We start from the raw sequence: 53,046 nt of genomic DNA on the forward strand, positions 1-53,046 counted from the left end.
GTCGTCGAGGCGGGCCTGGAGATGCTGGGCGGCCGCTGCGTGGTCAACTCGGTCAACTACGAGGACGGCGACGGCCCCGGCTCCCGCTACGCCCGGATGATGCCGATCGTCAAGGAGCACGGCGCGGCCGTGGTCGCCCTGACCATCGACGAGGAGGGCCAGGCCCGCGACGCCGACTGGAAGGTCCGGGTCGCGACGCGGCTCATCGACGACCTCACCGGCACGTGGGGCATGAAGCTGTCCGACATCCTGGTCGACTGCCTCACGTTCCCGATCGCCACCGGCCAGGAGGAGACCCGGCGCGACGGCCTGGAGACGATCGAGGCGATCCGGCGGCTCAGCGAGCTGTACCCGGGCGTCAACTTCACCCTCGGTCTCTCCAACATCTCCTTCGGCCTCAACCCGGCGGCCCGCCAGGTGCTCAACTCGGTCTTCCTGCACGAGTGCGTGCAGGCCGGGATGACCAGCGCGATCGTGCACGCCAGCAAGATCCTGCCGATGTCGAAGATCCAGGAGGAGCAGCGCGAGGTCGCGCTGGACATGATCTACGACCGGCGCCGCGAGGGGTACGACCCGCTGCAGAAGTTCCTCCAGCTCTTCGAGGGTGTCGACGTCACGTCGGCCCGCGAGACCCGCGCGCAGGAGCTGGCCGGGCTGCCGCTGGAGGAGCGCCTCAAGCGCCGCATCATCGACGGCGAGCGCAACGGCCTCGAGGACGACCTGCTGGAGGCGCTGCAGACCAAGCCGGCCCTGGCGATCGTCAACGACGTGCTGCTCGACGGCATGAAGACGGTCGGTGAGCTGTTCGGCTCCGGGCAGATGCAGCTGCCGTTCGTGCTCCAGTCGGCCGAGGTGATGAAGGCCGCGGTGGCGTTCCTCGAGCCGCACATGGAGAAGAACGAGGACGAGGAAGGCAAGGGCCGCATCGTGCTCGCCACGGTCAAGGGCGACGTGCACGACATCGGCAAGAACCTGGTCGACATCATCCTGAGCAACAACGGCTACGAGGTCGTCAACATCGGCATCAAGCAGCCGATCAACGCGATCATCGAGGCGGCCGAGCAGCACCAGGCGGACGCGATCGGCATGTCCGGCCTGCTGGTGAAGAGCACGGTCGTGATGAAGGAGAACCTTCAGGAGATGGCCGCCCGCGGCGTCGCGGCGAAGTATCCGGTCATGCTCGGCGGCGCGGCGCTGACCCGCGCGTACGTCGAGGACGACCTGCGCTCGCAGTACGAGGGCGAGGTGCACTACGCCCGGGACGCGTTCGAGGGTCTGTCTCTGATGGACAAGGTGATGACCGCCAAGCGCGGCGGCGCCCCGGTGATCGACCCGGAACGCGAGGCCGCGCTGGCGGCCCGCCGGGCCCGCCGCGAGAAGCAGCGCGCGATGGTCTCGGAGAACCTGCCGCCCCTGGACGACACCTCGGTCCGCTCGGACGTGGCCACCGACGTCGACGTCCCGAAGGCGCCGTTCTTCGGCACCCGGGTGGTCAAGGGCATCCCGCTGAAGGACTACGCGTCGATGCTGGACGAGCGGGCGACTTTCCTGGGCCAGTGGGGCCTGAAGGCGGCCCGCGGCGGCAGCGGCCCGTCGTACGAGGAGCTGGTGGAGACCGAGGGAAGGCCCCGCCTGCGCTACTGGCTGGACCGCCTGGCGGCGGATCACGTCCTGGAGGCGGCGGTCGTGTACGGCTACTTCCCGGCGTACTCGGAAGGCAACACCCTGGTGGTGCTGGACGAGAACGGCGCCGCGGAAAGGGCCCGCTTCACCTTCCCCCGCCAGCGCCAGGAAAGGCGCCTGTGCCTGGCCGACTTCTTCAAGCCCCGCGGCGCCGACGGCGAACTGGACGTGGTGGCCCTGCAACTGGTGACGGTGGGCCAGCCGATCAGCGAATACACGGCGAAGATGTTCGCCCGCGACGAGTACCGCGACTACCTGGAGGTCCACGGCCTGTCGGTCCAGCTGACCGAAGCCCTGGCCGAGTACTGGCACCGCCGGGTCCGCTCCGAGCTGATCTTGCCGAACGGCGCGCCGGTGGGCGTGAACGATCCGACCGACCTGGCCGGCATCCTGAAGAACGACTACCGGGGTTGCCGGTATGCGTTCGGCTACCCGGCCTGCCCGGACCTGGAAGACCGGGCCAAGGTCGTTGATCTGCTGGACGCGGGCCGCATCGGGGTGAAGCTGTCGGAGGAGTTCCAGCTGGAACCGGAGCAGTCGACGGACGCGATCATCACCCACCACCCGGACGCCAACTACTTCAACGCCAAGTAGGCGGGACGTAAGGCTCTGCCGGGACGGGGAGACGCCCCTGCGCGCGCGGTGGCGTCTCCCGTGGTGATCGCGCCGGGCGACGCGTCGAAGGACCAGGCTTCGATGGCAGCGGCGAGTTCCAGCGGGTCCGCGCCGTACGCGGACGGCTCGCCGTGGCGCCGCGACCACCGAGAGGCGTAGAAGCCGGCGGTTGTGCCGCAGCAGCTCGGGCCCGATCGGGTGCAGGCCGGCGCGGGTCGCGGCTTCCGCACATGCGATCGGTGGGCGTGTCCCGGCGTGAGCAGCGGTCGGTCATGCCCGTGGGGGAAGGCCTGCTTCTGCATCCCGGCCTGGGCCCGCAGCATCTGCACCGCGTAACACGGCCAGGCACCGAGCCCGCACCGGCAGATCACCGTCCACGGTGCGAACCAGCGTCGCCGGGGCCCGTGCTCGATGTGGCGTCGTCGCATAGTCATCGCCCTTCTGATGAGGAAGGTGACTGCGCACCTCCGAACTCGATCGTCATGGGTCGATCACTCGATGCTGAGGGTCTGGCCGTCCGCCAATCTCTCCAGACTGTCCGCAAACCACCGAACGCCCCAGCGAGAGGATCAGCTGGGGAGTGCAGGCTTGAAGGTCTTGTATGCCTCACGCAGCTCCCGCGCCTCTAGGACGCCGGCAACCTGCACACCGGACATCACCTCGCGGGCCCGCCACCAATTCGACGGCACGATCCGTCCCGATGTGATCGCCTGACCGGCGGCCGCCGCGGCCTCGTCCGGCTTTTCACCGGCCAGCAGCGCCAAGCCCAGGTCCAGCTTCGCCGAAGCGATCCGTCGCGGCCGGGCGCCGTCCGCTTCGAGCTCGGCGATGACATCCCGGGCGACCGTCTCGGCCGCCGGGTCGCCCGCCCACGCCAGCGTCGTGGCCGCGTACGAGTGCGCCTTGGCCGGGTCGTACTGGTAGTGGTGCTCAGGATGCTCCGGGACGGGCCGTTGGCCGGCGAGGATCTCGACCCGGTCGAGGGCCAGCCGCGTCTGCGCCCGGTCGCCCAGCCTCGCCCACGCACGACCCTCCTGGGCCGTCGCTTGGACGAACGCCGAGCTGTCGCGCGGTGCAACGTCCTGGGCATGCTGAGAAAGTTTGAGAGCGCGGCGGAAGTCACCCGAGATGAGGACCTCCCAGGCTTTCGTCTCCAGGCACCAGGCGGCGATCTCCGGATGGTCTGCCTGGTCGGCGAGCTGCCCTGCGGCGCGCAGGAACGCGTTGGCCGCAGCGCTCTGGCGGAGGTCGATGTGCAGCGTGGCGCGCAACAGCGTCAGCCATCCGCCGATGACCAGGAGACGTCGATGCTGAGTCAGGGTCTTACGGGCATCGACCAGGGACGCGACGTAGTCCAGGTGGCGGCGTACCCGCGGCAGGAGTTCGTCCGGCGGGGTGCCTGCATAGGCCATCGCCATCGTGTCGACTGCGCGCTCCAGCCGGTCCAGCGTTTCGCCGCCGAGGTCCGACGCTGCCACCCGGCGCGCCAGCTCGATGGCCTCGATCTCTGCTTCTTCGCCGTCGGCCACCGCCGGGCGGAGCATCCCGGCGAGCCGGCCGCCGGCGTGCAGAGCTTCGTCGAGGCCCCGGGCGATCGCCTCGGTCGGCCGGCGGCGGCCGGTCTCCAGATCATGGATGTACGACTTGCCGCAATGCGCCATGGCCCCGAGCTCGCGCACCGACAGGCCTCGCTCGGCACGTAGCCGGCGTAGCTGGTGGGCGAACTCGTCGGTCACGTGTCAGTCCCCTGGTAGCGGTCAGGGTGGCCGGCCGGCCGCTACTACCGGCCGTCGAGACCGACGGTACCTCGGACCGAGCACTTAGCGGAGGACCCGTGCCGTGTCACATCCGGGCTCTCAGGACGTCGAATTCGCAGCCCGGCGAGGACGGGTCGAAGCCGTGCTCAACCAACCAGCGAACCGCCAGCAGACTGCGCAGTGACCACCACGCCTCGATCACCTCCAGGTCCACGTCCGTGCCGTAGCCGGCGACGACATCGGCCAGGTGCTCCTCGTGCCCGAGCGTCAGCGTGGCGAGGTCATGCAGCGGATCGCCCTGTGCCGCCTCGGACCAGTCGATCACGCCGATGAGTTCGTCGCCTTCGACGAATACGTGGTCGAGCTGGAGGTCGCCGTGGACGAACTTCGGTGGGTATGACCGCAGCGCAGCCTCGGCGATCTTTCGGTTGCGCGTGATCAGGTCGGTGGGGAGGACGCCGTTCTCGAAGAGCCAGGCGCACTCGGACTCGAGGTCCGCCGCGATGTCGTCGACGTTGCGGCCGGGCCAGGGCGGCAGCGGGGCGTCGTGCAGCTTCCGGGCCGCGGCACCCGCCGCGGCCCACGCGGCCGGCGACGCGGTCGACGGCGCGCCCAGGCGGCCGAGTGCCTTGCCGGGGACGGCGGCGATCGCCAGTACCGGCGGCTTGTGCCAGAGGACCTCCGGGGTCGGGATCGGCGCCAGGGCCATCGCCTCTACCTCGACCTCGGTGCGCTTGCGGTTGGCGTCGATCTTCAGGAACACGTCGCCGACGCGCAGGGTCGCGCGCTCACTGTGGGCGACGACGACCTTGACTTCTTCCACGCCGGCGATTGTCGTGGGTCGACCACCGGCGCCGCCACGTGTTTATCCGCGGAGCTGCATGATGGAGGTCGCCATCATCCGGGGCTCTTCGCGAGCGTTGGGAGCGGCGGCGTGCAGGGTGTCGCAATGCATGACGAACGAGTCTCCGGCGCGCCCGGTCAGTTCGACGACGCGTAGGTCCACGTCATCGATGCGGCCGCCCTCCACCATGGCGCGACGGATGCGTTGTTCGGGTGTCGTCGAGGCCGCCGGTTCCCACAGTTCTCGCAGCCAGACGTGCGCACCGAGCGCCGGGCGGACCTGGCTGGGATGCGGGGCCTTACCGGTTTCGGTGCTGTAGCGGGTCACCAGGTGGTGAGAGCCGGTGACCACCAGAGTGCCGCCGCCGCGGGCCGGCAGGTCCCGCAGGATCGTGAACAACTGGAGGGCGCGTACGGGGGCTCCGGGGCGCAGGGGAACGAAATCGTTGTGCCAGGCGCCGCCGGTGGGGAGGGTCCACCGCCGGTCCGAGGCGGGGAACGTGACCAGCAGCCGGCCCCATCGGCGGGGTTCCTGCCAGCCCCCGACGCCGAGAAGATCGTCGAGGGCGGCACGGACCCCCGTGCTGCCGAGCGCGCGGAACGCCGGCCCGCCGGTGACGGCGCGCAGGCCGGTGGCCTGGCCGGCGGTCCAGGTTTCCGGGCGTTCCTGGACAGCTCCGTGGCTGCGGTGCAGATGGTCCCAGATCTGATCGACCATGGCTGCCGCATCCTCCGCCGGAATCGCCCCGGGAAGCCGCAGCAGCCCGGTGCCCCGGAACTCGGAGAGCTGAGCGTCATCGAGCATCGGGCCGCTCCCTTCGGCGCACCGGCCTCGCATGCCCATGGTGAGACAGCCCGGTGGATATCTCGCGCGCTTTTCAGCTGCCGCCGTCAATGGGCGGCCTTGAGGCCGATCACCCCACCGATGATCATGGTGAGGAAGACGAGCTTCAGAGGTGAGGCCGCCTCCGCGCCGGTGACCATGGCGTAGGCGACGGTCAGGATCGCCCTCGATCTGTCGGGGGACTTCGCCGGGGCGCCGGCCCATCTCATGTCCTGGCTTCCCGGGCGCCTGTGCCTCGACGATGCCGCGGACGACGTCCTGGAAAGCCTGGCCCGGGCCCTCATCACCATCCACCGCTTCGAACCGGGACCGGACCGGCCACGGGAGTGCCAGTCGTGGGCCCCACCCGCCAAACGCGTCCTGCCGCCGTGGGCGCAGCGGCAAACGCTGTGGCGGGCGGCGTCGAGCTGCTCGAACAACCCGCGCCGAGCTACCCCGGCACGTTCCTGCACCGGGACTTCCACCTGGGCAATCAGCGGGGTGGTGGACGGGGTCGAGACCTCGTGGGGACCGGCGGACCTGGACGTCGCCCACGCCACCACCTACCTGGCGATGCTGCACGGCGCGGAGACCGGGGCCCGGTTCGCGCACGCGTACCGGCGGCGGACCGCCGAGCGCCTCGACGAGGAGGCGTTCCGCTACTGGAACGTCATGGACATCGTCGGCTACCTGCCGGACCCGGCCAAGGTCGTCCAGCCCTGGCGCGATTCCGGCCTGCCGATCAGCGACGACCTCGCCCGCCACCGCCTCGAACAGCGACTCGGGCACGTGCTCCGAGCTCACTGACCGCCGGGCTCACACGACGTAGGGCTGCCACGGGAAGCGGACCGCGAGCGTCGGGTCGCCGTCCAGGAAGGCGACGAACGCCCGGACCACCTCGTCGATGTTGACGACCTCTGCGCGGAAGTGCTGGTCCGGTACGCCGTCGCGCCGTTCCAGGACGTACCAGCCCGGCCGGGTGCCCGCCTGGGCCCCGTAGCCCGCTTGGATGTACCAGCCGTCCGCCCGCTTCAGCACCGCGAAGTGGTTGTCCGCCGACAGCCGCACCAGCACCCGGCGGGCCAGCTCGCCGTCCGGGTCCCGCACCGGTCGCTGGAGGGCGGACGTCAGCTCGAACCGCCAAGCTTCGCGGGCCGCCGTACGCAATTGGTTGGCCTGGGGGTCGTAGCAGTTGAGCCCGTGCTCCTCGGCCAGCTGGGCCGCCCAGGCCGAGACCTCTTCGCTGCGTCTCCACACCATCGGGAAGTACACCAGCGGGCCGCCGGCCTCGTTCATCAGCGGGGCGGTCGACCAGGGGCTGTCCTCACCCGCGTCGGTGCCGATGTCCGGGTAGCGGTCCAGCAGGGCCCGCACGTAGGCCACGATCCGCGCCGTCGGCTCGGTGTTGTCGGCCGACCCCACGTAGCGGTCGTACAGGAGTTTGAACTCCGCCGCGGCGGCCAGGTCGTTCGCCGGGCGATCGCCTTCCCACACCGCAAGGTCGTATGACATGGCGCAGGACTCTACCCAGTGCGGGGGCCGGGTGGCACGGTACGGCGGCGCGCCCGGGTCCCGTGCCGGTTCCTGACCGCACCCCCTACCGTGTACCCGTTCCCCACCACCGCACGGTTCCGAACGGCAGGATGAGGCCCCTTGCGCAGTGAAGTCCTGTTCCTCGGCGGCCGGGCCGGCGTCGGCAAGACCAGCGTCGGCACCGAGATCCACGTGCAGTTGTCCGCGCGGCAGGTCCGGCACTGCTGATCGAGGGCGACAACCTCGACCTCGCCCATCCGCCGCCGTGGGAGCACGGCCTGGCCGAACGCAACCTGGCCGCCATGTGGGCCAACTACCGCGTCCTGGGCTACCGGCGGCTGATCTACACCAACACGGTGAGCGTCCGTTTCGTCGACGCGCTCACGACCGCGATGGGCGACGATCCGCGGGTCACGGCCGTCCTGCTCACCGCCGACGACCGTACGGCGCGGCAGCGGCTGGCCCGGCGCGAGATCGGCACCGCGCTGCAACGCCACGTGGAACGCAGCGACCTCGCGGCGCGCGAGCTGGCGGAGCTGAGCCCGGAGTGGGTGCACCGGATCGCGACCGACGGGCGCCCGGTGGCGGACCTCGCCGGCGAGATCATCGAACTGGCCGGCTGGGCCGGCGACACCTCGAACTAGGCCCGCAGCAGCGCTTCCAGCTGCCGCACGACCTCGTCGACCGGGGCGGTGGCGTCGATCTCCGCGGTCGCGGTGGCGCGCAGCAACGGCTCCACGTGCGCCAGGTGGTCGAGGACCGCTGCGCGTTCCTCGGGACTCTTGCCGTACGGGTTGTCGGTGCGCGCCGCGATCCGGGCCAGCAGCACCTCCGCGGGCGCGCTCAGCAGCACGACGTGGTCGAACCTCGGGTAGAACTCGCCCTGATTGGATCTGCAGCCGGCCACGAACAGGTCGCCCGGGCCGCTGAGCAGCTCGGCCATCTCCGGCTCGCGCCAGATCCAGTCCGCCGAGCCGTCCGGCAGCGTCACCCAGCGGCTCCACCGGTCGGTGTCCGTGTCGACCGTGCGATGCCCGCGCGCGCCGAGGGCCCGAAGCGCCGTGGACTTGCCCGTCCCCGACATGCCGGTGACCAGGATCTTGGACGCCTGGCGCGGGGTCATGCGGCGCGCCAGACCTGGCGGGGTGCGAAGCCGTCGCGGCGCAGCCAGTGCTCGGTGTAGACGATGCGGTCGGCCGGGATCACCACGAGCGGTCCCGTCGGCGGGTCGTCCAGCGAGCGGGACCGTTCGACGTGATCCGACTGCCAGCGCACCGCCGGCCAGTACCGCGCGAAGTCCGCGTCCGACTCCGTCAGCACCCGCGCCTGCCCGAAGATCTGCGCCCCGCGGCTGCTGGCCTGGCCCACCAGCGGCGCGAAGACGCCGACCGAGACCCGCGGGTCGGCGGCGATGTTGCGCAGCTTCGGCGAGCCGGCCGCCGCGGTGAACAACAGCGTGAAGTCCAGGTGGAAGTAGCGCACCGGGGTGGCCAGCGGCCCGGCCGGTCCCGCCGTGGCCAGCACGCACATGTTCTGCGACGACAGCAGGTTCAGCAGGCGTTCCTCGAGGCGGGGCCGGTCCAGGCGGGCGGTGGGCGCCGGGCCGGCGAGCCAGGGGTTGGTCACGGGCATGAGTGATCTTGGCAGATCAGCGGGAGCAGCGTCGAGAGCTCGTCGACCGCCAGCTCCGGCACGTGGGTGTCCGGGTCGTCGCGGTACGCCGCCGCCGTCGGATAGCCGGCGTTGGTGACCAGGACCGGGCGCATCCCGGCGGTGGCGGCGCCCCAGTGTTCGCGGCTGCCGCCGTCGCCCACGTACCAGCACTGCTGCGCAGGGACGCCCAGGCGCTCGGCGACTGTGGCGTACAGGCGCTGGTCCGGTTTGCGGTAACCCTCGCGCCAGGAGAAGACCGCCGCGTCGAACAGCGGTGCGAACGGCGTCGACGGCCAGCTCTCGTACAGCTCGCTGCTGCAGTCGGAGATCAGCCCCAGCCGCAGGCCGCGCTCGCGCAGGGTCGCCAGCACCGCCAGGACGCCGGGCCGCGGTGTGCGGACCGTGGCCGCGCCGGCGAGCTGCACCGCCGTCGCCGCGTCGAGGGACTCCGGTGCGGGGGTGAGTCCGCAGCGCAACGCCACGGCCTGAAGGGTGGCTCTGGTGTCGCCGAACGCGCCGGTCGCCCGCTCGCGGAAGGTGGCGGCCATCGTCGTGCAGAAGGCGTCCGCCGGCACCCCGAGGGCCGCCGCGGTCGCGGTGAAGGAGGCCAGGCGGCCGGCCTCGGCGGACGGATCGGTCAGCGTGCCGAAGAAGTCGAAGACGACGGCCTTCATCGCACGGCGTGCGGGGCGAGCACGGCCGCGCAGCGCAGGTTGCGGTAGTGGCCGCGGTAGTCCAGGCCGTACCCGACGATCAGGCCCGCCGGCACGTCGAAGCCGATGTAGGTCGGCACCCCGAACTCCGGGGTGTCCGGCTTGCGCAGCAATGCCGCCACCGCGATCGACGCCGGCCCGCGCTGCCGCAGATTCGCGATCAGCCAGGACATGGTCAGGCCGGTCTGGATGACCGTCTCCGCGATGATCACGTCCCGGTCGGTGATGTCCAGATCAAGATCCTTGAGCAGGCGTACGGAGCCAGAAGCGCGCTTGCTCGTCGTGTACGACCGGATCGCCATCCAGTCGATCTCCACTTGGCTCTCCAGGGCCCGGGCCAGGTCGACGGTGAAGGTGGCGGCCCCGCCCAGCACCCCCACCAGCACGACCTCGCGGCCGGCGTAGTCCTTGCCGATCTCGGCGGCCAGCCCCTTCACCCGGGTGTGGATCTGGTCCTCGGTGAGCAGCACGGACTCGAGGTCGTCCGCGACGTGGTCGGCGTCCACCGTCATCCCCCTGAGAAGTCGCCGCGCCTCGCAGCCCCCGCGAGGTCACGCCGGAATCCTGACACGCGGGGCCCCGGCAGCCAACACGCGTCCAGCCCCTTGACGGACGCGTCGTTTCGGCGGCATCCGCCCTGGCCGGACGCAGACTGCGATCATGCGCCGGCTCCCTTTCGCCCCGGTGGCGACCTGCTATGTGATCGTCGTGGCGCTGCTCACACTCGCGGGCCGGCTGTTGTCGCCGTACGCGGATCTGGCGGTCTTCGTGGCAGTGGTGCTGACCATGCCGGCCGGTCTGCTGTCGCCGCTGCTGGCCCTCGTCCCGCACCATCTCGGCTGGTACGCCCTGCCGCTGCTGGCCGTGCTCAACGCCTTCGTGCTGCGCCTGCTGAGCCGGGTCCTGCCCCGTGACCCGGTCGCCCGCGGCGTGGAGAACAGGCTGCACAGCGCGCTGGTGTCGACCCGGCTGAAGGTGACACCGATGGTGCACTCCGGCCGGCGCCGTGAACGCAGCCTGCTGCTGCGGGACGTGCCGATCGCCTATCCGCAGCTGGTCGGGGTCTATCACGACCTCTGGCGGGACTCCGGCCTGCGGGTGCGGGAGGTGCCGGAACCGCTGGCGCTGCAGGCGTACGACGGGGAGGGTTACGCGTTCTCGCTGCGGGCCGGGCCGGGCGTCTTCGGTGACGCGGTCCTGACCGTCGCCCCGCCGGCCGGCCGGCGCTGGGGGTTCGCGGCGGGACTGGCGGCCGGGGGAGTGCCGTGCGTGATCGCGGCTGTGTCCGCGGTTTACCCGGCGCTGCTGCTCACCGGCTGCGGCGCGCTGGTCGGCGGGCTCGCCTGCTTGGCCGTGCCCCGGACGCGCGGGTTCGGCCGGGGGCTGCTGCTGGGCGGCGGGCCGGCGCTGGGCGTTCTCCTGCTGTATGGCACAGCGTGACGGACTCGGGCCGGTCAGGTGCATCCAGGCGCCGTTTGTCCACATTCCCGGCCTGCTTTCACTGACCGCAATAAGACTCCTGTAATGTCCGCGCGTCCCACTATTCATGTATTCATCACGACGGTGGAGTTGTGGCATGGCACAACGGTTCACGCTCGACGAGATCCGGACCCGTACCTACAAGGATCGCGACGCCTGGTGGACCGTGTGGCTCGTCGATCCGCTGGCGTCGCGGCTGGTCTGGCTCGTGGCCCCGGTCCGCTGGATCACGCCGAACCTGCTGACCATGGGCGCGTTCCTGCTCGGCTTCGTGGCCGCCTACTGCTTCCTGCAGGGCGACTACCCGTGGCTGGTGGCCGGCGCGGTGGTCTTCCACATCAGCTTCGTGCTCGACTGCATGGACGGCAAGATCGCCCGGCTCAAGGGTACGGGCTCGGTGTTCGGCGCCTGGCTCGACTACGTCTTCGACCGGCTGCGCGTGGTCACCTGCGCGGTCGCCCTGATGGTCGGCCAGTACGCCAAGACCGACAACGTGATCTACCTGTGGCTGGCCGGCGTGGTCATCTTCCTCGACATGTTCCGCTACCTGAACGCCCTGCAGATGGGCAAGGTCAAGCAGGACATGCGGCGCAACCTTGAGGCGGCCCGCGGCGAGGGTCCCGACCGGCCGGTGTTCGTCGAGGAGACCAGCGCGCAGCAGCCCGTGGGTCCCGCCGCCGGCACGGCGGCCCCGGTGGCCGGTGGCCCGGCCGAGGCGGCCCCCGTCGTCGACGTGTACGGCGAGTTCCGGGCCAAGATGGGCCCGCTGATGAAGCTCCGCAACGCGCTGGCCCGTCAGCGCATCCGGGCCCACCTGTTCAGTGGCATCGAGTTCCAGATGTTCGTGTTCATCCTCGGCCCGCTGACCAACCAGGTCATCTTCTTCTCCGTGCTGTCCGCGGTGGGGCTGGCGGGCTTCGAGCTGCTGCTGATCTACAAGCTCTACAGCGCCACCAAGGTCTACACCCGCGAGCTGGCCAGGATCGGCTCGTCCGAGGCCGCCGCCCACGCGGCCGCGGTCGCCGCCGGCGCGCCGAGCGACGGCGACGCGGAGGACGACGAGCTCTCCCCGCAGCGCATCTCCGCCTGAGGGCGGGGCGTCCCACCGAGTGGCCGGTCAGCGTGGCAAGCTGACCGGCCATGAACGTATCCGCGGTGCGTACCGTCGCGCCGGCAGAGTGGCCGAGGCCAGCCTTCCGGGTCGGGCGGGCGCCGGCCGCGGCGCCGGCCCCGGCGCAGGGTGGCGGCGAGTGAGCGCCCGGTTCGAGGAGCTCGCTTGGCGCGACACGCCGATCGGCGAGATCAGCCTGCGCCGCCGCCTCGACCCGCGGCTGCGCGTCGAGGTCTACGAAGTCAAGATCAATGACGAGTTCCTCATGTCGAGCCTGTTCACCGTGGCCGAGATCGAACTGGCCCGGCTCGGCCTGGCCGCACTGCCGGCCGACGCCCGTCCGGACGTCGTGGTCGGCGGGCTCGGTCTCGGCTACACCGCGCGGGCGGTCCTGGAGGACGACCGGGTGGCCTCGCTGGTGGTCGTCGACGCCGTCGCCGAGGTGATCTCCTGGCACGAGCGCGGGCTGCTGCCCGAAGCGGCGCCGCTGATCACCGACCCGCGCAGCCGACTGGTCGAGGGTGACTTCTTCGCGATGGCGGCCGGGCCGGACGGCTTCGACCCCGCGGCGCCGGGCCGGCGCTTCGACGCGATCCTGCTCGACGTCGACCACAGCCCGCGGCACGTGCTGGCCCCGGCCAACGCGGCGCTCTACACCGTCGACGGGATGCGCCGGCTGACCGCGCACCTGCGGCCCGGCGGCGTCTTCGCCCTGTGGTCCGACGACCCGCCGGACGCCGAGTTCGAGGCGGTCCTGGCCGAGGTCTTCACCTCGGCGGCGGCGCACGTGGTCTCGTTCCCCAACCCGCTCACCGGCGGAGAGTCGGCCAACACCGTATATGTAGCTACATAGCCCGGCATACTGGCGATCGTGGACGACCACCCTCTCGAACCCGGCGAGGACGCCACGACGTTCTTCCAGCCGCGCGCCGAAGTCTTCGTGACCGTGCTGTGGGTGTGCGCGGCCGTGTGGTTCCTGTGCCGGGGCCTGTCGGTGCTGGTCCAGGTGCTGCTCGGCGACGTGCCGACGATCGGTGAGCTGGTCCGGGTCGCGGAGAGCCTGCTGGTCGTCCCGGTGGTCACCGCGAGCGTGGTCATGCTGCTGGCCTGGAACAGGCTCGGCTGGATGAAGAGCTCCGTGTACGGCCTGGAGTTCGCGGCGACCGGCCGCCGCGGGGTGCACCTGCGCTGGGCGTCCATCGCGTCGGTGGGACTGCGGCGCTGGGGTCCGTTCACGGAACTGGTGGTGACCCCGACCGACATGGCCGCGGTCACCGAGCTGCCCGGCCCCGGCCGCCGCCCGCGGGTGCTGCGCCGCGAGTCCGGCCCGGCGTTCCTGATCGACGTGGGCCTGATGTCGCCCGGTCCCCGGACGCTGCTCGCCGAGCTGCACCGGCGCATCCCGTCCCGGGTCTGAGCCTGGCCGACCCGATCCGCCGGGCGATCCTGGCCCGGCTGGCCGAGGGCGACGCCACCGTCTGGGAGCTGGCCGAGCTGTTCACGATCAGCCTCCCGGCGATCTCCCGGCACCCTGAAGGTGCTGGAACCGGCCGGGCTGATCAGCCGGAGCCGCTCCGCGCAGTGGCGCTCCCGCAGCCTGCAGGCCGAGCCGCTGCGCGAGGCGATCGCCTGGATGGAGCGCTACCGGCGGTTCTGGTCCTCACCCGGATCTTCGACGCCCCGCGGGAGCTGGTCTACCGCGCGTTCACCGACCCCGACCAGCTCGCCGCCTGGTTCGGCCCGGTCGGCTGGTCGGTGCCCCGCGACAGCGTGGACATCGAGGCCGAGGTCGGCGGCCACCAGCGCTTCACCATGGTCAACGACGAGGACCCGGCCCAGAACTCACCGGTCGACGTGACCTTCGTCGAGGTCGTCGAGGACGAGCTGGTCGGTGAGGAGAACGCGGCCGAGATCCCGGAGTTCGCCGGCTCGCTGATCCGGATGCGGCTGGAGTTCCACGACGAGCCCGGCGGCAGGACCCGGCTGGTGCTGACCCAGGGCCCGTACACCGAGGACTTCGTCGCGATGGCCCGCGAGGGCTGGGCAGCTCGTTCACCAAGCTGGACCGCACGCTCGGCTAACCGGCAGGGCCGGCCAGGGTGTCCGGAGCGCCGAAGGTGACCGGGACGCCGGGGGAGTAGAGCACGCTCACCGGCGGCCCGGCCGGTGCGGGCAGGCCGGCCGCGGTGAGCAACTCGTCGTCCAGCTCGAGCAGCTCCGCGCGGTGCAACGGCCAGCGCGGGTGCTCGTTGGGCAGGTGCAGGCTGCGGCCCCACGCGTGAGTGTGCAGGCCCCAGCGGGCGGTGACGAAGTGCTCCACCGGGGACGGCTCGGTGAGCGGGGCTCCGACCCGTACCGTCATGGAGCTGGCCGCCCCGCGCGGCCCGGGCCAGCGCCGCCGGCTGGTGTAACGCAGCACGTCGCCGTCCTTCTGCAGGCGCATCCGCGCCCACTTGTACGGCAGGCGCAGCGAGGCCTGCGCGGTCAGCACCGGCAGCAGCCGCTCGGCCTCCAGGGACAGGAAGACAACGGCCCGGCGCCCTTGCGCGTCCACGCTGTACAGCCGCACGTTCGTCTCGAGAAACGTGCCCAGGTACGGGATGCCGGGGCCGCGCAACGCCCCCAGCTTGACCATCCGGAAGCCGATCAGCCCCACGTAACTCACGCCGTCCAGGGTGTCCGGGACGGTGCCGTGGGGCAGGAACGGCGCGACGGTCTCCGGCGGCACGGCCCAGTGCAGGAACGCGAGGTCGTGCCAGCTCTGCACCAGCAACGACCGGCGTACCGGCCGTACCGTCTCCGGGGTCACGTCCTCGATCCGCACGCTCCCCATCATGCCGGTGCCGGGCGCGGCGCCGGAGTTGTCTCCGTCGCCGCGCCGGGCGCGGGTCACTTGGTGAAGCGGGCCAGGATGCCCTTCTTCACCTGCGACGGGCGCTGCTGCTCGCCGGCGAAGGCGCTGACCACGATGAGTGCACCGGTCAGCGCCGGCACCACCCACTGCAGCGCGGAGAGCTTCTTCTGCGCCCGCACCACCTCGATCGGGGTGTCCACCGTCGACTCGGTGCCCGAGGCGGCGGGCACCGCGGTGTCCTTCGCAACCTTACGGCCGAGCAGCCGGCTGTAGCCGGTCACGCCGAGCGCGGCCACCGTCAGGCCGGTCTTGGCCAGCGACATGGAGGCGACGCCCTGCTGGGTGGCCAGCCGGCCACGGTTGCCGACCAGCTCGCCGACGCTGCCGGCCAGGTGCGCACCGATCGCGGCGGCGTTCACCGGGGTCCACTTGTTCCAGCCGGTGTTCGCGACCCGGCCGGTGCTCTCCGGGTCGGCCGTCTCGGCAGCGGCGGGGTTGAGCGCCACCGCGTTGGCCAGGGTGCCGCCGAACCAGGCGGCGAGCCCGACGTCGTGCAGGGAGCGGGAGAGAGTGTCTTGTGCCAAGGGGTCCTCCAGTGTTCGCGCAGGTGGGATACCTGTGCGAGCTACCCGGGGCGGGACGGCTTACACGGCCGGGGCGCGATCGGGTCCGAATCCGGCAGTGTCCAGTGCCACACAGACTGATCCTTGCGCCCCGGACCGTCCGTATCGTTGGTGTATCCCGGTCACGCCAGCCCCTCGGAGGACCCGCATGCCGGTACCGCGCCGCACCCGTCTGCTCCCGCTGGTCCCCGTGGTGGTGGCGCTGATTGCCCTCGGATGTGTCTCGGCCCCCGAGAACGCGGGCGGTGACCAAGCTCCCGCGGCGACCCGGACGGCCGGCGGTGAGGATCCGGACGGCACGGACACCCCGGAGGAGTTCAAGGCTGACGTCGGAGACGCCGAACGGGTCGCCGAGGCGTACTGGAAAGCGCAGTTCAAGGCCTCGGGACTGGACTTCGAGCCGATCGCGCAGCTGATCCCGTACGAGCGGGAGGGCGAGGTCGAGTGCGGCGGGCAGGGGCTCGGGCTCAACAACGCGGCGTACTGCTCGGCCGGTGACTTCATCGCGTACGACATCAACTGGGCGTTCGCCGCGTTCCGCCAGATCGGTGACGCGTTCATCTTCTACCTGCTCGGCCACGAGTACGCCCACGCCATCCAGCGGCGGCTCGGCATCCAGAAGGAGTTCACCATCGAGCTGGAGCTGCAGGCGGACTGCATGGCGGGGGCGTACATCGGCGACACCGAACGCAAGGGCTCCCTCCGGCTCGACGACGGTGACCTCGAAGAGCTGGCCCGGGGCCTGGAGGCGGTCGGCGACGACCCGGGGCAGCCGTGGTTCGCCGAGGGCGCGCACGGCTCGGCCAAGCAGCGGACCAGGTCCTTCAACAACGGCTACCGGCGGTCCCTGGAGCCCTGCGACGTGTCGTAGCGGTCACACCGGCGCCCGTGACGGCCGGCCGGCGGGGACAATGGGCAGGACATCTGACGTACGGCTCGGGAGGCCTGCCCTGACACGCACACAACCGGCTGCGGTGCTCTTCGACATGGACGGCACGCTGGTCGACAGCGAGAAGGTCTGGGACGTCGCGCTGTACGAGCTGGCCGAACACGCCGGCGGCAAGCTGACCGAGCCGGCCCGGCTGGCGATGATCGGCAGCAGCATGGCCACCTCGATGCGGATCCTGCGCGAGGACCTGGCCCAGCCGGACCGCGACGAGGCCGCCGACGTGGCGTGGCTCGAGCACCGCGTCGAGGAGCTGTTCGCCGCGGGGCTGATCTGGCGCCCGGGAGCGCTGGAGCTGCTGCGCGCGGTCCGCGCGGCGGGACTGCCGACGGCGCTGGTCACCTCGACCGGGCGCCGGCTCGTCGAGGTCGCGCTGGACACCCTGGGCCGGGAGAATTTCGACGTCGTGGTCTGCGGCGACGAGGTGTCGGCCCCGAAGCCGGACCCGGCGCCGTACCGCACGGCGGCCGAGCTGCTCGGGGTACGGATCGAGGAGTGCGTGGCGATCGAGGACTCACCGACGGGCATGGCCAGCGCCGTGGCGTCGGGAGCGGCGGTGCTGGCCGTGCCGGCCGAGCTGGAGCTGCCGCCGACCGACGGGGTGCACCTGCGTGACTCGCTGGAAGGCGTCGACCCGGCCTTCCTGGCGACGCTGTTCGCCTCCGCCACCGCCTGAGCCCCGCGCTCTGTCTGCGCCCCGCGCTGTGTCTGAGCGCTCTGTCTGGGCCGCGCTTTGTCTGGGCCGCGCTCTACCCGAGCCTCGCGCTCTGTCTGGCCTCGCGCACCGCGCGAGCCCGCACCGGGTTCGGCGCGGGCTCGGCGGTTGTGCTCAGTCGTGGGCGATGGCGCCCAGGACGTTGAGGCGGGCGGCGCGGATCGCCGGCAGGACCGCGGCGATCACCCCGACCAGGGCGGCCAGCACCAGGTAGGTGCCCATCCGCTCCCACGGCAGCACCAGCTCGGTGATGCCGTCGCTCTTCAGCGCGCGGGTCACCGCCGTACCCATGCCGGCGCCGACGACCACGCCGAGCAGCGCGCCGAAGACGGAGATCACCACCGCCTCGACCGTCACCATCCGCATCGTCTGCGCCCGGCCCAGGCCGACCGCCCGCAGCAGCCCCAGCTCGCGGGTGCGTTCCAGCACCGACAACGCCAGGGTGTTGATCACGCCGAGCACCGCGATCAGGATGGCCAGCGCCAGCAGGATCTGGATCATCGTGATCAGGGTGTCGAAGGTGGCCGCCTGCTGGTCCACGAACGCCTGCGCGTCCTGCGCCGACACCTCCGGGCTGTCCGCCAGCAGCGTCTTGACCTGCGGCAGCACCTGGCTGACCGCGACACCGTCGGCCAGGCGGACGAAGCCCATGGTCGGCTGGGTGATGCCGAAGTCCTTGGCCGTGGCGACCGGCAGCATGTAGTCACCCGGCATGCGGTCCTCCGGGTAGGTGGCCACGATCGTGTACTGGCTCGGATCGCCGCGCGCCGGCTGGAGGGTGACCTTGGTGCCGACCTGCCAGCCGTAGTCCTGCGCCTCCTCCACGCTGACGGCCAGCTGGTCGTCGCGCAAGGTGTCCGGCATCCCGACCGCGGTGTTGCCGAACGCGTCCTTGAGCGCGGTCACGTTGTCGGTGGCGTTCACGTAGTGGTTCTCGCCGTCGATCGTGACCTGGTCGTTCCAGAGGCCGGCGACCGACCGTACCCCCGGGATCTTCGCCGTGTCGCGCAGCACCGCCGGGTCGTAGGTCGGCGGCCGCGGGCCGTTCTGGTCGCCGCTGATGACGACCTCGGCCTTGAGGATCGTGGCCGCCTCGGCCTTGAGGCTCGCCTTGGCCGAGTCCATGACCACGGTGACGCCGGTGACCAGCGCGATGCCGACCATCAGCGCGGCCGCGGTGATCGCGGTGCGCCGCGGGTTGCGGCCCGAGTTGAGCCGGCCCAGGCGCCCCGGCAGCGACCAGGAGAAGAGCCGGCCGATGCCGGACACGACCGGGCGGCTGATCAGCGGCGTGAGCAGCGCGATGCCGATGAACGAGACCAGCACGCCGGTCAGGATGGTCCAGAGGGTGGCGTCGCCCAGGTCGGCGAACAGCCCCAGACCCAGGGCGGTCGCACCCGCCGCGGTCACCAGGCCGCCGGCCACGCTGACCTTGGTGAGCGGCCGGTCCGGCGTCGCCACGTCCTGCATGGCCGCGACCGGTGCGATGCGCGACGCCCGCAGCGCGGGCAGGACCGCGGCGACCACGGTCACCAGGACCCCGACCACGAACGAACTGATGATCGCGGTGGCCGGCACCCCGACGGTGCCGAGCTGCATGCCGCCACCGGCGAAGGAATTGAACAGGTACGCCAGCAGCGCGCCGACCCCGACACCCGCCGCCAGGCCGAGCACCGAGGCGATCAGGCCGATGACCACCGCCTCGACCAGCACCGAGCCGATCATCTGACGGCGGCTCGCGCCCAGCGCCCGCATCAGCGCCAGCTCCCGGGTGCGCTGCGCGACGATGATCGAGAACGTGTTGAGGATCAGGAAGATCCCGACGAACAGCGCGACGCCGGCGAAACCGAGCAGGATGTTGGTGAAGAAGCCGAGCCCGGCCTGCAGGTCGGCGGCGGTGTCGGCGGCGAGCTGGTCACCGGTCTTGGTGACGTAGCCGGCGCCGAGGGTGGCCGAGATCCGGTCGCGCAGTGCTTCCGGCGTCACGCCCGGCTCCGCCTGCACCCGGATGGAGCTGTAGACCCCGGTCTTGCCCAGCATCAGCTTCTGGGCCACCGGTTCGGTGAAGGCCACCTCCTGCACGCCGCCGAGGCTGTCCCGGTTGCCGCTGTAGCCGTAGATGCCGACCAGCGTGAACTCTTTCTTCGGTTCCAGGGTGAGCACGCCGACCCGGTCGCCGACCTTGATGCCGGCGGCCTTGGCCACGGTCGCGTTCACCACGAACTCGTTGTCGGCGGTGGGCCCGCGGCCCTCGCGCAGCTGGAGCAGGTCGTCCGTGCCGGTCCAGGCCGAGCCGATGCGCGGCGGGCCGACCGAGGTGAGGACCTTGCCGTCGCTGCCGATCACCCGGGCGCCGTCGGCGTCGACGAGCCCGGTCGCGCTCTTCACACCGGGTACGCCCCGCACCTGCGCCAGGGCGGACGCGGGCAGCGGGGTGATGACCTCTTCGCCCTCGAACTCGGAGACCTCGACCTTGGGTTTGGCCGTGACGCCGACGTCGGTCGTGGAGTACGCGCTGGCGAACAGCGAGTCGAACGACTTGCTCAGAGTGTCGGTGACCACGAACGCGCCGGCCACGAACATGACGCCGAGCACGACGGCGAGCCCGGAGAGGATGAGCCGCAGCTTGCGGGCCAGCAGGCTCTTCAGGGTCGCGCGCAGCATCAGAGCATCACCGGTTCGGCGTGCGTGTCGAGGCGCTTCATCATGTCCAGGACACTCTCCGGGGTCGGGCCGGCGAGCTCGTCGACGATCGCGCCGTCGGCCAGGAACACCACCCGGTCGGCATAGCTGGCGGCGACCGGGTCGTGGGTGACCATGACGATGGTCTGGTTGTGCTCGCGCACGCTGGCCCGCAGGAACGACAGCACCTCGGCGCCGGACCGCGAGTCCAGGTTGCCGGTGGGCTCGTCGGCGAAGATGACATCGGGCCGGCCGATCAGGGCCCGGGCACACGCGACGCGCTGCTGCTGGCCGCCGGAGAGCTGGCTGGGCCGGTGGCTGAGCCGGTCCCGCAGTCCGACGGTGTCGATGACGATGTCCCACCACTGCGGGTCGGGCTTGCGTCCGGCGATGTCCAGCGGCAGCCGGATGTTCTCCTGCGCGCTCAGCGTCGGCAGCAGGTTGAACTGCTGGAAGATGAAGCCGACCCGGTCGCGGCGCAGCCGGGTGAGGGCCTTGTCGCCCATGCCGGTGATCTTGGTGCCGCCGACGTGCACCTCACCGCGGTCGACCGTGTCCAGCCCGGCCAGGCAGTGCATGAGGGTCGACTTGCCGCTGCCGGACGGGCCCATGATGGCCGTGAACCTGCCGCGTTCGAACTCGGCGCTCACGCCGCGCAGCGCGACGACCCGCGCCTCGCCGGTGCCGTAGACCTTCCAGACCTCGCCGGCCTGTGCGGCCGCCGGTTCGCGGGAATCCGTGCTTGTCACTGTGCCCCCAGGAGAACGTGCTCGATGTGGTCCGGCTCAGTCTTTCGGCGTGAGCGTCCCGAAGCGTCCGCCCAGCGGCGTAGCCCGACGCGGAGATTTCGGTGGGGGTGCCACCCAGACAACGCTCAGGGTTACCCCCTGGCGTCACGGTGACGGTTGACAGACGTCATTGATGACGTCATATTGATGTCATGGACCTGACGCCGTACCTCGAATCGCTCCGCAGCGACCTCAGCGCCGCAGCGGCCCCGGGTGGTCCGGAGACCACCCGGGCGGCGGACCTGCTCGGCCACGCCCTGGAGGCGTCGGTCCGGCTGGCTCTGCTGCAGGCGCTGTCGGACGCGGCGGCGGAGATCACCACCCGCCTGCACGGACCGGTGGTGGACGTCCGTCTCCGCGGTCGCGACGCGGACCTGGTGGTCACCGAGCCGGCGGCGGAGCCCGACCTCGATGGGCAGCCGGCCCCGGCACCACCGCCCGACGGCGGTGACCTCGCCCGGCTGACCCTGCGCATGCCGGAAGCGCTCAAGACCCACGTCGAGCACTCCGCGGCGGCCGAGGGCATCTCGGTCAACGCCTGGCTCGTGCGCGCGGTGACCGCGGCGGCCGGCGGCACGCCGGCCCAGCCGCCACGCCGGGGCCGCCCCGGCAAGCGCATCACCGGCTTCGCCCAAGCCTGAGCTGCTGTTTCCATCTGAAGGGAAAAGACCATGTACGAGTTCGACCGCTCCACCCCCGTGACGGTGTCCCTGCGCGTGCAGCGCGGCACGGCGGAACTGGTGGCCGAGAACCGGCCCGGCATCCAGGTGCAGATCGAGCCGGAGAGCGGCGCCGAGGACCGCTTCACGGTGGCGTTGGAAGGGGACACGCTGGTCGTGCACGGGCCGGAGTCGACGTGGGACTGGCGCCGTACCCCGAAGGTCCGGGTCCTGGTCCGGGTGCCGCTGGACAGCGCGCTGGCCGCCAAGACGGCGTCGGCCGACGTCCACGCGACCGGTCGCTGGGCGAGCGCCCAGGCGAGTACGGCGTCCGCGGATGTGTCCGTGGACGAGGTGACCGGGGACGCGTCACTGAAGGCGTCCAGCGGTGATGTGGCGATCAACCGGGTCGGTGGGTCGCTGCGGATCAGCAGCGCGTCCGGGGACCTTCGGGTGGGTGACGTCAGTGGTGACGTCAAGGCGGACACGACGAGCGGCGACATCGTGCTGCGCCGGGTCGGCGGGTCGCTGGAGGCGGGCACGGCATCGGGCGACGTCGAGGTGGGCGTGGTCAGCCGGGGCAAGACCCGCCTGGGAACGGCATCCGGCGACGTCTCGGTCGGGGTGGCCGCGGGGACCGGGGTCTGGCTGGATCTGAGCACGGCCTCCGGATCGACGACGAGCGATCTGGCGATGGGCGGGCCGGCGGAGGGTGTGCGGGAGGCGGCGTTGGAACTGCGGGTCCGGACCGCGAGCGGGGACATCGACGTGCACCGGGCGATGGGCGACCTGCGCGCCGCCGCCTGACCCGTTCCGTCGGATGCGGGCGGCCCTCGGGTCCCGGCGCGCCCGATACGGGCGGTCCTTGGGGTCTTGGCTTGCCGGATGCGCCCGATACGGGCGGTCCTTGGGGTCCTGGTTTGCCGGATGCGCGCGGTGGCCGGCGGTCGGATCGGTCGGGTTGGTGGTCAGCCGCCGGGGCGGACCAGGCCGGTCTCGTAGGCCAGGACGACGGCCTGGACGCGGTCGCGGAGGCCGAGTTTCGTGAGCATGTGGCCCACGTGGGTCTTCACCGTCGTCTCGCTGACCGTGAGGGCCCGGGCGATCTCCGCGTTCGAGTGACCCTTGGCCACGTGGGCGAGCACCTCACGCTCCCGGTCGGTCAACGTCTTGAGCGCCGGCGCGGCCGCCGTCGTGGCCGGCGCGGGCAGAGCCTCGGCCAGGCGAGTGAGCAGCCGAGCAAGAATCGCCGGCGCGACCACGGCGCCCCCGGCCGCGACGGTACGGACAGCAGCAACCAGCTCGGCCGGCGGCACGTCCTTGCACAGGTAACCCATGGCGCCGGCCGCCACCGCCCCGGTGACCTGCTCATCGGCGTCGTACGTGGTCAGAATCAGCACCCGGACCGGCAACCCGGACTCGACGATCGCACGCGTCACGGCCAGCCCGTCGAGCCGAGGCAACCGAAGATCCATGAGCACGACATCGGGGAGCAGGCGCCGCGACAGATCGACGGCTTCGAGCCCGTCACCGGCCTCACCGACAACCGTGACGCCGTCGCTGTCGGCGAAGGCCATCCGCAGTCCGGACCGCAGCATCGGCTGATCGTCGACGAGCAGGACGCGCACCGGCCGCCCGTTCGCCAGGGCCGGAGCCGTGCCGTTGACCCCCGTCACCGCTTCGCCTCTCCGCTCAGCCGGCCTTGATGCTGTGGCCGCTCTGCTCGGGGCCGTGGCCGGCCCCGCGCCCACCCTAGGGGATCATGCCGTGATCACGGCCCACACGTGTCATCCTTCGGACGCGCTGGCCATGGGGTGTGCTTGGGGTAGTTCTGCGGTGACGAGACGCTTCGGAGAGCTGGCGATGGCGCAGGACGGACCGGGCTGGGCGGGTCGTGTGATGGAGCGAAGCACGCTGGATGGGCCGCGCTGGGTGGTCGCGTCGGGTGGATCGCGCCGATTCGGGTCGGGGCGAGGGGTCAGGACTGGCGGGGGACCGGCAGCGTGATCGTGTCGTCCTCCGCTTCGGGCGAGGCGACCGGCTCCGGCCTGGGCTCCGGGTACGGCGGCGGAGTGCCGCCGAACTCCGGGCAGAACGCCTGGTGGCTGCACCAGCCGCACAACTTGCTGGGCTTCGGGCGGAAATCCTTGTCCTGCTTGGCCCGTTCGATCGCCTGGGACAGCGCCACGAGGGTGCGTTCGAAGCGTTCCAGCTCCGCCGCGTCCGGGCTGTAGTCGCAGATCTCGGCGTCCTTCAGGTACAGCAGGCGCAGAACCCGTGGCACCACGCCCCGGGTGCGCCACAGCACCAGGGCGTAGAACTTCAGCTGGAACAGCGCCCGGCCCTCGAAGGCCTCGCGTGGCGCGCCGCCGGTCTTGTAGTCGACGACGCGTAGGTCCCCGGCGGGGGAGACGTCGAGCCGGTCGATGTAGCCGCGGATCAGCAGTTCGTCGTCGACCAGGGTCGACACGAGGCTCTCGCGCTCGGCGGGCTCCAGGCGCTGGGGGTCTTCGACCGCGAAGTAGCCGGCCAGCAGGTCGCCTGCGCCCGCGAGGAACGCCGCGATCCGCTCGGCCTCGCCGGCGGACTCGAGCCCCGGCAGCGGATCGGCCACGGCGCCCGAAGCCACGGCGGCCGAAGCCACGGCGGCCGGCGCTACGGCGGCCGGCGCTACGGCGGCCGGCGCTACGGCGCCCGAAGCCACGGCGCCCGAAGCCACGGCGGCCGGCGCTGGGTCGGCCGTTTCACCGGGCGCGGCGACCGACACGGCACCGCCGTCGGCCGAGCCGGCAGAAACGGCCCCGGCGGGTGCCGGGGTGTTGACGGCTTCGGCGAACAGAGCCTCCAACGCCGGCTCCTGCTCCAGCAGCCGCGCCCAAGACGGCGCCACCAGCGCCGCCGCAGCCGCCGGCGTCCGCTCAGCCGCCGGCAGGTCGAACAGGCTCTCCAGCACCGCGTGCACCAGCGTGCCGCGCACCTGGTCGGGCGTCGGTTTCTCCGGCAGCCGGTCGATCGAGCGGAACCGGAACAGCAGCGGGCAGGTCTTGAAATCCGCCGCACGCGACGGTGACAGCGACGGCCCCGTGTGGCGCTCCCCACGACCGGGAGCGGAGCCGGGCTGCGGCTGCGGATCCGCGGAAGGGGACAAAACCGTTTCTGCCGTCATGGGGGTAAGGCTAGGGGAGGGGTACGACGAAACCGCCGCGGCAGGGACCTCTCAGGCGCGGTCCGTAGCATCGACGTGTGGACGACGGCGTGCAGCAGACCCGCCCCGCCCGGCGGCCGGGCCGGGTGGTCGGGCGGGTGCTGGGCATCCCGCTCTATCTCAACCCTTCGATGCTCCTGCTCGCGGTGCTGGTCACCGTCGTGTACGGCGGGTACGTGGAGGCCGAGCTCGGACTCGTCGCGCCGTACGCGTACGCGATCGGTTTCGGTTTTGTGGTCTGTCTGCTGGGGTCCGTGCTCCTGCACGAGCTCGGCCACGCCCTGACCGCCCGGCGGTACGGGATCGGTGTGCGCGGGATCACGCTGGAACTGCTCGGCGGCTACACGGAGATGGACCGTGACGCCCCTTCGCCGCGGGTCGACGCGCTGGTCTCGCTGGCCGGCCCGGCCGTCTCCCTGGTGCTGGGCGCTGCCGCCACGGCCGCCGCGTTCGCGCTGCCCGACCGGACCGTCGCCGGTGAGATCGCCTTCCAGCTGGCCGTCAGCAACGTCCTCGTGGCGATCTTCAACGTGCTGCCGGGCCTGCCGCTCGACGGTGGGCGGGCGCTGCGGGCCGGGCTGTGGGCGCTGCTCAAGGACCGGAACCGGGCCACCGAGTTCGCCGCCTGGGCCGGGCGGGGCATCGCCCTGCTCACGGGCATGGCCGTGGTCACCCTGTACTCGCTGAAGCTGCTGACCGTTTTCGGACTGTTGTTCATCCTGCTGGTGGTCTTCACGTTGTGGCAGGGCGCCGGTCAGTCGCTCCGGCTCGCGCGGATGACGCGGCGGTTCCCCCTCGTCGACCTGCGGACCCTCGCGCGGCCGCTTTTCGCCGTACCGTCGGGAACGCCGCTGGCTGAGGCCCAGCGCCGGGCCGGTGCGGCCGACCGGGCCGGGGATGCCCTGGCCGTCGCCGATGCCGGCGGCCGGCTCGTCGCGCTGGTGGACGCCGCCGGGGCCGCTGCCGTGCCCGCCGAGCGACGGCCCTGGGTGGCGGTCGACACCGTCGCGCGTGACCTCGGCCGGGTGCCCGCTCTGCCGCTCGGGCTGACCGGCGAGCAGGTGGTCCGGGCGGTGCAGGCCCACCCGGGTGCGCAGTACGTCGTCACCTCCGGGGAGGATGTCGTCGGCGTGCTGCACGTCGCGGACCTGGCCCAGTTGCTGGAGCCGCGCCGCGCGAGCCGCCGGCCAGCACCCCGATAGCCAGTCCGCGGCAGATGAGAGAGCGATCAGTGACCGTGCAAGACAGCACCAGCGTCGTCGACGAGCCCGTGCCCGCCCACCGGGGACCGTTCCGCGAGGGCGACCGTGTGCAGCTCACGGATCCCAAGAACCGGATGCACACGATCGTGCTGGAGCACGGCAAGGAGTTCCACACCCACCGCGGCGCACTGGCGCACGACGCGCTGATCGGGCTGCCCGACGGCAGCGTCGTGGTCTCCGCCGGCGGCACCGCCTACCTCGCGCTGCGCCCGCTGCTCGCCGACTACGTGCTCTCCATGCCGCGCGGCGCGCAGGTCATCTACCCCAAGGACGCCGCGCAGATCGTCGCCATGGCCGACATCTTCCCGGGCGCCAAGGTCATGGAGGCCGGCGTCGGGTCGGGCGCGCTCACCTGCTCGCTGCTGCGGGCGGTCGGCAGCAGCGGTGAGCTGCACTCGTACGAGCTGCGTGACGATTTCGCGGCGATCGCCCGCAAGAACGTCGAGGCGTTCTTCGGTGGTCCGCACCCCGCGTGGCACCTGCACTCCGGCGATGTCGCGCAGGCCGAGGGGACCGGTTTCGACCGGATCGTCCTTGACATGCTGACCCCCTGGGAAGCCCTCGACATGGTCGAGCGGGCGCTGATCCCCGGCGGCGTCTTCATCGGGTACGTGGCCACGACCCCGCAGCTGTCGGAGCTGGTCGAGGCGTTGCGTGAGCGCGGTGGCTGGACCGAGCCGCGGGCCTGGGAGTCGCTGGTGCGCGACTGGCACGCCGAGGGTCTCGCCGTGCGCCCGGACCACCGGATGATCGCGCACACCGCGTTCCTGGTCTCGGCCCGCAAACTCGCCCCCGGCGTGACGGCGCCGCCGCGGCGCCGCAAGCCGAGCAAGGGCGCCGAGGCGTACGCCCTGCGCAGGGCCGCTCAGGCGGCGCTGGCGGCCGAACGCGCGGAGACGGATGACGATACCGGGGTGTGACGGACCGGGACGGATCCGGTAGTTTCCGTCGCGGGTTTCGATGGGTTCTCAGAGCGGAGGGAACGGGTGGGCGCGATGAGTTCTCCGCCGTTCGGTGGCAGCAACGAGATGCCGGCGGTTTTTCCCGACTGGTCGCCGTACGAGGATCTGGACTCGGCCGCCCGGGCGTACCTGCGCGACCCCGAGGTGGCGCTCGACGCCCTGTTCGGGGTGCTGCGCGGGGCCTCGGTGCTCTGTTTCACGCTGGAGCGCTTCGTCAACGAGGTCAACGGCGTCTGGCAGGAGGTTGTCATCTGTGACGGCAGCCGGCTGGTGCTGTGGCACGGCGAGGACGTGGCGCCCGGCGACGGCCCGGTCGGCTCGATGACCTCGTCGCTGCGGGTGGTGCCGCTGTCGACCGTCACCGAGGTGGGGTGCCGCCGGCGGCTCACCCGCACGTCGACCGGGCAGGCCCGGGTCGACAGCATCGACGTCTATCTGCTGCTGAGCTCCGTGGACGACGCGGTGCCGCCGCCCGGCATGGCCGAGGAGGAGGGCCGGGCCGCGTTGCGGCACGACGCGCTGCGCTTCGGTAAGACCCTCGACGACGGCGGCCCCGGGCAGATTGCCCGTTTGGAGGAATTCTCCCGGGTTGTCGCATCTTTGGTCGGTCGCCCGACGCTGTGACATTTCCCGCTCCGCCGGGCCGATCTTCATCGGGCCCGGCGGGATGGTGGAAAACGATCAGTCGGCGTCCGGGCCGGCGATCTCCACGTCGTCGCGCGAACGCACCACGTGGATGCAATCGCCCGGGCACTCCTTGGCCGCGTCGATCACCTCGAGGTGCAGCCGGGCCGGCACCCCGGTGCGCACTCCGGGGCTCTGCAGCAGCTCACCGGCGCTGTCCTTGACGTACGCGAGGCCGTCGATGTCGAACTCGAACACCTCGGGTGCGTACTGCACGCACAACCCGTCACCGGTGCACAGGTCCTGATCCACCCAGACCTCGAGCTCGTCTGTGTCGGTCTGTGTCGACACCGCTCACCTCCCCCAACTAGCCCGCTCCGACGGTACCCGAACCCCCTGACCACCCGGTGCACCCCACAGGCCCGATCGATCAAGGTTCAGTGACGAGGGTGTTGCATGGGTCGAAATCCGGCCCGCAGCGGCTAGTGTTGTCACCAAGACGTTCGAGCCCCCGGGGAGGTGGGACGTGGCACGTAGCGACGAGGCGTCAGGCGCCGCACGTTGGGAGAAAGAGGCCAACGATCTCTCCAGCCAGGTTGCGTTCCTGCAAGAAGAACTCGCTCTGGTACGGCGGAAGTTGACCGAGAGCCCCCGACACGTCCGGCAGCTCGAGGAACGGCTCGCGGCAACGCAGTCGCAGCTGGCCCGGCTGACCGAGAACAACGACCGGCTCGTGGCGACCCTCAAGGAAGCCCGATCCCAGATCGTCACTCTCAAAGAAGAGATTGACCGGCTCGCCCAGCCGCCCAGCGGCTACGGCGTATTCCTGGCCGCCCACGAGGACGGCACCGTCGATGTCTTCACCGGGGGCCGCAAGCTGCGGGTGGCGGTCTCGCCGTCGCTTGTGGTGGAGGATCTCAAGCGCGGGCAGGAAGTCCTGCTCAACGACGCGCTCAACGTGGTCGACGCGTTCGGTTACGAACGGGTCGGCGAGGTCGTCCTCCTCAAGGAGGTCCTCGAGAACCCCGCCGGCGGTCCGGGCGACCGGGCGCTGGTCATCTCGCACGCCGACGAGGAGCGGATCGTCCACCTGGCCGACTCGCTGCAGGTCTCCAAGCTGCGGGCGGGCGACTCGCTCATGATCGAGCCGCGCTCGGCGTACGCGTACGAGCGCATCCCGAAGAGCGAGGTCGAGGAGCTCGTCCTCGAGGAAGTCCCGGACGTCGACTACACCGACATCGGTGGTCTGCACTCGCAGATCGAGCAGATCCGCGACGCGGTGGAGCTGCCGTTCCTGCACGCCGACCTGTTCCGGGAGCACCAGCTGCGCCCGCCGAAGGGCATCCTGCTCTACGGCCCGCCCGGCTGCGGTAAGACCCTGATCGCCAAGGCGGTCGCCAACTCGCTCGCGAAGAAGATCGCCGAGCGCCGCGGCGAGGAGAAGCACACCAGCTACTTCCTCAACATCAAGGGTCCCGAGCTGCTCAACAAGTACGTGGGTGAGACCGAGCGGCACATCCGCCTGGTCTTCCAGCGGGCCCGGGAGAAGGCCGGCGAGGGTACGCCGGTCATCGTGTTCTTCGACGAGATGGACTCGATCTTCCGTACCCGTGGCTCCGGTGTCTCCTCCGACGTGGAGAACACCATCGTCCCGCAGCTGCTCAGCGAGATCGACGGTGTCGAGGGCCTGGAGAACGTCATCGTCATCGGCGCCTCCAACCGGGAAGACATGATCGACCCGGCGATCCTGCGCCCCGGCCGCCTCGATGTGAAGATCAAGATCGAGCGTCCGGACGCGGAGGCGGCGAAGGACATCTTCGCCAAGTACATCCTCAGCGGCCTGCCGCTGAGCACCGACGACCTGGCCGAGCACGGCAACGACCGGGACGTCACCGTGGCCGCGATGATCGAGGCGGTCGTGCTCCGGATGTACACGGAGACCGAGGAGAACCGCTTCCTGGAGGTCACCTACGCCAACGGTGACAAGGAAGTCCTCTACTTCAAGGACTTCAACTCCGGCGCGATGATCCAGAACATCGTCGACCGCGGCAAGAAGATGGCGATCAAGGAGTTCCTCACCTCCGGCAAGAAGGGCCTGCGACTGCAGCACCTGCTCGACAGCTGCGTCGACGAGTTCCGGGAGAACGAGGACCTGCCCAACACCACCAACCCCGACGACTGGGCCCGCATCTCCGGCAAGAAGGGCGAGCGGATCGTCTACATCCGTACGCTCGTCTCCGGCGGCAAGGGCGCAGAGGCCGGCCGCTCCATCGAGACGGCCAGCAACACCGGTCAGTACCTGTAGGAAGCCGAGCAACGCCCGACGCGGGCGGGGAGGCGCTACGACGCGCCCCCTCGTCCGCGTTGTGCATCTCTACCCTGCGTGTTCTGGTGCGCACGTGCGGGTGCGAGTACGGACAGAGAAGCGTCTAGGCTCGATACATGGGCAACGGCAGCACAGTGGCGGGTGGGGTGGCAGCATGAGCGTTCGACGAATCATGGGTACCGAGGTCGAGTACGGCATTTCGGTGCCCGGGCAGCCCGGCGCCAACCCGATGGTCACCTCCTCGCAGGTGGTCAACGCCTACGGAGCACGACCGGAGCTCAACCGCGGCGGCCGCGCCCGGTGGGACTACGAAGAGGAGTCGCCGCTGCGCGACGCCCGCGGATTCACCTACTCGGGTGCCGCGTACGACCCGGCCGACGCGCTCGCCGACGAGGACCTCGGCCTGGCCAACGTGATACTGACCAACGGCGCCCGCCTCTACGTCGACCACGCCCACCCGGAGTACAGCACCCCGGAATGCACCAACCCGCTGGACATCGTCCGCTGGGACAAGGCCGGCGAACGGGTCATGGCCGAGGCGTCCCGGCGCGCCGCCACGATCCCCGGCACCCACCGCATCCAGCTCTACAAGAACAACACCGACAACAAAGGCGCCTCGTACGGGTCGCACGAGAACTACCTCATGCGCCGCCAGACGCCGTTCGCCGACATCGTGGCGCACCTGACGCCGTTCTTCGTCACCCGGCAGATCTTCTGCGGCGCCGGCCGCGTCGGCATCGGCCAGGACGGCAGCGGCTCCGGTTTCCAGATCTCCTCGCGCGCCGACTTCTTCGAGGTCGAGGTGGGCCTGGAGACCACGCTGAAGCGGCCCATCATCAACACCCGCGACGAGCCGCACTCGGACGCGGACAAGTACCGCCGGCTGCACGTCATCATCGGTGACGCGAACCTCTCCGAGATCTCCACGTACCTCAAGGTCGGCACGACCGCCCTGATCCTCAACATGATCGAGGAGAAGGTGTTCACCGGCGAGCTCGGCATCGCCGACCCGGTCTCCGAGCTCAAGGCCGTCAGCCACGACCCGTCGCTCAAGCACCTCATGCGCCTGCGCGACGGCCGCAAGCTCACGGCGCTGGACCTGCAGTGGGCCTACTACGAGCGCGCCAAGGCGTTCTGCGACGAGCGCTACGGCTCGGACATGGACGAGCAGACCGTGGACGTCCTGCAGCGCTGGGAGGACGTCCTCGACCAGCTCGGCCGCGACCCGATGCAGCTCTCCGACCAGCTCGACTGGGTGGCCAAGCTGCGCCTGCTGGAGGGCTACCGCGAGCGCGAGAACCTCACCTGGTCCTCGCCCAAGCTCCAGCTGGTCGACCTGCAGTACTCCGACGTCCGGACCGAGAAGGGCCTGTACCACCGCCTGGTCGCCCGCGGCTCGATGAAGACGCTGCTGGACGACGACGAGACCCGCCGCGCGATGGTGGAGCCGCCCGAGGACACCCGGGCCTACTTCCGCGGCCAGTGCCTGGCCCGGTACGCGTCCGAAGTGGTCGCGGCCAGCTGGGACTCGGTGATCTTCGACGTGGGGCGCGAATCGCTCGTGCGCGTCCCGATGATGGAGCCCGAACGGGGCACCAAGAAGCACGTCGGCGCCCTGTTCGACAAGTGCGACACCGCGAAGGACCTGCTCGAGGTGATCACGAGCCGTTGACGGGGAAACGCCCGTGTGCCGACGGGCGTTTCTGTCGGACCCGCGAGGTAAGTTTTTCCCAACCCGAAGCGGTTGGGTCATGAAGGGGGACAGCCATGGCAACGCGAGACACCGGCGGTCAGTCGCAGTCCGGCAAGGGCAAGCGCGACGAGGAGATCGAGGACGTCACCACCGAGGCCAACCCTGAGGTTGCCGAACGCCACGCCGAAATCACCGAGGACGTCGACGACCTGCTCGACGAAATCGACTCCGTCCTCGAAGAAAACGCCGAGGAATTCGTGCGAGGCTATGTACAAAAGGGTGGCCAATAGACGTTATGTCCGATTCTTGAATCGGACCGCGCCGAGGGCTTGCCGTGCCGGGTGAGTCTGGAAGCGTCTGGAATTCCACGCCGTCGTCGGGACGACCGGTGAAGCGTCCTGCCGCGAGCGGTGCGCCGAAGCGGTCGAAGACGGGCAGGCGACGGTGTGGGATCGGGAACGGCCGCCCGCGGGCGGTTGATCCTCAACACGTCGATCGCGATCATCGCTCCGGCCGCGCGCGCGGGATACTGTGCTTCAACTGCAACGGCGGCCTGGGGCAGTTCCGGGACAACCCGGTGTTCCTCGCCGAGGCTATTACGTATCTGAAAGGAACCACGTGGCAGCGGGTTTTGATCCATCCGGGCGTCTTCCAGATGTGTTCACCAATGCGGGGACGTCCTCCTTCACGCAGTTCCTGAGCCAAGCGGCCCCCGAGCTGCTGCCGGGTCGCCGGCCGCTGCCGCCGGGGATGGCCGCCGACATCGCGCCGCACGGCACGACCATCGTCGCCATCGCCACCGCCGAGGGCGTCGTGATGGCCGGCGACCGGCGCGCCACCATGGGCAACCTCATCGCCAGCCGGGACATCGAGAAGGTGCACCCGGCCGACGCGTACTCGCTGATCGGTATCGCCGGCACGGCCGGCATCGGCATCGAGCTGATGCGCATCTTCCAGGTCGAGCTGGAGCACTACGAGAAGATCGAGGGCGCCATGCTGTCCCTCGACGGCAAGGCCAACCGCCTCGCCGCCATGGTGCGCGGCAATCTCGGTGCGGCCATGCAGGGCCTGGCCGTGGTGCCGCTGTTCGCGGGCTTCGATCTGTCCCCGTCCGACCCGTCGAAGGTCGGGCGCATCTTCAGCTTCGACGTCGCGGGCGGCCTCTACGAGGAGACCGGCTACGACGCGATCGGCTCCGGTTCGCTGTTCGCCAAGTCGGCGCTCAAGAAGCGTTACCGTCCCGGAGTCAGCACCCAGGACGCGATCCGCCTCGCGGTCGAGGCGCTCTACGACGCCGCCGACGACGACACCGCGACCGGTGGCCCCGACCTGACCCGCAAGATCTACCCGGTGGTGATGACCGCGACGGCGGACAGCACCCATCGGCTGACCGAGGCCGAGATCAACGCGGTGGCCGAGCAAGTGGTCGCCGGACGGATGGAGAACCCGGGCGGCTGATCGCCCACCGGTCCTCGCACCAAAACCCGCCATCCGGTCTTCGAAGGAGTTGCCACCCGTGGCCATGCAGTTCTACGCCTCACCCGAGCAGGTCCAGCGTGACCGCTCGGAGTACGCCCGCAAGGGCATCGCCCGCGGCCGCTCCGCCGTCGTCCTCACCTACGAGGGCGGCGTCCTGCTGGTCGCCGAGAACCTCACCTCGCTGCGCAAGATCAGCGAGCTGTACGACAGGATCGGCTTCGCGGCGGTCGGCCGCTACAACGAGTTCGAGAGCCTGCGCCGGGCCGGCGTGCGGATGGCCGACCTCAACGGGCTGGCCTACGACCGCCGGGACGTGACCGGCCGCGCGCTGGCGAACGCCTACACCCAGACGCTGGGTGCGATCTTCTCCGAGACGCAGAAGCCGTACGAGGTGGAAATCTGCGTGGCGGAGGTCGGCGCGTCGCCCGAGGCCGACGAGCTGTACCGGATCACCTACGACGGCTCGGTGCAGGACGAGCCCGGTTTCATGGCGATGGGCGGCTCCGCCGAGGCGATCTCGACGGTGCTCAAGTCCCGCCATGACGTCGCGGCGGACCTGCAGACCGCCCTGGCGCTGGCGGTCGAGGGCCTGGCCAGCGTCGGCGGGGAGAACGGCACTCCGCGTACGCTGGGCGCCTCCCAGCTCGAGGTGGCGGTCCTGGACCGCAACCGCAAGGGCCGCACCTTCCGCCGCATCTCGGGCGCTGCGCTGACCACGCTGCTCGAGGGCGGTAAGGACGAGCCGGAGAAGGAAGTCGGCGAGGCGGGCGATGTGGCACCGCCGGCGCCGGCTGGGGGCAAGCCGACCGTTTCGGCCGCTTCGGTTGACCTGGAGGGCAAGGCCGAGGCTGACCCGGCCGAGCCGGCCGACGACACCAACGGCGACGGTTCCTGACCTGACGGGCTACCGGCCGCACCCCCAGCCTTGCCCGCCGTGGCCGGGCTCGGGGGAGCGGCCGGGCCGGGCTGAGGTCGGACTGACGGCCGGCCGAGCGGGCGGCGATGATCCGTGCGAGCCGGTTGCCCCGGGCGCGGGTGAATCACGGGCCAGGGCCGATCTGACGGCCGGGCGAGGCTGACGGGCGCGGGTCGGGCCGAGGCTCAATCGATGACGTGCGGGCGCCACCAGTCCTCGTTGTCGCGGTACCACTGCACCGTCTCCGTCAGACCGGCCTCGAAGTTCACCCGCGGCCGGTACCCCAGCTCCCGCCGTATCCGTTCGTCGTCCAGCGCGTACCTGCGGTCGTGTCCCTTGCGGTCCTCGACCGTCTCCACCCGGTCCCAGCCCACCCCGCAGGCCTCCAGCAGCATCCCGGTCAGCTCACGGTTCGTCAGCTCCCGGTTCCCCCCGATGTGGTAGACCTCGCCCGCCTTCCCCTCCGCCAGCACCAACGCCGTCCCCCGGCAATGGTCGTCGACGTGCACCCAGTCCCGTACCTGCTGTCCGTCGCCGTACAGGGGCACCGTGCGGCCGTCCAGCAGGTTCGTGACGAACCGGGGGATGAGTTTCTCGGGGTGCTGGTACGGCCCGTAGTTGTTGGCGCAGCGGGTCACCACGACGGGCAGCTGGTGGGTGCGGTGGTATGCCAGCGCCAGCAGGTCCGCCCCCGCCTTGGTGGCCGCGTACGGCGAGTTCGGCGCCAAGGGTGACCGCTCGGTCCATGCGCCCGTGCTGATCGAGCCGTAGACCTCGTCCGTGGAGACGTGCACGAAGCGGCTGGTGCCGTGCCGCAGCGCGGCGTCGAGCAGCACCTGGGTGCCGACCACGTTGGTCATGGCGAACTCCGCGGCCGCCCGGATCGAGCGGTCGACGTGGGATTCGGCGGCGAAGTGCACGACCGCGTCGTGGCGGGGCAGCACCGAGTCGATCAGGGCCGCGTCGGCGATGTCACCGGGTACGAAGTCGAGGCGTTTGCTCTCCGCGACCGGGCCCAGGTTCGCGAAGTTGCCGGCGTACGTCAGCTTGTCGAGGACCGTGACCCGGGCACCCTCCAGGCCCGGCAGTGAGTCGGTGAGCGCGCCGCGGACGAAGTGGGAGCCGATGAAGCCGGCGCCGCCGGTGACCAGAAGATTCATCAAGCGGGAGTGTATCCGCAGGTCCAGGCCCTGCGAGTTGATCTTCACAGACGATCATGACAGATAGCACCGGTGAAAGGGCGCGTTGTCACTGCCGCGAACGCCCCCGGTGCGGCTAGTGTTTCGTCATGGAACGGCGAATTTTCGGCCTCGAAACCGAGTACGGAGTCACGTGCACTTACCGGGGACAGCGGCGGCTGTCACCGGACGAAGTGGCCCGCTACCTGTTCCGCCGAGTGGTGTCCTGGGGACGGTCCAGCAACGTCTTCCTCCGCAACGGTGCCCGCCTCTACCTCGATGTCGGCTCCCACCCCGAGTACGCGACCCCCGAGTGCGACTCCGTCACCGACCTGGTCGCCCATGACCGTGCCGGTGAACGGATCCTGGAAGGTCTCCTCGTCGACGCGGAGAAGCGCCTGCACGACGAGGGCATCGCCGGTGAGATCTACCTCTTCAAGAACAACACCGACTCGGCCGGCAACTCGTACGGCTGCCACGAGAACTACCTGGTGAGCCGGCACGGCGAGTTCGGGCGCCTCGCCGACGTGCTCATCCCGTTCCTCGTCACCCGCCAGCTGATCTGCGGCGCCGGCAAGGTGCTGCAGACCCCGCGCGGTGCGGTCTTCTGCCTCTCGCAGCGGGCCGAGCACATCTGGGAGGGCGTCTCCAGCGCAACGACGCGCAGCCGCCCGATCATCAACACCCGCGACGAGCCGCACGCCGACGCTGAGCGCTACCGGCGCCTGCACGTCATCGTCGGCGACTCCAACATGAACGAGGTCACCACGCTGCTCAAGGTCGGCAGCGCCGACATCGTGCTGCGGATGATCGAGGCCGGCGTGGTCATGCGCGACCTGTCACTGGAGAACCCGATCCGGGCCATCCGCGAGGTCTCGCACGACATCACCGGCCGCCGCAAGATCCGCCTGGCCAACAACAAAGAGGTCAGCGCGCTCGAGATCCAGCAGGAATACCTGGCCAAGGCCACCGAGTTCGTCGAGCGTCGCGGTGGCGACCCGACCGCCAAGCGCGTCGTCGAGCTGTGGGGCCGGGTGCTCAACGCGATCGAGAGCGGCGACCTGGACCCGGTGTCCCGCGAGATCGACTGGGTGTCGAAGTACAAGCTGATCGAGCGGTACCAGGCCAAGCACGAGATGCCGATGTCGCACCCGCGGATCGCACAGCTCGACCTGGCGTACCACGACGTGCGCCGCGGCCGCGGCCTCTACGCCCTGATGGAGAAGCGCAAGCAGGTAGACCGCATCTCCAACGACCTCGAGATCTTCGAGGCCAAGGAAACGCCCCCGCAGACGACCCGCGCACGCCTGCGCGGGGAGTTCATCCGGCACGCCCAGGAGAAACGTCGCGACTTCACCGTCGACTGGGTGCACCTCAAGCTCAACGACCAGGCGCAGCGCACGGTCCTGTGCAAGGACCCGTTCCGCGCCTACGACGAGCGGGTGGAGCGCCTCATCGCCAGCATGTGAGCGAACGGTAGGCTGGTCGGGCCATGACGACACCAGCGCCCGAGCCCGACCAGCAGCCCGCCGGCGAAAAGCCGAAGGAGCCCGTCGAGGACGTCAAACCGAGCCTGGTGGAACGTCGCCGCGAACGCCTTCGCGCCGAGATCTACGAGGCCCGCCACGGTAACCACCTGGTCCCGACCTGGATGCTGACAACGATCCTGGTCGTGATCGTGGTGGGCTGGCTCTACCTGATCTACTCCGCCTGAGCGAGGGGTCATGGCGCGCATCGAGATCGTGGTCGCGGACATCACCGGCGAAGCCGTGGACGCGATCGTCACCGCGGCCAACGAATCCCTGCTCGGCGGCGGTGGTGTGGACGGTGCCGTGCACCGCGCGGCCGGCCCGCGGCTCGCCGAAGCAGGAGCGGCTCTCGCACCCCTCGATCCGGGCGACGCGGTGGCCACGCCGGCCTTCGACCTCGACCCGCCGGTCCGGCATGTGATCCACACGGTCGGTCCGGTCTGGGAGGGCGGCGACCAGGGCGAGGCTGAGGTGCTGGCTTCGTGCTACCGGCGCTCGCTGGAGGAGGCCGACCGCGTCGGGGCGCGCACGGTGGCAATTCCGGCGATCGCTACCGGGGTCTATGGCTTTCCGGCCGAGGAAGCGGCGGGCATCGCGGTCCGCACGATCAGGGACACCCCGACGGCGGTCGAGACGGTGCGGCTGGTCGCCTACGACGCCGAAGCAGGGGAGATCCTGCAGGCGGCGCTGGCCGCCAGCTGACCGGTAGGGGTGGAGCTGGGAGTTCGGGGGGTTGCCGGATCAAGGTCCGGAAGATCGAGGACTTCAAGATCAAGAGCTGAGAGATCAAGGTCTTGAAGATCAAAGTCTTGAAGATCAAGATCAGGTCGTGCCTGGTTGCATGGTGCTGATCGTTGCTCCCGCCGATTGCCAGGTCCGTGCGGAGTCACCCTTCCGCGCTACGCGCGAAACCGCACCACTGCGCAAGCCGCGCTGAGCGCGATTGCCGCGCTGAGCGATTGCCGCGCCGGATCGCCATGATGCCGTCGAGTTCGGTGAGCGATTGCCGCGCTGAGGGCGACTGCCGCGCCGAGCGATTGTTGCGCTGAGCGATTGCCGCGCTGAGGGCGACTGCCGCGCCGAGCGATTGTTGCGCTGAGCGATTGCCGCGCCGAGCGATTGCCGCGCCGAGCGATTGCCGCGCCGAGCGATTGCCGCGCTAAGCGATTGCCGCGCTGAGCGATTGCCGCGCTGAGGGCGACTGCCGCGCTGAGCGGGATTGCCGCGCTGAGCGATTGTTGCGCTGAGGGCGACTGCCGCGCCGAGCGATTGTTGCGCTGAGGGCGACTGCCGCCCGAGCGATTGCCGCGCTCAGCGTCGCGGTGCGCTGCCGGGACGCGAGTCGCGCGCGAAGACCGCGCGTCGTGGGAGGTCAGGAAATCAGCGTGGCAGCGTGCCGGCCCGCAGCTGCCGCCGCCACGAAGTAGGCGTGGTCCTCCGTCAGCCCTCGGCCCATCGTGGACAGCCGTACCGGGCTGGCCAGCAGCGCCGCGTCCAGCCCATCGGTCGCCACGCGGACCAGGCGGTGCAGAGTCGTCAGTGGCGCCAGGGCGTCCTCCACCGCCTTCGCCAGGTCGGTCGGGAGGTCGTCCGGGATCACCAGGTCCGCCGGGACCAGGGCGACCTTCCCGTACGCGGTCACGCTGTGGTGGGAGACGCCGCGGTGGCGGGCGCGGCCGTCGGCGTCCGAGATGCGCAGAGAACCCACCGGGGTGCCCTGCAGGGCCACGATCGCGTTGATCGCCTCGCCCAGGGCCACTCCGGAGAAACCCCAGGGCGTACCCGTGCCGAGGTTGCCCGGGCCCTGCGCCACGATGGCCACGTCCGCTGACAGGACGTGCCGGGCGGCCAGGAGCCCTGTGTGCAGGGTGCTGGCCTCCAGGTCGCCGCCGAACGACTGGCCGGTGGTCACCGTGCCGGCCAGGTGGTCGCGCATGCCGTCCAGGGTGCGGGAGAACCAGGCCGGGAGGGCGCCGCCGTCGGTCATCACGTAGGCGACCTTGGCGTCCGGGCGGTCCGCGTGGATGCCCGCCAGCACCGCCGGCAGGGCCGAGTGCAGGTCCGCCGTCACCACCGGCATGCCGTCCAGGCTTTCCGCGGTTGTCATCACCTCGCGGTGCGGGGACGCCTCCTCGTCGACGCCCAGCAGGATCGGCTGCAGCGGGGTGTAGCGGGCCTTGACCAGGTGGCCCGCGTCGCGGTCGGTGCCGGTCGACGGCGGGTCCGGTGGCAGCCGGTCGGGGAGCGCCACCACCAGGGCGTAGCCGCCGGTGCCCAGGCCCATCACCAGGGCGCCCACGTTCAGCAGAGCGCGGTCACCGACTTCCGGCGTACCGGTCAGGGCCGGGTAGGCCAGCGCCCGCAGTGGGCCTTCGTCCGTCGTCACGTCGAGTTCGACGGCGCCGCGCCATTCGCGTCGTACCGCGGATACCGTTCCTGATCGCCAGCGCACCATGGCGGCGACCCTATATGTCCACTCCGCCGTCGCGGTGGTTGCGTCCGGCCCGGCCGCGCGTCGGGTCCAGGAACACGTACTGGATGCCCGGGTAACGGGCCCGCAGCCGGCGCTCGGCCTCGTCCGACGCCGCCTCGATCTCCGCCCCGCTGACGTCGTCGTTGAAGTCGACCTTGGCCGCCACCAGGATCACGCCCGGGCCGAGCTGCATGGTCAGCAACGTCGGGACCGCCGTCACCACCGGGATGCCGGCCAGGTCGTCGGCGATCTGGTTGTGCATGCGCCGCGGCACCGCCCGGCCGACCAGCAGCGACACGTTGGCGCGGGCCAGTACGGTCGCGACCACCAGCAGCAGCAGGCCGATCGCGATCGAGGCCAGGCCGTCCCACAGCTCGGAGCCGGTGATCTGGGACAACGCGATGCCCACCGCCGCCAGGATCAGGCCGATCAGCGCGGCCGAGTCCTCGAAGTAGACGGCCTTGACCGTCGTGTCCGAGGTGAGCCGCAGGAACCGCCGGCGGCTGATGCCCCAGCGTTTCGACTCCCCGGTCACCTGCCGCTGCGCCTTCAGGAATGACGTGCCCTCCGCCAGGAACGACACGCCCAGCACGATGTACGACACCAGATAGGCGCCGCTGTGCTCGCCGCTGATGATGGTCGTCACACCGTGGTAGATCGAGAAGCCCGCGCCGCCGACGAAGGTGAACAGGGCCGCGATGAACGCCCAGACGAAGCTTTCCTTGCCGTACCCGAACGGGTGTTCCTCGTCCGGCCGCTTGGTGCCGCGGCGCAGCGCGACGAACAGGAACACCTCGGTGACCGTGTCGGCGAGGGAGTGCGCGGCCTCGGAGAGCATGGCCGCCGAGCCGGACAGCATGCCCGCGACCAGCTTGGCCGCGGCGATGGCCAGGTTGGCCAGGCCGGCGACGACGACGGTGCCGACGCTCTCGTTGCCCTCGTCGTCCGATGACTCCGCAGGGCCGGCGGGCTCCGCCGGTGCGGGCAGGGCCGAGCCGCCGGCTACGCCGACCGGCAGGTGGTCGTCGGGTTCGGTGAGCGGGGGACCGGCGGTGGGCGTCTTCTCTGGCACGCGTCCGGGGTTCCCTCCGGCGGTCACGAATAACCTCAGCGGCGTCGTTGCTGCTAGCGTTTCCTCTCGTGTCGCGGACCCGCACCGAGCGCCTGGTGAACCTGGTGATCTGTCTGCTGTCCACGCGACGGTTCCTGACCGCCGCGCAGATCGCCGCGACCGTGCCCGGGTACGAGCACGACCCCGAGGATCCCCGCGACCACGAGGCGTTCCAGCGCAAGTTCGAGCGTGACAAGGCCGAGCTGCGCGAGCTGGGCGTGCCGCTGGAGACCGGCCTGGCCAGCGCCTTCGACACCGAGTCGGGTTACCGGATCGCCCACCGCGAGTACGCCCTGCCGGACATCCCGCTCGAACCGGACGAGGCCGCCGCCGTCGGCATCGCCGCCCGGCTCTGGCAGCACGCCGGTCTGGCCGCCGCGGCCTCCTCCGGCCTGGCCAAGCTGCGCGCCGCCGGTGTCGAGGTCGACCCGCAGGCCACCCTCGGCATGGAGCCGGTGATGACCGTGGACCCGGCGTTCGGGCCGCTCACCGCCGCCGCCCGGGCCCGCCGCGCGGTCACCTTCTCCTACCGCGTCCCCGAGGTCGACGAACCCTCCACCCGCCGGCTGCAACCCTGGGGCGTGGTCTGCTGGCAGGGCCGCTGGTACGTCGTCGGTCACGACCGGGACCGGCAGGCCACCCGCTGCTTCCGGCTGTCCCGCATCGTCGGCGCCGTCCGCCCGGTCGGCTCCGAGGGCGCGTTCACCCCGCCCGAGAACGTCGACCTGATCAGCCACGTCGCCCGCTGGTCCGGACCGGTCGAGCGCAACGGGCGGGCCACTGTGCTCGTGCAGCCGGGCCGGGCCGCGGGCCTGCGCCGGCTGGCGATCGAGACGGTGCCCGGTCCCGACGGCGACCGCCTGACCATCCCGTACTCCGACGTCGAGTGGCTGGCCTCGCGGCTGGTCGGCTACGGCGCCGAGGTGCGCGCGGACGGGCCGCCGGAGCTCCGCGACGCCGTCATCCAGCAGCTCAAGGAGGTCGTGGCCCGCCACGAGCGGGTGCAGCCCGCGGTGCTGCGATGACCCCTCAGCCCCGTACCCGGGAGAACAAGGCCTCCGCCGACCGCCTGGGCCGGCTGCTCAACCTGGTGCCCTATCTGCTGGCCCGGCCCGGGATCCTGGTCGCGGAAGCGGCCGCGGCCTTCGGGATCACCGAGCGGCAGCTGCGCGAGGACCTGGAGCTGCTCTGGGTCTGCGGGCTGCCGGGGTACGGCCCCGGCGACCTGATCGACATGGCGCTCGACGGCGACCGGGTGACGATCACCTACGACGCGGGCATCGACCGGCCGCTGCGGCTCAACCCCGACGAGGCGCTCGCCCTGGTCGTGGCCCTGCGGATGCTGGCCGAGACGCCGGGCACGGGGTCGCGCGACGCGGTCGAACGGGCCCTGGCCAAGATCGAGAACGCGGCCGGTGACGTCGCGGACACCCCGGTCGCGGTGCGGCTGCCCGCGGACAACGAGCGGGTCGACGCGATCCGCGGTGTGGTCGAGCGCCGGCACGCCATGCGCCTGACCTATTACACGCCGGCCCGGGACGAGACCACCGAGCGGGTGGTCGACCCGATGCGGATGCTGATGGTCGGTCCCCGGGCCTACCTAGAGGCGTGGTGTCGCCGGGCCGAGGGCACCAGGCTGTTCCGGGTCGACCGCATCGACGCCTTCACCGAGCTGGACGAGCCTTCGGCGCCGCCGGCCCAGGCGGTGCCGCACGACGTCAGCGACGGCGTGTTCCATCCGTCGGCGGACCTGCCGCTGGTCACGCTGCGGGTGGGCCGCGGCAGCCGGTGGATCACCGAGTACTACCCGTGCGAGGACGTGCGGCGCGACGGCGACGAGTGGATCGTCACGATGCGGGTCACCGACCTGGGCTGGGCCCAGCGGCTGCTGTTGGGCCTGGGCCCGGACGTGACCGTGGTCGGCCCGGTCGAGCTGGTCGACCGGATCCGTGAACAGGCCGCCACCGCGCTGGACCAGTACGCGGCGACCCCACCCGTCACCGCCTAAGCTGTCCGCCATGGTGAAGTGGATCGTGATCGCCGTGGTGGCGCTCGCACTGATCATTCTGGTCGTGGCTGTGTTCTCCGTGCTCAACAGGCTGAACGGGCTGGACCGCGCGGCGCGGCGTCTGCAGCGTCGGCAGGCCGAGGCGATGAAGCTCCAGCAGGGCGCCGTCGTCCTGGAGGAGTCCGTGGCCGGCCTGCAGCAACGGGCCGAGATCATGCAGGCGCAGCTGGCCGTCATCAAGGCCGGACAGGGCGCCTCGGACGGGAAACACTCCTTAAAGAAGGCTTGATCCGCGTGGTAGCGTGCGGCGTTCCCCGCGCGTTGTCCGAAAATTCCTCGGACCGGATCGCAATCAAACAGCTCCGGCATGGGCTGCTCTCAACAACCACACGTACGATGGACCCCGCATCACCCGTCAGGACCCTGATCCGATCGACTGGAGTTATCCATGGGCGCCCTCAAGCCGTGGCACATCGCCATCTTCGTCGTCGTCCTCGTGCTGTTGTTCGGTGCGAAGCGGCTGCCGGACGCCGCGAGGTCGCTCGGCCGGTCGCTGCGGATCATCAAGGCCGAGACCAAGGGCCTGGTCGACGACAACGACAACGTCGCCGAGAAGGCCGAGCCGCAGTACTCGCGCCAGCCGCTGCAGCCCGATGCGATCCACCAGCCGGGTCAGCCGGGTTACCAGCAGGCGCCGCCTCCCGGATACCAGCAGCCGGGCTACCAGCAGCAGCCCAACGGCCAGCAGTACCCGCCGCAGCAGCCGCCGGCCCAGCCGTACGTGGACCCGGTGCAGCGCACCAACGACCGCTGATCTGCCGTGGCCCTCTCCCTACGCCGTCGGGGACCGAGCAAGTTCGAGCAGGCCTCCGACGGTTCCATGACGCTCATCGAGCACGTCCGGGAGCTGCGTAACCGGCTCTTCTGGGCGTCGCTCGGCATCATCGCGGGCCTGGTCGTCGGCTTCATCATCTCGGGATGGGTCTTCGACATCCTGAAGCAGCCGTACTGCTCGCTCGACAGCTCCTGGATCGTCAACGGTGAGGGCGAGCGGGTCTGCAACTTCGTCGTGCTCGGCGTCGTCGACCCCCTGATCCTCAAGCTCAAGATCGCGCTGTGGGTCGGCCTGATCGCCGGCGCGCCGGTCTGGATGTTCCAGCTGTGGGCGTTCATCGCCCCGGGCCTGCACCGGCACGAGCGCAAGTGGGCCTACGTCTTCGTGGCTATCGCCACGCCGCTGTTCGTCGGCGGTGCGGTGCTCGCCTTCTTCGTCATCAAGCACAGCCTGGCCTTCATCCAGGAAGCCGGCATCCTGGGCGTGACGACCCAGCTCGAAGTGACGGCCTACGTCGGGTTCGTGACGAACATGATCCTGATCTTCGGGGTGGCGTTCGAGTTCCCGCTGGTCCTGCTGATGCTGAACTTCACCGGCGTGGTGAGCGCCAAGAAGCTGATGAGCTGGTGGCGGATCGTGGTGTTCCTGTCCTTCGGGTTCGCCGCCATCGCCACCCCGGACCCCGGCCCGTTCGGCATGACCCTGCTCGCGGCGTGCATGGTGGTGCTGTACCTGATCGCGACCGGCGTGGCCTTCATCAACGACAAGCGCAAGGGCCGCGGCAAGGAGATCTACGCGGGCCTGGACGACGACGAGATCTCGCCGATCGAGGACGACCGCGAGCCGGTCACCGCGGGCAGCCGGATCGAGACGCCGTCCTCGGTCGAGGCCCCGGAGCCCGTGTCGAAACCGTTGCCGCTGGAGAGCCGCTTCGACGACATGACCTGACGGAGCAGCCGGTAGCCTCCGGCTGTGACGAGCGACGACATCGCGGTGCTGGCCAACCCCCGGGCGGGGCGCGGCCGGCACCGCGGTCTGCTTCCCGGGGTCCTGGAGCGGCTGGGCGCCTCCGGCCGCGGCGTGCGGCTTCTCAGCGCGGACAGCGCCGAGGACGCCGAGAAGGCCTGTCACCGGGCCGTCGCCGAAGGCATCGGCGCGCTGGTCGCCGTCGGCGGGGACGGCACCGTGCACCGGGCCGTGCAGGCGGTGGCCGGCACCCAGGTCGGCTTCGGCGTGGTGCCCGCGGGCACCGGCAACGACTTCGCGGCCGGCACCGGCGTGCCCACCGATCCGATGGCCGCCGCGAGCGCCGTCGCCGAGGCGGTCCGCGAGGGGCGCGGCACCCCGGTCGATCTCGCCCGCGTCACCACCGGGCAGGGCGACGTGCGCTGGTACGGGGCGGTGCTGGCGGCCGGCTTCGACGCGATCGTCAACGAACGGGCCAACCGGATGCGCTGGCCCCGCGGCCCGCGCCGCTACGACCTGGCCATCGTGCTGGAGATGGCCCGGCTGCGCCCGCGCCGCTACAGCCTCGAGCTCGACGGCGTCGACCGCGGCTTCACCGGCGTCCTGGTGGCGGTTGGCAACTGCCGCAGCTACGGCGGCGGCATGCTGATCTGCCCCGACGCCGACCCCACCGACGGCCTGCTCGACGTGGTGGTCGCGGCGCCGCTGGGCCGCGGCGCCCTGGCCCGGCTCAAGCCGCGCCTGCGCCGCGGCACGCACGTCACCGACCCGCGGGTGGGCAGCTACCGGGCCCGGGAGGTCCGGATCGGGGCGCCGGACATCATCGCCTACGCGGACGGGGAACGCGTCGCCGCCCTGCCGCTCGTGATCAGCTGCGAACCGGGTGCGGTCCGGTTGTTGCGGTGATTTCGGCATCAGCGGCCGCCGACCCGGGCCGAACGGAGGGTGAAGCCACAGATCATCGGGAGGCAGCATGTCGATCGGTTCGCTCGGCTCGGGCACCGTGTCCACCGCCACGCTGGCGTCCGCCGACACGGCCGGACAGGCCGCGAAGGCCCGGGACGCCGAGAGCCCGACGATCGCGGACCACGTGGCCGCGGCGGAGGCGCAGGAGCCGATCCGCAGCGTCTCGACCACCCTCGGCACGCTGGTCGACACCTACCTCTGACCGCCTGACCCCAGTCGGAGTGCTAGACGGGGCAGCCGGCCAGGGCGAGGGTCGCTCCCAGGCCGTTGGTGCGGCCCGGCTCCGCCGCCGGCAGCACCAGGGCCGCGCAGCCCGCCTGGACCGCTCCCGCGTCGGCCGGGCTGTCGCCCACCATCAGCGTGCGTTCCGGGTCGGCCCCGAGCATCCCGCAGGCGCGCAGGAAGATCGCCGGGTCCGGCTTCGTGCGGCCCACCTCGTACGACAGGGCGAACGCGTCGACCAGGTCCGCCAGCCCCCACGCGGCGAAGTGCGGGCGGATGTCGAAGCCGATGTTGCTCACCACCGCCACCTTGATGCCCGCGTCGTGCAGGGTGCGCAGGGTCGGCCCGGTGTCCGCGTACGGCAGCCAGCCCTCCGGGCCCAGCAACCGCTCGTAGAGGGCGTCGGCGAGGCCCTCCACGTCCGTGCTGACGGTGGCGGCCAGGCCTGTGTAGGCGGCACGGTGGCTGTGTTCGTACAGGTCGCGGTCGGCCCAGTGCTCGGCCAGGTGGAGCGGCACCCGGTAGGGCAGCGGCCCGCCGGCGCGCCCGGCCGTGACCAGGCGGTCGGCCAGGATCGTGGCCTTGCCGCGGTCCAGCTCCCGCCCGCAGGCCGCGGCCGCGGCGAGCACCCAGGCCACCGGCTCCTCGACCTGCGCGAGGGTGCCGTGGAAGTCGAAGAGCACCGCGTCGACCTGGCGGCGCGACGGGAAGGCAGTCGAATCGGCGGCATCCGGCACGCCGTGCACCATACCTAGCGGCTGCGACGCAACTGTCGGCAACCGCCCGGCGGGGCATGACCTTCGTTGTGTCACACGCAAGCATTAGCCTTGTGTTCATGACGAGCCCCGCCGGTGATGTGAGCCCCGCCGAACGGTATGCGGCTTCGAAGCGCCGGGCGGCCCGGGCCGCCGAGTTTCCGGCCCTCGACGATTTCATGCTCGATGTCGGCTTCGATCTCGACGACTTCCAGCGCCAGGCCTGCGAGGCGCTGGAGCGCGGCAGCGGCGTGCTGGTCTGCGCCCCGACCGGCGCGGGCAAGACGGTGGTCGGTGAGTTCGCCGTGCACCTCGCGCTGCGCTCGGACGGCTCCGGCGTGCGCCGCAAGTGCTTCTACACGACCCCGATCAAGGCCCTGTCCAACCAGAAGTACCACGACCTGGTGGAACGCTACGGCGCCGACCAGGTCGGCCTGCTCACCGGCGACAACGTGGTCAACGGCGACGCCCCGGTCATCGTCATGACCACCGAGGTGCTGCGCAACATGCTCTACTCGGGCTCGGCGAGCCTGCAGGGCCTGGCGTACGTGGTGATGGACGAGGTGCACTACCTCGCCGACCGGTTCCGCGGCGCGGTCTGGGAGGAAGTCATCATCCACCTCCCGTCCTCTGTGACGCTGGTCTCACTGTCCGCCACGGTGAGTAACTACGAGGAGTTCGCCGACTGGCTGGTGACCGTGCGGGGGCAGACCGAGGTCGTGGTCAGCGAGCACCGGCCCGTCCCGCTCTGGCAGCACATGCTGGTCGGCAAGCGGATGTTCGACCTGTTCCACGACGCCGACGCGGCCCGCAAGCACGACGTGCACCCCGAGCTCCTGCGCTACACCCGCGAGATGCTGCGCCGGCTCGAACTCACCGACCGTACGGCCGGGCCGGGCTGGCAGGGCCGCGGCGGACGGCCCCGGCGCTGGCAGCCACCACCGCGCGCCGAGGTCGTCGACCGGCTCGACCGGGCCGACCTGCTGCCGGCCATCCTGTTCATCTTCAGCCGGGCCGGGTGCGACGCCGCCGTGCAGCAGTGCCTGTCCAGCGGTCTGCGGCTCACCGGCGCCGACGAGCGCGCCGAGATCCGCCGCATCGCCCAGGCCAAGGTGGCCAACATCCCGAGCGAGGACCTGTCCGTCCTCGGCTACTGGGAATGGCTCGACGGACTCGAACGCGGGGTCGCCGCCCACCACGCCGGCATGCTGCCCGCCTTCAAGGAGGCGGTCGAGGAGTGCTTCGTGCGCGGCCTGGTCAAGGCGGTCTTCGCCACCGAGACGCTGGCGCTGGGCATCAACATGCCGGCCCGCTGCGTGGTGCTGGAACGACTGGTCAAGTTCAACGGCGAGGCCCATGTCGACCTGACCCCGGGGGAGTACACCCAGCTCACCGGGCGCGCCGGGCGCCGCGGCATCGACGTCGAGGGGCACGCCGTGGTGCTGTGGAGCCCCGAGGTCGACCCCCGGCACGTGGCCGGCCTGGCCTCGACCCGCACCTACCCGCTGCGCTCCAGTTTCCGCCCGTCGTACAACATGGCCGTCAACCTGGTCGGCTCGGTCGGCGCGGACAAGGCCCGCGACCTGCTCGAGTCGTCGTTCGCCCAGTTCCAGGCGGACCGGTCGGTGGTCGGGCTGGCCCGGCAGGTGCAGCGCAACATCGAGACCATGCAGACGTACGACAACGACGGCGCCTGCCACCACGGTGACTTCGACGAATACTTCGCCCTCCGGGTCGCCATCGCGGACCGCGAACGCTCTCTCGCCCGTCAGGGCACCGCCCAGCGCCGCGCCGCCGCGGTGTCCTCCCTGGAGAAGCTGCGGGTCGGCGACGTCATCCGGGTGCCGCAGGGGCGCCGGGCCGGCCTCGCGGTGGTCCTGGAGCCACCCACCGGCGGTTTCGGCGAGCCCCGCCCGCTGGTGCTCACCCAGGACCGCTGGGCCGGCCGGGTCAGCCCGGCCGACTTCCCCGGCGCGGTCGACGTGCTCGAACGCATCCGGGTGCCGAAGCACTTCAACCCCCGCTCGCCGGGCGCCCGCCGCGACCTGGCCGCCACGGTCAGCGCGACGGGCCTCGACCGGCACGGCTCGGGCAACGGCCGGCGCGGCCGGGGCAAGGCAGCCCCCGGCGAGGACGCCGAGATCGCCCTGCTCAAGGTGCAGATGCGCCAGCATCCGTGCCACGCCTGCCCGGACCGCGAGGAGCACGCCCGCTTCGCCGAGCGCCGCCACCGCCTGTCCCGCGACACCGACGCGCTGCGCGACAAGGTCGCCGGGCGCACCGGCTCCCTGGCCCGCACGTTCGACCAGGTCTGCGCGGTGCTCGCCGGCCGCGGCTACCTGTCGGGCGACGGCGAGGTGACCGAGGCCGGCCGGATGCTGGGCCGGATCTGGACCGAGGCCGACCTGCTCGTCGCGGAGTGCCTGCGACGGGGAGTCTGGGAAGGGCTGGCCCCGGAGGAACTGGCGGCAGCGGTGTCCATGGTGCTGTTCGAGTCCCGCCGCGAGGGTGACGAACGCGCGTCGGTGCCCAAGGGCGCCACGACGGCGGCGGTGGACGCGTGCCACAAGCTGTGGGCCGAGATCGAGTCCGACGAGGCCGAGCACGGGCTGTCGCTGACCCGGGAGCCTGATCCCGGCTTCGTCTGGCCGATGTACCGGTGGGCGCGCGGGGAGCCGCTGGCCCGCGTGCTGGCCAGCGGCAACAACTACGAGACGGACATGCCGGCGGGCGACTTCGTGCGCTGGGCGCGGCAGGTGCTGGATTTGCTGGCTCAGCTCAAGGACGCCTCGGCGGCGACTCCGGGGGTGCGGGAGACAGCGCGGAAGGCGATGACCGCGGTCAACAGGGGGGTGCTGGCTTACCAGACGGCCCTCTGAGCGGTTCCCGGCGGTCAGCCCGGCCGGGGGCGGTGCGGCGGTGCGGCCAGGACGGCGGTGCGGCCGGGGCGGTGCGCCGGTGCGGCCGGGGCGGTGCGCCGGTGCGGCCAGGGCGGTGCGGCGGTGCGGTGCGGCCGGGGCGGTGCGGCGGTGCGGTGCGGCCGGGGCGGTGCGGCGGTGCGGCCAGGACGGCGGTGCGGCCCGGGCGGTGCGGCCGGGGCGGTAGCTAGCGCGCAGGTCTGGCACACTCCCGGCGTGGGCATGATTTTTGAAGGGCGGCGGCTGACGCCCGAGCAGGTCGCGGACCTCGCCGCCGATCCGTCGCTGACCGCCGACCTCCTCGATCGCGAGGACGACGTCCTCGACCTCGACAAGGCGTGGCACGGCATCCACTACCTGCTGACCGGCAGTGCCTGGGAGACCTCCCCGGGCGCCGGGGAGGCAGTGCTCGGCGGCGATCCGATCGGTGACGACCTGGGTTACGGCCCGGCCCGGCTCCTGCCGGCGGAACGGGTCCAGCTGGTCGCCGCAGCCCTGCGCGAGGTGACCGCTGACTCGCTGCGGGCCCGCTTCGACCCGGCCGCCCTGCTCGCGGACGAGATCTATCCGCAGGTCTGGGACGACGAGGACTTCGCGAACTACCTGCTGCCCAACTTTCTGAGCCTCCAGGCGTTCTATGTCGCCGCCGCGGAGGAGAAGCAGGCCGTCCTACTGGTCATCACCTGACCCGGTGCTGTCGCGGATCACCAGGTGGTGCGCGGCCACGATGCGGCGGGCCGGGCGGTCCGGGGGACGGGTGCCGAGGCGGTCGGCGAGACAGTTCAGCGCCTCCCGGGCGATCGCTTCCTTGTCCGGGGAGATCGTGGTCAGGGACGGGGTCGCGTACCGGCCGTCCTCGACGTCGTCGAAGCCCGCCACCGCCAGGTCCCGCGGAATCCGCAGGCCGCGCGCCAGCGCGACCTGCATCGCGCCGAGCGCGAGCTGGTCGCTGAAGCAGAACACGGCATCCGCCCGCGGCCCGGCGTCGAGCAGCCGGCTCATCGCCGCCGCGCCGTCGGCCCGGTGCAGCCGGTCCACCGGGATCTCCAGCGCCGGATCGGCCGGCAGACCGGCCTCGGCCAGCGCCTGCCGGTAGCCCTCCAGGCGGCGGGCCGCCGTGCCGTTCTCCAGATGCGGCTGCAGCCCGACGGCGGCGATGCGGGTGCGACCGATAGCGATCAGGTGCTGGGTGATCTCGCGGGCCGCGGCCACGCTGTCGACCGCGACGTGGTCCAGCAGGCCGTCCGCGTCCTGCTCGCCGAGCAGCACCACCGGTACGCCACCAGCGCCGCGGCGCAGCTCCTGGGGCGACAGTGCCCACGGGCTCAGCACGAGTCCGTCGATGACCTGGCCGCGTACGCCGTCGAGCAGCCGGCGTTCGTGGTCGGCGTCGCCGTCGGTCTGCTGGACCAGCAGCATCCACGAACGTTGCTCGGCCTCGCGGACGAGCAGGCCGGCCAGTTCGCCGAAGTACGGCGAGGCGATCTCCGGGATGGCCAGCGCCACCAGCCCGGACCGGCCGCCGCGCAGGTGCCGGGCGGCCGCGTTGGGACGGTACTGCAGCTCGTCGATGGCCTGCTGCACCCTGGCCCGGGTCTCCGGGGCCACCTGGGCGAAGCCGCTGACCACGTTCGACACCGTACGGATCGACACCCCGGCGCGTTCCGCCACCTGCCGCAGGCTCGCCGTCATGATCGACCTCCCATGGTGCAAACCCTACCGGCTACCACTTGCCACGTTGCATGCAACGTTGCAAAGTGAGGGGCATGACTGACACCGACGCCGGCGTGCGGGCTCGCGACGCCATCTACGACCAGGGGATCACCGCTTGTCCGGGCGCCTTCAGCGTCGCCTGGGCCGACACCATGCGGGAGGACATCGAGAAGGCGTTCGCCGAGGCCCGGTCCCGGCCCGGCGGCGCGGTCGGCCGTGGACCGCACCGCTACTACGTCGAGATCCACCCCGAGCAGCTGCGCGGCTTCGTCGACCTGGTCACCCACCCGTGGGTCACCGCGGTGTGCGAGGCGGTGCTGGGCCCGCAGTACGAGATCGTCGAGCTCGGCTTCGACGTCCCGCTGGCCGGCGCGGTCAACCAGCCGTGGCACCGGGACTTCCCGATGCCCGAGGTCACCCGCCAGGAACGGCGGCTCAACTCGCTGGCGTTCAACCTCACCGGCGTCGACACCACCGAGGAGATGGGGCCGTTCGAGATCGCCCCGGGCACCCAGTTCGACGACGAGCCGGAGTTCGGCCACGGCATGTTCCCGCCGAAGTCCTTCTACCCCCGGTACGAAGAGCGGGCCGTCCGCAAATATCCGAAGCGCGGCGACGTCTCGGCCCGCTCGGCGCTGGCGATCCACCGGGGCACCCGCAACTACTCCGACCTGTCGCGGCCTGTGCTGGTCCTGGGTGTGGACGCACCAGGCGCGGGTAACGGCGAACGGCACGACACCGCCGTCACCCGCGCCTATTGGGAGGCTCTGCCGGAACAGGTCAAGGCTCACCTGCACTGCCCGGTCGTGGAGACCCTCACCCCGATCACCCAGAAGCACACCATCGAGGGGCTCGTCATGGGTGAGGCCTGAGAAGTGACCCGGCCGAGCCCGGTCGGCTTCTCAGATGCCGAGGCGGCGTGAGCCCGCGGCGGCCTTGACGATGACCGGCACCAGGACGGTCGGGTCGAGGCGGGTACGCAGCGTCGGCACCCAGCCCGCGTCCGGTGCGAAGTCCGGGTCGTAGGCCGCGTTGTACGCCGCCACCAGGTCCACCGCTCGCGGCGCCTGGCTGCCCACCTGCACCAGGGTGCCCTTCGCGGTGATCTTCGTGCCCTTCCAGTACTTGATCAGGTCGCCGTCACCGACGTCGGCGCTGCGCACGAAGTAGTTGTTCTCCGCGTAGATGCTCGACTCGAAGCCCACGCCCAGCGAGTAGCTGTAGTCCTCGGCTGTGGCCACGTACAGGTTGTTGTAGATGTCCACCTGGCCGAAGCGGACCCGCGGCGCGCGCTGCACCACGTTGCCGAAGCGGTTGTGGTGCACCGTGACGCGCAGCTTGCCCACGTCCACGCCCGGGGTGTCCGTCGAGCCGATCAGCATCGTCTTGTCGTGGTCGTAGTAGTTGTTGTACGAGACGGTGACCAGATCGGAGCCGCGGATGATGTCGCTGGCCCCGTCGTGCACCTGGTACGGCCGGCCGAAGTACAGCGGCTGGGCGGCGTCGTGGTTGTTGCCGTCGCTGAAGGTGTTGTGGTCCAGCCACACGTTGGTCGCGCCGGTCAGCGACACCAGGTCGTAGAGCGAGTTCCAGTTGCCCGCCGAGCCGTCGGTGGGGTCCCAGGCCGGGAAGCAGTCCGCGGCGTCGGTGAACTCGATGTTGCGCACGATCACGTTGTGCACGTTCTGCAGCACCATGCTGCCGTGCTCGATGCGGGCGCCGTTGATGCCGATGACGGTCGTGTCGGACGGCACGGTGATCTTGATCTGGTCGCCCTGCCGCTTGGCCGAGCGGACCCGGGCCTCCTCCAGCGGGCCGGTGGGCTTGGTCGCCCGGCCCCAGACCGCCGGGTCGTACGCCTGCAGGAAACCCTCCAGGCGGTACGCCGGGTCGGCATAGTCCGCGCAGGTCAGCGGCTTGTTGTCGGCGTCGACGCTCATGCTGAAGCGGCCGTCGACGAGGACCAGCCGCGGGGCGGCCTCGCCGCTGAGCGCCGCGATGAGCTCGGCGCGGTTGTGCACGACGAAGGTGTGGGCGGCGTCGGCGGCGGAACCGCCGGTTGTGCCGGTGCCGGCGGCGGCCCATCCGTCGTCGGCGGCGAGGGGTTGCCGGGCCAGCCGCAGCGCCGCGGCCGACACGCCGGACGGGGTGTCGGCGGCTTCGGCGGGCAGGATCGGGCTGAAACCGATGGCCGTGACCAGGGCGGCCGCGGCAAGGGATCTTCCGCGCATGGTGCGCTCCAGGGAATCGATGCTCGAGGTGGGGGGAGGAAAACGCAGGTGAGAGTGGGAAAGCGCTTACCCCGAGCAACGGTTACACGCGTGTTTCGACGAGTCAATGCCCGCGAACGTGCAGGAAGTTTGCAGTGATCAATCTCCCGGCCGCGGAAGGGCCCGGCGGGCGGAAGGGGCCGCGGAAGGGCCCGGCG

Annotated in this window: 56 protein-coding genes and 1 pseudogene (1 of these 57 running past the window's edge); 35 read left to right on the plus strand and 22 right to left on the minus strand. The window is 71.1% G+C overall.

All coding sequences use genetic code 11. The features are described 5' to 3' along the window. Nucleotides 1-2,277, plus strand: partial view of a methionine synthase gene (gene metH, locus ACZ6S4_RS17040; RefSeq protein WP_465475847.1) — the 3' portion only. Its footprint begins 1,248 nt before the window's first position; the window shows 2,277 of its 3,525 coding nt (coding positions 1,249-3,525); its start codon lies off the left edge, out of view; it ends in the stop codon at nucleotides 2,275-2,277. Nucleotides 2,278-2,867: 590 nt separating this feature from the next. Here metH and ACZ6S4_RS17045 read toward each other — a convergent pair. The 4 genes from ACZ6S4_RS17045 to ACZ6S4_RS17060 all read right to left on the minus strand — a co-directional run bounded on the left by ACZ6S4_RS17045 (nucleotide 2,868) and on the right by ACZ6S4_RS17060 (nucleotide 5,951). After that, a complete protein-coding gene (locus ACZ6S4_RS17045) occupies nucleotides 2,868-4,034 on the minus strand; it encodes a helix-turn-helix domain-containing protein (protein WP_465475848.1) in 1,167 nt (388 codons plus the stop codon). A gap of 106 nt (nucleotides 4,035-4,140) precedes the next feature. Continuing rightward, nucleotides 4,141-4,878: a phosphotransferase family protein gene (locus ACZ6S4_RS17050; protein WP_465475849.1), complete on the minus strand. Its 738-nt coding sequence runs from the start codon at nucleotides 4,876-4,878 to the stop codon at nucleotides 4,141-4,143. A 42-nt stretch (nucleotides 4,879-4,920) separates the two neighbouring features. After that, the gene (locus tag ACZ6S4_RS17055) at nucleotides 4,921-5,703 is read right to left on the minus strand and encodes a phytanoyl-CoA dioxygenase family protein (RefSeq protein WP_465475850.1); all 783 of its coding nucleotides are present in this window, start codon (nucleotides 5,701-5,703) and stop codon (nucleotides 4,921-4,923) included. 86 nt (nucleotides 5,704-5,789) lie between these two features. Continuing rightward, the gene (locus ACZ6S4_RS17060; RefSeq protein WP_465475851.1) at nucleotides 5,790-5,951 is read right to left on the minus strand and encodes a DMT family transporter; all 162 of its coding nucleotides are present in this window, start codon (nucleotides 5,949-5,951) and stop codon (nucleotides 5,790-5,792) included. Between ACZ6S4_RS17060 and ACZ6S4_RS17065 the strand changes: the two genes are divergently transcribed. Next, the gene (locus ACZ6S4_RS17065; protein ID WP_465475852.1) at nucleotides 5,950-6,528 is read left to right on the plus strand and encodes an aminoglycoside phosphotransferase family protein; all 579 of its coding nucleotides are present in this window, start codon (nucleotides 5,950-5,952) and stop codon (nucleotides 6,526-6,528) included. The two genes, ACZ6S4_RS17060 and ACZ6S4_RS17065, sit on opposite strands and share 2 nt — an antisense overlap. A gap of 9 nt (nucleotides 6,529-6,537) precedes the next feature. On the opposite strand, the gene ACZ6S4_RS17070 is transcribed toward ACZ6S4_RS17065, so the two are convergent. After that, the gene (locus ACZ6S4_RS17070; RefSeq protein ID WP_465475853.1) at nucleotides 6,538-7,233 is read right to left on the minus strand and encodes a hypothetical protein; all 696 of its coding nucleotides are present in this window, start codon (nucleotides 7,231-7,233) and stop codon (nucleotides 6,538-6,540) included. A gap of 323 nt (nucleotides 7,234-7,556) precedes the next feature. Here ACZ6S4_RS17070 and ACZ6S4_RS17075 point away from each other — a divergent pair, with 323 nt between their 5' ends. Then, nucleotides 7,557-7,898: a hypothetical protein gene (locus ACZ6S4_RS17075; RefSeq protein ID WP_465475854.1), complete on the plus strand. Its 342-nt coding sequence runs from the start codon at nucleotides 7,557-7,559 to the stop codon at nucleotides 7,896-7,898. Here ACZ6S4_RS17075 and ACZ6S4_RS17080 read toward each other — a convergent pair. From ACZ6S4_RS17080 to hpt, 4 genes are read right to left on the minus strand one after another with little or no spacing between them, the layout of a single operon-like run. Continuing rightward, nucleotides 7,895-8,377, minus strand: a complete 483-nt coding sequence (locus ACZ6S4_RS17080; protein ID WP_465475855.1) for an AAA family ATPase — start codon at nucleotides 8,375-8,377, stop codon at nucleotides 7,895-7,897. The genes ACZ6S4_RS17075 and ACZ6S4_RS17080 overlap by 4 nt on opposite strands. Further along, nucleotides 8,374-8,886 carry a pyridoxamine 5'-phosphate oxidase family protein gene (locus tag ACZ6S4_RS17085; protein ID WP_465475856.1) on the minus strand — a complete coding sequence of 171 codons (513 nt, stop codon included), beginning with the start codon at nucleotides 8,884-8,886 and terminating at the stop codon, nucleotides 8,374-8,376. The genes ACZ6S4_RS17080 and ACZ6S4_RS17085 overlap by 4 nt, the downstream gene beginning before the upstream one ends. After that, the gene (locus ACZ6S4_RS17090; RefSeq protein ID WP_465475857.1) at nucleotides 8,877-9,581 is read right to left on the minus strand and encodes an HAD family hydrolase; all 705 of its coding nucleotides are present in this window, start codon (nucleotides 9,579-9,581) and stop codon (nucleotides 8,877-8,879) included. Before ACZ6S4_RS17090 ends, ACZ6S4_RS17085 begins: the two co-directional genes overlap by 10 nt. Beyond that, nucleotides 9,578-10,126, minus strand: coding sequence for a hypoxanthine phosphoribosyltransferase (gene hpt / locus ACZ6S4_RS17095; RefSeq protein WP_465475858.1), 549 nt, complete (start codon nucleotides 10,124-10,126; stop codon nucleotides 9,578-9,580). The genes ACZ6S4_RS17090 and hpt overlap by 4 nt, the downstream gene beginning before the upstream one ends. 154 nt (nucleotides 10,127-10,280) lie before the next feature. Here hpt and ACZ6S4_RS17100 point away from each other — a divergent pair, with 154 nt between their 5' ends. The 6 genes and pseudogenes from ACZ6S4_RS17100 (at nucleotide 10,281) to ACZ6S4_RS17125 (ending at nucleotide 14,331) form a co-directional block, all read left to right on the plus strand. Then, complete coding sequence (locus ACZ6S4_RS17100; RefSeq protein ID WP_465475859.1) at nucleotides 10,281-11,060, plus strand: hypothetical protein; 780 nt, start codon at nucleotides 10,281-10,283, stop codon at nucleotides 11,058-11,060. A 136-nt stretch (nucleotides 11,061-11,196) separates the two neighbouring features. Continuing rightward, nucleotides 11,197-12,189, plus strand: a complete 993-nt coding sequence (locus ACZ6S4_RS17105; RefSeq protein WP_465475860.1) for a CDP-alcohol phosphatidyltransferase family protein — start codon at nucleotides 11,197-11,199, stop codon at nucleotides 12,187-12,189. Between the two features lie 160 nt (nucleotides 12,190-12,349). Next, entirely contained in the window at nucleotides 12,350-13,063 is a 714-nt protein-coding gene (locus tag ACZ6S4_RS17110) for a spermidine synthase (protein ID WP_465475861.1), read from the plus strand. An 18-nt stretch (nucleotides 13,064-13,081) separates the two neighbouring features. Continuing rightward, on the plus strand, nucleotides 13,082-13,627 hold the full coding sequence (locus ACZ6S4_RS17115) for a hypothetical protein (RefSeq protein WP_465475862.1): 546 nt from the start codon (nucleotides 13,082-13,084) through the stop codon (nucleotides 13,625-13,627). Next, a pseudogene (locus ACZ6S4_RS17120) lies at nucleotides 13,624-13,870 on the plus strand (ArsR/SmtB family transcription factor); the annotation flags it as partial. The gene ACZ6S4_RS17115 and the pseudogene ACZ6S4_RS17120, both read left to right, overlap by 4 nt. Further along, complete coding sequence (locus ACZ6S4_RS17125) at nucleotides 13,792-14,331, plus strand: SRPBCC family protein (RefSeq protein ID WP_465475863.1); 540 nt, start codon at nucleotides 13,792-13,794, stop codon at nucleotides 14,329-14,331. The pseudogene ACZ6S4_RS17120 and the gene ACZ6S4_RS17125, both read left to right, overlap by 79 nt. Here the strand turns inward: ACZ6S4_RS17125 and ACZ6S4_RS17130 are convergent. Then, nucleotides 14,288-15,034 (minus strand): YqjF family protein, encoded by a 747-nt coding sequence (locus ACZ6S4_RS17130; RefSeq protein WP_465476087.1) that lies wholly within the window; start codon nucleotides 15,032-15,034, stop codon nucleotides 14,288-14,290. The genes ACZ6S4_RS17125 and ACZ6S4_RS17130 overlap by 44 nt on opposite strands. A 65-nt stretch (nucleotides 15,035-15,099) precedes the next feature. Beyond that, nucleotides 15,100-15,648 (minus strand): hypothetical protein, encoded by a 549-nt coding sequence (locus tag ACZ6S4_RS17135; RefSeq protein WP_465475864.1) that lies wholly within the window; start codon nucleotides 15,646-15,648, stop codon nucleotides 15,100-15,102. Nucleotides 15,649-15,835: 187 nt separating this feature from the next. Between ACZ6S4_RS17135 and ACZ6S4_RS17140 the strand changes: the two genes are divergently transcribed. Together ACZ6S4_RS17140 and ACZ6S4_RS17145 are read left to right on the plus strand one after the other, a co-directional pair. Beyond that, on the plus strand, nucleotides 15,836-16,558 hold the full coding sequence (locus ACZ6S4_RS17140) for a neutral zinc metallopeptidase (RefSeq protein WP_465475865.1): 723 nt from the start codon (nucleotides 15,836-15,838) through the stop codon (nucleotides 16,556-16,558). A gap of 103 nt (nucleotides 16,559-16,661) precedes the next feature. Next, nucleotides 16,662-17,309, plus strand: coding sequence for an HAD family hydrolase (locus ACZ6S4_RS17145; RefSeq protein WP_465475866.1), 648 nt, complete (start codon nucleotides 16,662-16,664; stop codon nucleotides 17,307-17,309). A 153-nt stretch (nucleotides 17,310-17,462) separates the two neighbouring features. Here the strand turns inward: ACZ6S4_RS17145 and ACZ6S4_RS17150 are convergent, their stop codons facing one another. Continuing rightward, nucleotides 17,463-20,012, minus strand: a complete 2,550-nt coding sequence (locus tag ACZ6S4_RS17150) for an ABC transporter permease (protein ID WP_465475867.1) — start codon at nucleotides 20,010-20,012, stop codon at nucleotides 17,463-17,465. Further along, nucleotides 20,012-20,779: an ABC transporter ATP-binding protein gene (locus tag ACZ6S4_RS17155; RefSeq protein WP_465475868.1), complete on the minus strand. Its 768-nt coding sequence runs from the start codon at nucleotides 20,777-20,779 to the stop codon at nucleotides 20,012-20,014. The genes ACZ6S4_RS17150 and ACZ6S4_RS17155 overlap by 1 nt, the downstream gene beginning before the upstream one ends. 191 nt (nucleotides 20,780-20,970) lie before the next feature. On the opposite strand from ACZ6S4_RS17155, the gene ACZ6S4_RS17160 reads away from it, so the two are divergent. Together ACZ6S4_RS17160 and ACZ6S4_RS17165 are read left to right on the plus strand one after the other, a co-directional pair. Next, entirely contained in the window at nucleotides 20,971-21,459 is a 489-nt protein-coding gene (locus ACZ6S4_RS17160; protein WP_465475869.1) for a hypothetical protein, read from the plus strand. 30 nt (nucleotides 21,460-21,489) lie between these two features. Further along, complete coding sequence (locus tag ACZ6S4_RS17165; RefSeq protein ID WP_465475870.1) at nucleotides 21,490-22,284, plus strand: DUF4097 family beta strand repeat-containing protein; 795 nt, start codon at nucleotides 21,490-21,492, stop codon at nucleotides 22,282-22,284. A gap of 161 nt (nucleotides 22,285-22,445) precedes the next feature. Here ACZ6S4_RS17165 and ACZ6S4_RS17170 read toward each other — a convergent pair whose 3' ends face one another. Together ACZ6S4_RS17170 and ACZ6S4_RS17175 are read right to left on the minus strand one after the other, a co-directional pair. Further along, nucleotides 22,446-23,075 carry a LuxR C-terminal-related transcriptional regulator gene (locus ACZ6S4_RS17170; protein WP_465476088.1) on the minus strand — a complete coding sequence of 210 codons (630 nt, stop codon included), beginning with the start codon at nucleotides 23,073-23,075 and terminating at the stop codon, nucleotides 22,446-22,448. Nucleotides 23,076-23,455: 380 nt separating this feature from the next. Then, nucleotides 23,456-24,643 carry a RecB family exonuclease gene (locus tag ACZ6S4_RS17175; RefSeq protein ID WP_465475871.1) on the minus strand — a complete coding sequence of 396 codons (1,188 nt, stop codon included), beginning with the start codon at nucleotides 24,641-24,643 and terminating at the stop codon, nucleotides 23,456-23,458. A gap of 170 nt (nucleotides 24,644-24,813) precedes the next feature. Here ACZ6S4_RS17175 and ACZ6S4_RS17180 point away from each other — a divergent pair, with 170 nt between their 5' ends. From ACZ6S4_RS17180 to ACZ6S4_RS17190, 3 genes are all read left to right on the plus strand, one after another. Beyond that, nucleotides 24,814-25,884, plus strand: coding sequence for a M50 family metallopeptidase (locus ACZ6S4_RS17180; RefSeq protein ID WP_465476089.1), 1,071 nt, complete (start codon nucleotides 24,814-24,816; stop codon nucleotides 25,882-25,884). Nucleotides 25,885-25,898: 14 nt separating this feature from the next. Further along, nucleotides 25,899-26,864, plus strand: coding sequence for a tRNA (adenine-N1)-methyltransferase (locus ACZ6S4_RS17185; protein WP_465475872.1), 966 nt, complete (start codon nucleotides 25,899-25,901; stop codon nucleotides 26,862-26,864). Between the two features lie 75 nt (nucleotides 26,865-26,939). After that, the gene (locus ACZ6S4_RS17190) at nucleotides 26,940-27,530 is read left to right on the plus strand and encodes a hypothetical protein (RefSeq protein ID WP_212989208.1); all 591 of its coding nucleotides are present in this window, start codon (nucleotides 26,940-26,942) and stop codon (nucleotides 27,528-27,530) included. Between the two features lie 57 nt (nucleotides 27,531-27,587). Here the strand turns inward: ACZ6S4_RS17190 and ACZ6S4_RS17195 are convergent, their stop codons facing one another. Continuing rightward, nucleotides 27,588-27,881 (minus strand): ferredoxin, encoded by a 294-nt coding sequence (locus ACZ6S4_RS17195; protein WP_212989209.1) that lies wholly within the window; start codon nucleotides 27,879-27,881, stop codon nucleotides 27,588-27,590. A gap of 175 nt (nucleotides 27,882-28,056) precedes the next feature. Between ACZ6S4_RS17195 and arc the strand changes: the two genes are divergently transcribed. The 6 genes from arc (at nucleotide 28,057) to prcA (ending at nucleotide 33,923) form a co-directional block, all read left to right on the plus strand. Further along, on the plus strand, nucleotides 28,057-29,835 hold the full coding sequence (arc, locus tag ACZ6S4_RS17200) for a proteasome ATPase (RefSeq protein WP_360815963.1): 1,779 nt from the start codon (nucleotides 28,057-28,059) through the stop codon (nucleotides 29,833-29,835). Nucleotides 29,836-30,010: 175 nt separating this feature from the next. Beyond that, nucleotides 30,011-31,528: a depupylase/deamidase Dop gene (gene dop / locus ACZ6S4_RS17205; protein ID WP_465475873.1), complete on the plus strand. Its 1,518-nt coding sequence runs from the start codon at nucleotides 30,011-30,013 to the stop codon at nucleotides 31,526-31,528. Nucleotides 31,529-31,623: 95 nt separating this feature from the next. Further along, the gene (locus ACZ6S4_RS17210; RefSeq protein WP_106124861.1) at nucleotides 31,624-31,839 is read left to right on the plus strand and encodes a ubiquitin-like protein Pup; all 216 of its coding nucleotides are present in this window, start codon (nucleotides 31,624-31,626) and stop codon (nucleotides 31,837-31,839) included. Nucleotides 31,840-31,937: 98 nt separating this feature from the next. Then, nucleotides 31,938-32,249, plus strand: coding sequence for an endonuclease domain-containing protein (locus tag ACZ6S4_RS17215; protein WP_465475874.1), 312 nt, complete (start codon nucleotides 31,938-31,940; stop codon nucleotides 32,247-32,249). Beyond that, entirely contained in the window at nucleotides 32,168-33,007 is an 840-nt protein-coding gene (gene prcB / locus ACZ6S4_RS17220) for a proteasome subunit beta (protein WP_212989211.1), read from the plus strand. Before ACZ6S4_RS17215 ends, prcB begins: the two co-directional genes overlap by 82 nt. A 58-nt stretch (nucleotides 33,008-33,065) precedes the next feature. Continuing rightward, complete coding sequence (gene prcA, locus ACZ6S4_RS17225; protein ID WP_465475875.1) at nucleotides 33,066-33,923, plus strand: proteasome subunit alpha; 858 nt, start codon at nucleotides 33,066-33,068, stop codon at nucleotides 33,921-33,923. Nucleotides 33,924-34,129: 206 nt separating this feature from the next. Here the strand turns inward: prcA and rfbB are convergent, their stop codons facing one another. Then, the gene (gene rfbB, locus ACZ6S4_RS17230; RefSeq protein WP_465475876.1) at nucleotides 34,130-35,104 is read right to left on the minus strand and encodes a dTDP-glucose 4,6-dehydratase; all 975 of its coding nucleotides are present in this window, start codon (nucleotides 35,102-35,104) and stop codon (nucleotides 34,130-34,132) included. Between the two features lie 128 nt (nucleotides 35,105-35,232). Between rfbB and pafA the strand changes: the two genes are divergently transcribed. The 3 genes from pafA to ACZ6S4_RS17245 are packed head-to-tail and all read left to right on the plus strand — an operon-like array spanning nucleotide 35,233 to nucleotide 37,353. Further along, nucleotides 35,233-36,591 carry a Pup--protein ligase gene (gene pafA, locus ACZ6S4_RS17235; RefSeq protein WP_212989214.1) on the plus strand — a complete coding sequence of 453 codons (1,359 nt, stop codon included), beginning with the start codon at nucleotides 35,233-35,235 and terminating at the stop codon, nucleotides 36,589-36,591. Between the two features lie 23 nt (nucleotides 36,592-36,614). Next, on the plus strand, nucleotides 36,615-36,836 hold the full coding sequence (locus ACZ6S4_RS17240; protein ID WP_465475877.1) for a hypothetical protein: 222 nt from the start codon (nucleotides 36,615-36,617) through the stop codon (nucleotides 36,834-36,836). A 10-nt stretch (nucleotides 36,837-36,846) separates the two neighbouring features. Then, nucleotides 36,847-37,353, plus strand: coding sequence for a macro domain-containing protein (locus ACZ6S4_RS17245; RefSeq protein WP_465475878.1), 507 nt, complete (start codon nucleotides 36,847-36,849; stop codon nucleotides 37,351-37,353). A 670-nt stretch (nucleotides 37,354-38,023) separates the two neighbouring features. Here ACZ6S4_RS17245 and ACZ6S4_RS17250 read toward each other — a convergent pair. Both ACZ6S4_RS17250 and ACZ6S4_RS17255 read right to left on the minus strand, forming a co-directional pair. Then, complete coding sequence (locus ACZ6S4_RS17250) at nucleotides 38,024-39,106, minus strand: DUF3866 family protein (RefSeq protein ID WP_465475879.1); 1,083 nt, start codon at nucleotides 39,104-39,106, stop codon at nucleotides 38,024-38,026. A 10-nt stretch (nucleotides 39,107-39,116) separates the two neighbouring features. Then, nucleotides 39,117-40,112, minus strand: a complete 996-nt coding sequence (locus ACZ6S4_RS17255) for a cation diffusion facilitator family transporter (protein ID WP_465476090.1) — start codon at nucleotides 40,110-40,112, stop codon at nucleotides 39,117-39,119. Nucleotides 40,113-40,264: 152 nt separating this feature from the next. Here ACZ6S4_RS17255 and ACZ6S4_RS17260 point away from each other — a divergent pair, with 152 nt between their 5' ends. The 7 genes from ACZ6S4_RS17260 (at nucleotide 40,265) to ACZ6S4_RS17290 (ending at nucleotide 45,212) form a co-directional block, all read left to right on the plus strand. Continuing rightward, nucleotides 40,265-41,260: a helix-turn-helix transcriptional regulator gene (locus ACZ6S4_RS17260; RefSeq protein WP_451911870.1), complete on the plus strand. Its 996-nt coding sequence runs from the start codon at nucleotides 40,265-40,267 to the stop codon at nucleotides 41,258-41,260. Next, a complete protein-coding gene (locus ACZ6S4_RS17265) occupies nucleotides 41,257-42,243 on the plus strand; it encodes a helix-turn-helix transcriptional regulator (protein ID WP_465475880.1) in 987 nt (328 codons plus the stop codon). Before ACZ6S4_RS17260 ends, ACZ6S4_RS17265 begins: the two co-directional genes overlap by 4 nt. Nucleotides 42,244-42,253: 10 nt before the next feature. Continuing rightward, the gene (locus ACZ6S4_RS17270; protein WP_360815989.1) at nucleotides 42,254-42,532 is read left to right on the plus strand and encodes a hypothetical protein; all 279 of its coding nucleotides are present in this window, start codon (nucleotides 42,254-42,256) and stop codon (nucleotides 42,530-42,532) included. A gap of 159 nt (nucleotides 42,533-42,691) precedes the next feature. Continuing rightward, nucleotides 42,692-43,057 carry a Sec-independent protein translocase subunit TatA gene (gene tatA / locus ACZ6S4_RS17275; RefSeq protein WP_360543866.1) on the plus strand — a complete coding sequence of 122 codons (366 nt, stop codon included), beginning with the start codon at nucleotides 42,692-42,694 and terminating at the stop codon, nucleotides 43,055-43,057. Nucleotides 43,058-43,063: 6 nt separating this feature from the next. Further along, a complete protein-coding gene (gene tatC, locus ACZ6S4_RS17280) occupies nucleotides 43,064-44,026 on the plus strand; it encodes a twin-arginine translocase subunit TatC (protein WP_465475881.1) in 963 nt (320 codons plus the stop codon). 24 nt (nucleotides 44,027-44,050) lie between these two features. Beyond that, nucleotides 44,051-44,950 (plus strand): diacylglycerol kinase family protein, encoded by a 900-nt coding sequence (locus ACZ6S4_RS17285; protein WP_465475882.1) that lies wholly within the window; start codon nucleotides 44,051-44,053, stop codon nucleotides 44,948-44,950. 67 nt (nucleotides 44,951-45,017) lie between these two features. After that, on the plus strand, nucleotides 45,018-45,212 hold the full coding sequence (locus ACZ6S4_RS17290) for a hypothetical protein (RefSeq protein WP_465475883.1): 195 nt from the start codon (nucleotides 45,018-45,020) through the stop codon (nucleotides 45,210-45,212). A gap of 22 nt (nucleotides 45,213-45,234) precedes the next feature. On the opposite strand, the gene ACZ6S4_RS17295 is transcribed toward ACZ6S4_RS17290, so the two are convergent. Continuing rightward, the gene (locus tag ACZ6S4_RS17295; RefSeq protein WP_465475884.1) at nucleotides 45,235-45,981 is read right to left on the minus strand and encodes an HAD family hydrolase; all 747 of its coding nucleotides are present in this window, start codon (nucleotides 45,979-45,981) and stop codon (nucleotides 45,235-45,237) included. Nucleotides 45,982-46,067: 86 nt separating this feature from the next. On the opposite strand from ACZ6S4_RS17295, the gene ACZ6S4_RS17300 reads away from it, so the two are divergent. Further along, nucleotides 46,068-48,866 carry a DEAD/DEAH box helicase gene (locus tag ACZ6S4_RS17300; protein ID WP_465475885.1) on the plus strand — a complete coding sequence of 933 codons (2,799 nt, stop codon included), beginning with the start codon at nucleotides 46,068-46,070 and terminating at the stop codon, nucleotides 48,864-48,866. A gap of 261 nt (nucleotides 48,867-49,127) precedes the next feature. Then, entirely contained in the window at nucleotides 49,128-49,592 is a 465-nt protein-coding gene (locus ACZ6S4_RS17305; RefSeq protein WP_465476091.1) for a YfbM family protein, read from the plus strand. On the opposite strand, the gene ACZ6S4_RS17310 is transcribed toward ACZ6S4_RS17305, so the two are convergent. Beyond that, nucleotides 49,575-50,597 (minus strand): LacI family DNA-binding transcriptional regulator, encoded by a 1,023-nt coding sequence (locus ACZ6S4_RS17310; protein WP_465475886.1) that lies wholly within the window; start codon nucleotides 50,595-50,597, stop codon nucleotides 49,575-49,577. The genes ACZ6S4_RS17305 and ACZ6S4_RS17310 overlap by 18 nt on opposite strands. 74 nt (nucleotides 50,598-50,671) lie before the next feature. Here ACZ6S4_RS17310 and ACZ6S4_RS17315 point away from each other — a divergent pair, with 74 nt between their 5' ends. Further along, on the plus strand, nucleotides 50,672-51,490 hold the full coding sequence (locus ACZ6S4_RS17315; RefSeq protein WP_465475887.1) for a phytanoyl-CoA dioxygenase family protein: 819 nt from the start codon (nucleotides 50,672-50,674) through the stop codon (nucleotides 51,488-51,490). A gap of 30 nt (nucleotides 51,491-51,520) precedes the next feature. Here ACZ6S4_RS17315 and ACZ6S4_RS17320 read toward each other — a convergent pair whose 3' ends face one another. Further along, entirely contained in the window at nucleotides 51,521-52,849 is a 1,329-nt protein-coding gene (locus ACZ6S4_RS17320; protein ID WP_465475888.1) for a pectate lyase family protein, read from the minus strand. Nucleotides 52,850-53,046: the final 197 nt, after the last annotated feature.

The sequence above is a fragment of the Actinoplanes sp. NPDC051405 genome, from assembly GCF_055586185.1.

What these genes read in the sequence shown, in the direction of transcription:
- ACZ6S4_RS17150 (WP_465475867.1), bottom strand. Translation starts at nt 20,012, where the DNA reads ATGCTGCGCGCGACCCTGAAGAGCCTGCTGGCCCGCAAGCTGCGGCTC.
- ACZ6S4_RS17105 (WP_465475860.1), top strand. Translation starts at nt 11,197, where the DNA reads ATGGCACAACGGTTCACGCTCGACGAGATCCGGACCCGTACCTACAAG.
- ACZ6S4_RS17250 (WP_465475879.1), bottom strand. Translation starts at nt 39,106, where the DNA reads ATGGTGCGCTGGCGATCAGGAACGGTATCCGCGGTACGACGCGAATGG.
- ACZ6S4_RS17270 (WP_360815989.1), top strand. Translation starts at nt 42,254, where the DNA reads ATGGTGAAGTGGATCGTGATCGCCGTGGTGGCGCTCGCACTGATCATT.
- ACZ6S4_RS17070 (WP_465475853.1), bottom strand. Translation starts at nt 7,233, where the DNA reads ATGTCATACGACCTTGCGGTGTGGGAAGGCGATCGCCCGGCGAACGAC.
- ACZ6S4_RS17165 (WP_465475870.1), top strand. Translation starts at nt 21,490, where the DNA reads ATGTACGAGTTCGACCGCTCCACCCCCGTGACGGTGTCCCTGCGCGTG.
- ACZ6S4_RS17085 (WP_465475856.1), bottom strand. Translation starts at nt 8,886, where the DNA reads ATGCCCGTGACCAACCCCTGGCTCGCCGGCCCGGCGCCCACCGCCCGC.
- ACZ6S4_RS17100 (WP_465475859.1), top strand. Translation starts at nt 10,281, where the DNA reads ATGCGCCGGCTCCCTTTCGCCCCGGTGGCGACCTGCTATGTGATCGTC.
- ACZ6S4_RS17300 (WP_465475885.1), top strand. Translation starts at nt 46,068, where the DNA reads ATGACGAGCCCCGCCGGTGATGTGAGCCCCGCCGAACGGTATGCGGCT.
- ACZ6S4_RS17065 (WP_465475852.1), top strand. Translation starts at nt 5,950, where the DNA reads ATGTCCTGGCTTCCCGGGCGCCTGTGCCTCGACGATGCCGCGGACGAC.
- ACZ6S4_RS17180 (WP_465476089.1), top strand. Translation starts at nt 24,814, where the DNA reads ATGCTCCTGCTCGCGGTGCTGGTCACCGTCGTGTACGGCGGGTACGTG.
- ACZ6S4_RS17190 (WP_212989208.1), top strand. Translation starts at nt 26,940, where the DNA reads ATGAGTTCTCCGCCGTTCGGTGGCAGCAACGAGATGCCGGCGGTTTTT.
- ACZ6S4_RS17060 (WP_465475851.1), bottom strand. Translation starts at nt 5,951, where the DNA reads ATGAGATGGGCCGGCGCCCCGGCGAAGTCCCCCGACAGATCGAGGGCG.
- ACZ6S4_RS17310 (WP_465475886.1), bottom strand. Translation starts at nt 50,597, where the DNA reads ATGACGGCGAGCCTGCGGCAGGTGGCGGAACGCGCCGGGGTGTCGATC.
- ACZ6S4_RS17075 (WP_465475854.1), top strand. Translation starts at nt 7,557, where the DNA reads ATGTGGGCCAACTACCGCGTCCTGGGCTACCGGCGGCTGATCTACACC.
- ACZ6S4_RS17305 (WP_465476091.1), top strand. Translation starts at nt 49,128, where the DNA reads ATGATTTTTGAAGGGCGGCGGCTGACGCCCGAGCAGGTCGCGGACCTC.
- ACZ6S4_RS17240 (WP_465475877.1), top strand. Translation starts at nt 36,615, where the DNA reads ATGACGACACCAGCGCCCGAGCCCGACCAGCAGCCCGCCGGCGAAAAG.
- ACZ6S4_RS17245 (WP_465475878.1), top strand. Translation starts at nt 36,847, where the DNA reads ATGGCGCGCATCGAGATCGTGGTCGCGGACATCACCGGCGAAGCCGTG.
- ACZ6S4_RS17140 (WP_465475865.1), top strand. Translation starts at nt 15,836, where the DNA reads ATGCCGGTACCGCGCCGCACCCGTCTGCTCCCGCTGGTCCCCGTGGTG.
- ACZ6S4_RS17315 (WP_465475887.1), top strand. Translation starts at nt 50,672, where the DNA reads ATGACTGACACCGACGCCGGCGTGCGGGCTCGCGACGCCATCTACGAC.
- ACZ6S4_RS17290 (WP_465475883.1), top strand. Translation starts at nt 45,018, where the DNA reads ATGTCGATCGGTTCGCTCGGCTCGGGCACCGTGTCCACCGCCACGCTG.
- ACZ6S4_RS17265 (WP_465475880.1), top strand. Translation starts at nt 41,257, where the DNA reads ATGACCCCTCAGCCCCGTACCCGGGAGAACAAGGCCTCCGCCGACCGC.
- ACZ6S4_RS17210 (WP_106124861.1), top strand. Translation starts at nt 31,624, where the DNA reads ATGGCAACGCGAGACACCGGCGGTCAGTCGCAGTCCGGCAAGGGCAAG.
- ACZ6S4_RS17295 (WP_465475884.1), bottom strand. Translation starts at nt 45,981, where the DNA reads ATGGTGCACGGCGTGCCGGATGCCGCCGATTCGACTGCCTTCCCGTCG.
- pafA (WP_212989214.1), top strand. Translation starts at nt 35,233, where the DNA reads ATGGAACGGCGAATTTTCGGCCTCGAAACCGAGTACGGAGTCACGTGC.
- ACZ6S4_RS17320 (WP_465475888.1), bottom strand. Translation starts at nt 52,849, where the DNA reads ATGCGCGGAAGATCCCTTGCCGCGGCCGCCCTGGTCACGGCCATCGGT.
- ACZ6S4_RS17090 (WP_465475857.1), bottom strand. Translation starts at nt 9,581, where the DNA reads ATGAAGGCCGTCGTCTTCGACTTCTTCGGCACGCTGACCGATCCGTCC.
- ACZ6S4_RS17185 (WP_465475872.1), top strand. Translation starts at nt 25,899, where the DNA reads ATGAGAGAGCGATCAGTGACCGTGCAAGACAGCACCAGCGTCGTCGAC.
- ACZ6S4_RS17175 (WP_465475871.1), bottom strand. Translation starts at nt 24,643, where the DNA reads ATGACGGCAGAAACGGTTTTGTCCCCTTCCGCGGATCCGCAGCCGCAG.
- ACZ6S4_RS17080 (WP_465475855.1), bottom strand. Translation starts at nt 8,377, where the DNA reads ATGACCCCGCGCCAGGCGTCCAAGATCCTGGTCACCGGCATGTCGGGG.
- rfbB (WP_465475876.1), bottom strand. Translation starts at nt 35,104, where the DNA reads ATGAATCTTCTGGTCACCGGCGGCGCCGGCTTCATCGGCTCCCACTTC.
- ACZ6S4_RS17170 (WP_465476088.1), bottom strand. Translation starts at nt 23,075, where the DNA reads ATGCTGCGGTCCGGACTGCGGATGGCCTTCGCCGACAGCGACGGCGTC.
- ACZ6S4_RS17055 (WP_465475850.1), bottom strand. Translation starts at nt 5,703, where the DNA reads ATGCTCGATGACGCTCAGCTCTCCGAGTTCCGGGGCACCGGGCTGCTG.
- ACZ6S4_RS17160 (WP_465475869.1), top strand. Translation starts at nt 20,971, where the DNA reads ATGGACCTGACGCCGTACCTCGAATCGCTCCGCAGCGACCTCAGCGCC.
- tatA (WP_360543866.1), top strand. Translation starts at nt 42,692, where the DNA reads ATGGGCGCCCTCAAGCCGTGGCACATCGCCATCTTCGTCGTCGTCCTC.
- dop (WP_465475873.1), top strand. Translation starts at nt 30,011, where the DNA reads ATGAGCGTTCGACGAATCATGGGTACCGAGGTCGAGTACGGCATTTCG.